Consider the following 53,986-nt stretch of genomic DNA (forward strand, 5'->3'; position numbering starts at 1 on the left):
GCAACGCCTCGGTCTACGGGCGTGGCGAGACGTACATGTTCGGCTCGGCCAACGGCCTGCAACTGTCGATCTATAACAAGACCCTCCAGGCTCGGGCCACCGACAAGCTCGACTATTGGGAAAGCGTGTGGGCGACCCTGAACGGGGATCCGTTCGGCGATGGCGACCCGGCCTATAACCCCCTGGAAACGGTGTGGCGGATCGAGTTTCGCTATCACCACTCCATCGTCCAGCAGTTCTCCGAAGGCTCACGTATGGCCTCGGGAGAGGTCATCGGCTGCCGCACCTACGAGGGCCTTTGCCCGCACCTACAGGGGCTGTGGAACTATGCCTGCGAGGCATTCCGTGTGCTCTCTCGGGAGGGCATGTATGACGCCTTCTGGAGCCTGATCAGCCAGGATGCTCGCGTCCAAGTCGAGTGCGATCCGCTGATTGAGCGCACCGAGTATCGGCGCTATTACAAGACTGCCAAGGGTTTCAGTGGACGTAACTGCGAGATGTTTCTCGGCCAGTTCGTGAGCCTGATCGCGCGGGAGCGTGTCCCGGCAAAAAAGGCTATTGAGTCCGCCCGCAAATTGGAGTTCTGGCACGTTATCGAAGACCACTATCTCGCCAAGGGTTGGACTCGTCGCGATCTGGAAAGGCACATACACAAGCTGATGTGTGATCGGTATCTGCGGCGGGGGTATGCCGTCTAATGTCGATCACCAAGCTCCCCGATGGCCGTTGGTTCGTCGATGTAGAACCTATCAAGGGCAAGCGCTTTCGCAAGCGGTTCAAGACCAAGATGGAGGCGCAGCAATTCGAGGCCACCGCGCGTCAGAAGTGTGCGGAAAACCCCTGCTGGACGCTCAGGCCGAAGGACCGTCGGCGTCTCTCGGAGTTGGTCGAACTCTGGTATGAACTGCACGGCCAGACCCTGAGCAACGGGCATCGTTGCGTGGCGATTCTGCGGTTGGTGGCAAAGGACCTGGGCGACCCGGTCGCTGTCTCCCTGGAGCCCGCGAAAGTGGCTCGGTTGCGTAGCCGGCAGATAGCCAATGGCATGTCGGGCAAGACCGCGAATAACCGTCTTGGCTACCTCAAGTCCATGTACAACGAATTGTGTCAACTCGGCGTCATTGACTATGAGAATCCGGTAGGGCGCATGCGGCCGCTCAAGCTTCAGGAAAGACCGCTGTCGTACCTGACCAAGCATCAGGTGTCCGAACTGCTTACGGCCCTGGATGCGCGCACCACGTCGCCACATCCGAAGATGGTCGCTCGTATCTGCCTCGCGACAGGGGCTCGATGGGGTGAGGCTCAGGCGCTGACGCCGGAACGTCTGAAAGGTAATGCGGTGATCTTTGCCAACACCAAGTCCAAGCGTGTGCGCTCGGTGCCGATCTCGGAAGAATTGGGCGCCGACCTTCGCCTGCATTGGCAGACCCACGGGCCGTTCACGAACTGCCTTGGCGTGTTCCGCCTGGTGCTGCTGTCGACCTCGATCAAGCTGCCGAAGGGGCAGGCCAGCCACGTACTGCGCCACACGTTCGCCAGTCACTTCATCATGAACGGCGGGCACATCGTGACCCTACAACACATCCTGGGGCACGCCTCGTTGTCGATGACGATGCGATATGCGCACCTCTCCCAAGACCACCTATCTGAAGCTGTTCGATTCAACCCGCTCATAGGTTGAAGGCTGCGGGGGTCGACAGAGGGAAAGAAAAATAGACTTGAGGTGGTTCAAATTCGGTCTGAATTCGGATTATGATGTTGGAGCCGACGGTAGACAGACTGCCGACGCGCGAATCCCACTCGTCGCCTGGATATGGAGCGTGGTGGAGTTCGAACACCGTAGAACCTGAGTTCCAGGCCTTAAGTGTTCCCACAGCAATGGAGGTACCGGCTCATGCGAGTCGAGACAATTAGTTATTTGAAACGTCATGCGGCTGACCTGGATTTATCCGAGCCAATGGTCGTCACGCAGAACGGTGTTCCTGCCTATGTGGTTGAGTCATATGCTGAGCGGAAGCAGCGCGATGAAGCAATTGCGCTGGTGAAGTTGCTTGCGATTGGCTCCCGCCAGTACGCAGAAGGCAAGCATCGCTCTGTTGATGATTTGAAAGCTCGCCTTTCCAGGAGGTTCGCTCAGCCAGAATAAGGAGGTTTAATGTCCCCGGTCGTCATTCGTTTTACTGATACCGCAGAGCAAAGCATCGAAGACCAAGTCCACCACTTGGCTCCATTCCAAGGTGAACAGGCTGCATTCCAGTCAGTACTGAGCCTTTTGGATGAGATTGAAGAGAAGATTTCACTTGCACCTAAAGGTTACCCAGTCAGCCAGCAGGCGAGTCTTCTGGGGGTGCTGAGCTATCGCGAGCTTAATACCGGCCCCTATCGTGTTTTTTACGAATTCCACGAAGAGCAAGGCGAGGCGGCAGTGATCTTGGTTCTGCGACAGAAGCAGAGCGTTGAGCAGCAATTGATCCGCTACTGCTTGGTGGGGCCAATCGAGTGATGGCTTTCTACTCCTGAGCATGTAGCGCTGAATGCGCCTCGACACTTCTTCGACACCTTTCCTTCCCCCAAAAAGCAAAGCCCCCGAAACGCTAGGCATTTCAGGGGCTTGGCAGGGGGATTTGGAGCGGGTGATGGGAACAGCACCCGGTCGCTAACTCGTTTATTACGAACGTTTTTTCCGATCCAAGCGTCACGGAATGGACTCGATTGTGGACTCAAGTCTTCGGCCTGGTCAACGCAGGCCGTTGCGGGTGATCCAAAGCGAGCCAAGCACATCCATCAACAGCCAGAGCATCGGATTTCATTCGGAAGTCTATCTGTCTACTGGCACATCACGCCACAGGCCGCTACGGACAGGTGAGCTGCGTCCTCAAAGGATTGACTCATCATCGACAGGCCCGGTCCCGCCCGCCTTTCGCCCGCTCGATGAACCGCTTCATGGGCTCCGAGGGTTCGCCCCGGCGGCGCAGCAGGTAGGTAGAGAGCACCGGTGGGCTGCCGGCCAAGGGACGAATGGAGATGTCCGGGCGCTGTAGCGTCTGCACCTGCGAGGCGATGGCGAAGCCGATGCCGTAGCCGGCACCGACCAGGGTCAGCATCACGCCCAGGCTGGTCACTTCATCGACCAGCTTGAGCGGCGTGCCTGCGTCCTGCAGCAGCGCTTGAATCTGATGGCGGCAGCCCGATCCCGATTCGGGATGGCACAGAACCAGCGGGAACTTCAGGGCTTCGGCCAGCGGCACCTGCACGTGTGCCAGCAAGGGGTGGCGTGCGGGCACGATCACCGACAGCGGATCGGTCCACACCGGCTCGGCGACGAGGCCATCATGTACCGCGTTTGACAACGCAAAGCCGATGTCCAGCAGATCGTCGTGCAGCGTCTTGAGCTGCTGCGCGAACGGCAGCTCGAAGACGCGAATCTCCATCTCGGGCTCCTCCTCGCGGCTGCGTGCCAGCAAGGTGGCGATGCGGGGCTGCGCCAGGCCGTCGCAGATCGCGATGCGCAGATGGCCCTGGTAGCCCTGTGCCGCCGCCTTGGCGCTCTTGACTGCCTGCTCCACGGTGGCCTGCACGCGCCGGCATTCGCCGAGGAACACCTGGCCGGCCCAGGTCAGCCGCGTCAGGCGTGTGCTGCGGTCGAACAACTGCACGCCAAGCTGGCTTTCTAGGTCGCGCATCGCACGTGACACAGGCGATTGCTCGATGCCCAGACGCTCGGCTGCCCGGGCCAGATGCAGTTCTTCCGCGACTGCGATGAAGTAGCGCAGCAATCTGAAATCCAAGGCCACCTCCTGTTCGTCTTCTTCTGGTTCGGCCTCTCGGGCGCCAGCATCTCCATCCACATCCCGCCCACTTACGCCCCGCCAGGCTTGCGATGTGCCGGCGCCCTTCCGCCAATGAGGTGCGGAGGGCGACGTTTGCGCCCGCCAGAAATCGACCGTTGGCAGCCGTCTGAGATAGCAGTTCTGCTGTTCATCGAGACCTCTTTTTCGTGCTTCCCCTCTTGCGGTCTGGCTGCACAGTGGTAAGATAGTAATAGATTACTCACTTTTTGGGATGCAAGCAATGAGCGGACACTCCAGGCATCTACCGGCTGATGAGAGGCGCGCGGCCACCGTCGAGGCAGTGGTCGACTTGGCTGCCGAACAGAACCCCAGCGACATCACGACCACGGCCATCGCGCAGCGCATGGGGTTGACCCAGGGAGCACTGTTCCGTCACTTCCCGACTAAGGACGCAATCCTGCAGGCGGTGATGTCCTGGGTTACGGAACGCCTGCTCGCTCGAGTAGACAAGGCCGCAGAAGGTGCTACGTCCCCCCTCGCAGCTCTTGAAGCGATCTTCAAGACGCACATCGACTTCGTGGCCGAGCACCCGGGGGTGCCGAGGATGCTCTTCGGCGAATTACAGCGGCCGGGGGAGACCCTGCCCAAGCAAATGGTGCAGACCTTGACCCGTCAATATGGTGAGCGGTTGCGTCGACTGCTCGAAGCCGGTAAGGCGCGAAGCGAGCTGCATTCAGAACTGGATGTGGACGCGGCCGTCGTCTTGTTCATCGGCACAATTCAAGGGCTGGTGATGCAGTCGTTGCTGGCGGGCGATGTAGCACGCATCCGCCGCGACGCGCCAGCCGTGTTTGCCATCTATCTCCGTGGCATCACGCACACCCGATGAAACGCCTTCCATCCTGCCGCCACGCAGTTCCTCGGTCAGCCGAGAGGCACACCACGGTCATGCGATCGCGTTGCGCCTCCAGCGCGAATCCGCGTCATTCAACACTCAGCCCGACCGCCCGGCGGAATGCACACGCACGCCGCGACGACGACGAAGGCCTGGGAGTTTCCCCGATCAAGTAAAGGCCATGAAGATGACCACTCATCCACAACGCAGCATCTGGCACTGGCTGATCTCCCTGCTTGCGATCGGCTTCGGTCTGCTCACTCTTCGGGAGGGCGGCGCCGTTCTGTTTGTCGACGGCGCGGCGCGCCAAGCCGCCGGCCACTATGTGCCCTTCGTGCTCTGGTTCAATTTTCTGGCCGGGTTCGCCTACATCGTCGCCGGCGTCGGCTTGTGGATGCGCCGGCGCTGGGCCGCGTGGTTAGCGATTGTCATCACGGTGGCGACCGCACTCGTGTTCCTCGCTTTCGGAGTGCATGTGGCTCTGGGTGGCGCCTGGGAGCGACGCACGGTGGTCGCCATGACGCTGCGCACGTTGGTGTGGGCTGGCATAGCGGCCATCGCCTGGCGCCGGTCAGCGGCGAATGCGCCGGTCGCACGCGAGCACTGAGCACCTTTATCCAGCGGAAACCCATCGATGAAAACTCCAAACCTCCTCTTCAAGAAAACCCGTTGGGTCGTGATCGCCGTCGTCGTGCTCGCTCTTGGCGGCGCACTGGCGTTCTGGTTGTCGCGCGACCATGGACAACAAGATGCATTGCGCCTCTACGGCAACGTCGACATCCGCGAGGTGCAACTGGCCTTCCGTCAGCCCGGGCGCGTGATGCAAATGGCTTTCGATGAGGGCGATGCCGTCAGCGCGGGCGCGCGCCTGGCGGCGCTTGACGCGCAACCCTATCGGGAAGCACTTGCGGCAGCACAGGCCCAGGTGCAGGTGGCGCAGGCGGAACTGGCCAAGCTGCGCCGCGGTCTGCGACCGCAGGAAATCACCCAGGCGCGCGAAGCCCTCAGGCAGGCCCAGGCGCTCGCCACCGAGACCGAGCGCAATTTCCAGCGCCAGAGTGGCCTGCTGGCATCGGGCGCCAGCAGCCAGCGCACGGTCGATGCAGCCCGCACGGCGCGCGACCAGGCAGCCGCTGGCGTCGAAGCGGCCAAGGCGGCCCTGTCGCAAGCATCCGAAGGTTTTCGCAAGGAAGACATCGCCGCGGCAGAAGCTCGCCTTGCGGCCGCACAGGCTGCCGCAGCGCAAGCCACGACAGCCTTGGCGGACACCGAGTTGATGGCGCCCAGTAGCGGCACCGTCATCGCACGAGTGCGGGAGCCCGGCAGCATGGTCGCAAGCCAGAGCGCGGTCTACAGCCTGAGCCTGGACAAGCCGGTTTACGTGCGCGCCTACGTGGGCGAGTCGGACTTGGGGCGCATCGCGCCCGGTACTGTGGTGCGCGTCAAAAGCGATTCATCAGAGAAGGTCTATCGCGGCCAGATCGGCTTCATCTCGCCGCGCGCCGAGTTCACCCCCAAGACGGTGGAGACGACGGATTTGCGCACGGATCTGGTCTACCGCCTGCGCATCGTCATCGACGAAGCCGACAGCGATAGTGCCTTGCGCCAGGGCATGCCGGTGACGATCGAGGTCGATGCGAAAGCCGGCACCCGTATCCCGGCGGGGGAGCGTTGAAATGCAGGCAAGCCCTGCTATCGCCGCCGTGCCTGCGGGTGCGGGCGAAGACGCTGCCATCGTCATCGAAGACGTGGACAAGCATTTCGGCGACGTAAAGGCGCTGCGGGGCTTGAGCGCGCGCATCCACTATGGACGGCTGACGGGTCTGGTCGGCCCCGACGGCGCCGGCAAGACGACGCTGATGCGGATTCTGACCGGCCTCCTGGTGCCGAACGCCGGCCACGTCACCTTGGCAGGCTATGACGTGGTCAAGGACAACGACGCCATTCATGTCGCCAGTGGCTACATGCCGCAACGCTTTGGCCTGTACGAAGACCTGTCGGTGATGGAGAACATGCGCCTGTATGCGCAGTTGCGCGGCATGGATGCGGACCGCAACGCCGATCTGTTTGCCGAGCTGCTGGACTTCACGCGGCTCGGACCCTTCACCAAACGCCTGGCCGGCAAGCTCTCCGGCGGCATGAAGCAGAAGCTGGGCCTTGCCTGTGCGCTCATGGCGCGGCCGAAGGTGCTGCTGCTGGACGAGCCGGGCGTGGGTGTCGACCCGGTCAGCCGCCAGGACTTGTGGCGCATGGTGCAGGCGCTGACCGATGAAGGCATGGCCGTGGTCTGGTCCACCGCCTATCTCGACGAAGCCGAGCGCTGCGAGAGCGTGCTGCTGCTGAACCAAGGGCAGCTCCTGTTCGATGGCCCGCCGCAGGAGCTGACCGCGCAGCTCGAAGGCCGCAGTTTCCGTCTGGAAGACGTCGGTGCCGAGCGCCGAGCGGTCCTGACCCAGGCACTCGACCTGCCCAGCGTGAGCGATGGCGTGATCCAGGGCGCCGGCGTGCGCGTGGTGTTGCGCGAGGGCGCTCAAGCGGAGCAGCTCCAGGCCCTGTCCGATCAGGCGCGAGTGGAGCTGGCGCAGGTGCCCGCGCGCTTCGAAGACGCCTTCATCGATCTGCTCGGTGGCGGCCCCGGCGGCACTTCGACGCTGGCCGAGCGTCTGCCGCCGGTTGAGCTGGGTTCCGACATTGCCGTGTCGTGCCGAAACCTCACCAAGCGCTTCGGCGAGTTCACCGCCACCGACAACGTCAGCTTCGAGGTGCAAAAGGGCGAAATCTTCGGCCTGCTCGGCCCTAACGGCGCCGGCAAGTCCACCACCTTCAAGATGTTGTGCGGCCTGTTGAAACCCACTGCTGGCGAAGCGCATGTGGTGGGCCATGATCTGCGCCGCGCCACCGGCGCAGCCAAGAGCCGGCTCGGCTACATGGCGCAGAAGTTTTCGCTCTACGGCCTGCTCTCGGTGCAGCAGAACCTGGAATTCTCGGCCGGCGTCTACGGACTGGAAGGCAACACCCGGCGCGAGCGCATTGCCGAGATGATCGAAACCTTCGATCTGGGCGACTGGCTGTCCGCCACGCCCGATTCCCTGCCGCTGGGCCACAAGCAGCGCCTGGCATTGGCTTGTTCGCTGATGCACCGGCCGCCCGTGCTGTTTCTGGATGAACCCACTTCGGGCGTGGACCCGATCACCCGGCGCGAATTCTGGACCCACATCAACGGACTGGCCCGCAAGGGCGTGACCATCATGGTCACCACCCACTTCATGGACGAGGCCGAATACTGCGACCGCGTGGCCATGCTCTCGCGTGCGCAACTGATTGCGCTGGATACGCCCGACGCGCTCAAACGTTCGGCGGTCAGCCCCGAACGACCCGACCCGACGATGGAGGACGCCTTCATTCACCTGGTGGAGTCGGCGGACCGCGAGCTGGAGGCCGCCACATGAACGGCACCACAAAGCACAAGGACGGGAATGGACCACAGCAGACCGACCTGCGCCATTTTGATCTGCGGCGCTTGATCGCCCTGGTCACCAAGGAAAGCTACCAGGCGCTGCGCGACCCCTCGACGCTGCTGATCGCGTTCGTGCTGCCGGTGGTGTTGCTGCTGCTGTTCGCCTATGCGGTGTCGCTGGATGCGAAGGATGTCCGCGTCGGCGTGGTGCTGGAGTCGCCCGGCGCTGCAGCGCAGGAGCTTGCGGCGGCCTTTGCCGGCACAAAGTTCCTGGATGCCCACTTCGCCCATGACCGGCGCGAAGTGGCCGACCAGCTGGTCTCAGGCGACCTGCGCGGCTACGTGGTGATCCCGCAGGATTTCGAGCAGCGGCTGGCCCAGCGTGGCAGCGAGCCGCTGGTGCAGATCGTCACCGACGGCTCCTACCCCAATACCGCCAACTACGTCGAGAACTACGCCCGCGGCGTGGTCCAGTCCTGGCGTGCCGGACTGGACGTCGGAGCACCAGCGCAGGCCGTCATGCTGGAACCGCGCTACTGGTTCAACCCCGAGCTGGAAAGCCGCCGCGCACTGATTCCCGGTGCCATCGCCATCGTCATGACCATCATCGGCACCATGCTGACTGCACTGGTGGTGGCGCGTGAATGGGAGCGCGGCACCATGGAGGCGGTGCTGTCCACGCCGGCCTCGGTGGCCGAAATCCTGATCGGCAAGCTGCTGCCGTACTTCGTGCTCGGCATGCTGTCCACGCTGGGTGCGGCGGCGCTGGCGGTGTTCGTGTTCGGGGTCCCGATGCGGGGCTCGCTGGCGGCGCTGCTGCTGCTGTCGGCGGTGTTCATGGTGCCGGCGCTGGGTCAGGGTCTGCTGATTTCCTCCTTGGCACGCAACCAGTTCCTGGCAGCGCAGATCGCGCTGTTCACGGGCTTCCTGCCGGCCTTCACGTTGTCGGGCTTTCTGTACGAGATCGACGCCATGCCGGCACCGATCCGCGCCATCACCTTGGTGGTTCCGGCGCGCTACTTCGTCGATTCGCTGAAGACGGTGTTCCTGGCCGGCGACATCTGGGCCGTGTTCCTGCCCAACCTGGCGGCCATGGCGGCGATCGGGGGGCTGTTCTTCGTGATCGCCAAGCGCGCCACGCGCAAGAACCTGGAGTGACGCGATGTTGACTTCCGCATTCTCGTTCACCCGCCTGCGCGCCCAGTTCATCAAGGAAGTGCTCAGCGTCCTGCGCGACCCGCGCAGCCGCATGGTGGTGTTCGTGCCGCCGATCCTGCAGTTGCTGGTGTTCGCCTTTGCCGCGACGCTGGAAGTGCGCAACGTCGATATCGCCGTCTACGATCAGGATGCGGGGCGCTGGTCGCACGAGTTGGTACAGCGCCTGGACAGCGCCCGCTTCATCACCCACGTCCGGCATGTCGACAGCCAACAGCAGCTCCACGAGCTGATCGACCGTGGCGAGGTGATCGCCGCGCTCGCCATCCCGGTGGATTTCTCGCGCTCCATCGCCGCCGGCGAAAGTGGCCGCGCGCAGGTACTGGTCGATGGCCGGCGCAGCAACTCCGGGCAGATCACCGTGGCCTATCTGTCCACCATCGCCGCCGATGTCGGCGCCGAGGTCGTGCCCGACGCCCAGGCACCAACGCCCGTGGTCGTGCGCCACTGGTTCAACCCGAATCTGGTCTACCGCTGGTTCATCGTGCCCGGCCTGACGGGCATCCTGGCGCTGTTCAGCTCGCTCTTGATCACCTCGTTGTCGATCGCGCGCGAGCGCGAGCTGGGCACCTTCGACCAGTTGCTGGTGTCGCCCACCTCGACGCCCGAGATCATCATCTCCAAGTCGCTGCCGGCACTCGCAATTGGCACCGGGCTGGGCCTGTTCATGATCAGCGCGGGCGTCTTCCTGTTCGGCATCCCGTTTACGGGCTCGTTTGCACTCCTGCTTGCCAGCCTGGTGCTGTTCATCGCCTCGGTGGTCGGCATCGGTCTGATGATTTCCGCGGTCAGCATGACGCAGCAGCAGGCCATCCTGGGAGCGTTCGCCATCGGCGTGCCGGCGGTGCTGATGTCCGGCTTTGCGACGCCTGTGGAAAACATGCCTGTCGTCCTGCAATGGCTGGCTCAGGCCATCCCACTGACCCATTTCCTCATCATCGTCGAAGGCAGCTTTCTCAAGGCCATGCCGCCCGGTGACATTCTCGCCAGCCTGTGGCCGCTGGCGGTCATCGCCCTCGCCACGCTGACCATGGCCACCGTATTCGTCCGAGGACGCCTGCAATGAAATCCAAGCCCCGCACTCCCTTTCTTCGCGCAACCGTCACCGGCCTGACCCCTGGGCGCGCGCGTCCGCTCGTGCTGGCCCTGTCCTGCGTGCTGCTGACTGCCTGCGCAAGCGTGGGCCCCGACTACCGCGAGCCGCCGCCGGTCGACGTCGGCAGCGGCTGGAGCTTGCCGTTGGCAAGCGAATCCCAGTCCGCAGACTTGAGCCAATGGTGGTCTGCACTGGACGATCCCATCCTCGATCGCCTGATGGCCACGGCGCTGGCACAGAACCTGGATCTGCGCCACGCTGCGGCACGCATCGATGAGGCACGCGCCCTGCGCGATCGTGTGGCCGGCGAGGCATTGCCCACCGCCGCCGCTGGCGCGAGCGTCAACCGGCGCCGTCAAAGCGAGAACGGACCCCTGCCCGTAGGTTCGATCCCCGGCCTTGACGCCACGCAGACCATCTACGACGCGGGCTTCGACGCGGCCTGGGAGGCCGACTTGTTCGGGGCCAAGCGGCGGGCGCTGGAAGGCGCCAGCGCCCGCCTGCAGGCGACCGAAGCCGAGGCGCAGGGCATACGCATGCGCATCGTGGCCGAGGTCGCGCGCACCTGGTTCACCGCCGTCGGCGCCCGCTACCAGTTGCACGCACAACAGGCCACACTGGATACGCTGCAGCAGACCTTGGAATTGGTGCGCCTGCGGCATGCGCTGGGCGACGCGTCGGCCGCCGACGTGGAGGCGGCGTACGCCCAATGGACAGCAGTCAACGCGCTCATCCCGGATATCCAGGCGCGTCAGCGCGCCGCGATACTCAGCCTGGGCGTGCTGCTGGGCGCGCCGCCGGAGCGGGAGCTGGCACTGCTGGATGGCCCCTTGACGCCGAGCACGCTGCGGGCGCTGCCGGTGGGCGAGCGCGCAGAGATGCTGCGCCGGCGCCCGGACGTGCTGGCTGCGGAGCGTCACCTGGCAGCGAGTTCCGCCGACATCGGCGTGGCCACGGCCGAGTTGTTCCCCAAACTCTCCATCGGTGTCGGCGGCGGGTTCCAAGCGCTCAGTACGGGCGATTGGTTCGATGCATCCAGCTCGCGTTTTTCCATCCTGCCGCTGATTTCCTGGCGCCTGTTCGACGGTGGCCGTGTGCGAGCCGAAATTCGGGCACGCGAGGCGGCCGAGCGACAGGCCGCGCTGGCCTATGAGCAGGCCGTGCTGGCGGCGCTGGGCGATGCCGAGCGCGCGCTTGGCGACTACCACGGCGGGCTGGACACACTGGAGCGCCGCGGTATGGCACTGGATGCCGCGCGCACCAGCTACGGCCACGCCAAGGCGCGCTACGCGGCGGGCGACATTGCGCTGGTCGAACTGCTGGCTGCCCAGCGCAGTCTGCACGAGGCAGAAACCGCAGCCGCACGCGCGCATACCAACGCCGCCGTGCAACTGGTGGCGCTGTACAAGGCCCTTGGTGGTGGCTGGGACGTATCCACGACGGCATCGACCGCAACCCATCCGCTGCGGGGCGCTGCCGCCCCCGTCGCGTTTTCAAGCCGCTGATTCAACACAAGGAGACCGTCATGCAAATCAACGTTGGAAATCTCGACCGCATTGTGCGCATCGTCATCGGACTGATTATGCTCAGTCTCCCATTGTGGCTGGACTCATCCTGGCGTTGGCTGGGGCTCATTGGAATCATGCCACTCCTCACCGGCCTGGCAGGCCGCTGTCCTGGCTATCGCCTGCTCGGCCTCAGCACTTGCCCGATGCGAAAACCCGAGTGAACGCCCTATGAAACTCAGTTTTTTGGGCGCAGCCCGAGAAGTCACCGGATCGTGCTTTCTGGTCGAAGCGGCTAATGTCCGCTTCCTGGTCGATTGCGGCATGGTTCAAGGTGGGCGTATAGCAGCAGCACGCAACCACGAGCCGTTCGCGTTCGACCCGGCGTCCATTGACTTCGTCCTGCTAACCCACGCCCACATCGACCACAGCGGGCTATTGCCCAAACTCACGCGCGCCGGGTTCAAGGGGTCCATCTACGCCACGCCAGCGACGGTTGATCTGCTCGGGGTGATGCTGCCCGATAGCGCTCACATCCAGGAAATCGATGCCAAGCGGGTTGCCAAGCGGCTCAAAGAAAAGACCGTGCCGCCACCCCTGTATACCCTGCAGGATGCACACGAATGCCTGCAGCAAGTACGAGGTATCGAATACGACCGGGAGTTCGCACCCCGCGTCGGGGTGCGCGCCCGCTTTCGTGATGCCGGACACATCCTTGGTTCGGCCATCCTGGAAGTGTGGATTACCGAGTACGGTTACCCCACGAAGATCGTGTTCAGCGGCGATCTGGGTCAGCCGGGACGCCCCATCCTGCGCGACCCGACACCCATTGAGGAAGCCGACATCCTCGTCATCGAGTCCACCTACGGTGACCGCCGGCACAAGGATTTTTCGGCGACCGAAGCGGACATGATCGGCATCGTCGAGAAAACCCTGTTCGAGCGCGGCGGCAATGTCATCGTTCCGGCCTTTGCGGTCGGCCGAACCCAGGAGGTGCTCTACCACCTACATCGTCTCACCTGCGAAGGGCGTCTGCAGCGTCCAATGGTGTTTGTCGATTCGCCGATGGCCACCGAGGCCACACGCATCACGCGTGAACATCTCGAATTGTTCGACGAACAGGCGAAGCGGTTGGCCGGATGGCACGCGCGCGGCGAGAACCTCCCGTACCTGGATTTCACAGCGAGCGCTGAGGAGTCCATGGCGCTGAACCGGATTCGCTCCGGGGCCATCATTATTTCTGCCAGCGGCATGTGCGATGCGGGACGTATCCGGCACCACCTGCGCCACAACTTGCCACGCCGCGAATGCAGCATCTTGTTTCCCGGTTTCCAGGCGCAGGGGACGCTTGGCCGGCGCCTGATCGAGGGGGCCGAACGTGTACGCATCTTCGGCGAGGACATCCCGGTACGTGCGGCGATCCACAGCGTGGACGGCCTCTCGGCGCATGCCGACCAGAAGGCGCTGCTGGATTGGGCCCGTGCTTTCATTCAAGCACCGGCGCAAACCTTCGTGGTGCATGGGGAATCGTCGGCCGCGCAAACCTTCGCTGACCTCTTGCAGCAGCAACTCGGCTGGCAGGTCACGGTGCCCGAGTATGGCCATGCGCTGCGCTGGCCGGACTTTCTGGCGCACGAGTGATGAAGCCCGCAGAAGATCTCGATGAACGCCTGCGCGCCATCCGCGAGTCGCCAACGTACCGGCTTGCGTACGAAGACATCGAGCTGCTTGGCCAGGACGAACTGCGGCCGCTGCGACTACAGCTCGAACTGCTCAAGCCCGAGCGCATCCTGCACGAGCAAGGCATTCGCTCGACGGTAGTGGTCTTCGGCAGCGCACGCGTGAGCGATGCCGAGACGGCAGAAGCCCGTCTTGGCGTTCTGGAGCGTCAGGCGCTCGTCACTCCGGAGGATGTCGGGCTGCGGCAAGAGCTTGCGCGGGCCAATCGCCGGGTCGAACAGGCACGTCACTACGAGCAAGCGAGGCGTTTCTCGGGCCTTATTTCGGCGCGTTTCCAGCAGCAAAACCGCCGTGATTTCGTCGTCGTCACCGGGGGTGGGCCCGGCATCATGGAGGCCGCCAACCGCGGTGCTTTCGAGGTCGGCGCACGTTCGATTGGCCTCAACATCACGCTGCCCCACGAACAGGCACCCAACCCCTACATGTGCCCGGATTTGGCGTTCCGATTCCACTATTTCGCGCTGCGCAAGATGCACTTCTTGTTGCACGCCAAGGGCTTGGTGGCCTTCCCCGGTGGCTATGGAACGCTCGATGAGCTGTTCGAGGTGCTCACCTTGATCCAGACCATAAAGATGCAGCGTGTTCCGGTGGTGCTGGTCGGCCGTGCATTCTGGCGTCGCGTAGTTGATTTCGATCTTCTGCTCGACGAAGGCTATGTCTCTTCATCCGATCTCGACTTGTTCACCTGCGTAGACGATGCGGAGGAAATCGTCAGTGCCCTCGAACGCTTTTACGTCAACAGGGCGGCAGGCGATGGGGCAACATGATTGGCATCGGCGGGTATCGCTGGAGCCTGCGCGGCACCAAGGTGCGGCAGCCGATGCAGTGCGTCATCTTGTTGATTGCGGGTGCATTGTTCAGCCCGATTTCTGCTTTTGGTTCCGAAGTCTCACTCTCTGCAAATCCTCCCTCCTGCTCGCCAGAGCAATCCCTGCGCTGGCGGGGCGGCACCCTGCGTCTGGAGAACGATTTGTTCACCGGCTCCGATCGCAACTACACCAACGGTGTCGCGCTAACAGCAGTCTCACGTGATCTGCAAGGCGGGCTCCGTCCGGAGTGCCTGCCTCAGCCGATTGGTTTGTACGCCCGCTTCATCGGCTGGGCTGATCCCGGGTTCTGGCGCGATTCCGGCGCCCAGACATCGTCGCAAAACCTCGTCGTGCGCTTTGGCCAGTCCATGTACACGCCCGAGAACAAGACGCGCACCGACGTGATTCCAGATGACCGACCGTACGCTGGTTTGCTCTACCTGGGTTTGGCGTGGAATCGCCGCATCCACCCACAAGCCGCCAGCTACGAAATGCTTGACGTGCGTGAGCTGACCCTGGGCGTGATCGGCCCCTGGTCGCTGGCCGAGCAATCTCAGGATCTGGTGCATCGGGCACGCGGCATTGAGCGATTTCGCGGCTGGGACAACCAGTTGCGCAACGAGCCGGCGTTTCAGATGGCCATGGACCGCAAGTTCAAGCCGTACATGGAGGGTGCGGTCCGCCCTGGATGGGGCAGCGACGTGATCGGCAGCTATGCCCTGCGGGTCGGAAACATCGAAACCGCCGCCAGTACCGGCGTGGAGTTTCGCGCGGGCTGGAATATACCGAACGACTTCGGCAGCTATCCGATCCGCCCTGGCGCAGAGAACCGCCCGCCCTCTGGTGTTGCCGATCTGCGCACGACAACGCCGCAGTCGGTCCTGGCGCCCAAACCTGGGGCACATGTCTTCCTGAATCTGGAGGGTAAAGCCGTCGCCTGGGACTTCTCACTCGACGGAAACATGTTCCGGCATAGCCATCACGTCAGCCGGCGGCCTTGGATCGCGCAAGCAGCTCTCGGCATCAGTAGCCAATGGATCGTTGCTGGACGTGGCGTACGGCTCGCCGTGATGCGCGTTTGGAGAACCCGCGAGTTCGACCAGCAGGCGGGCCATCACGCATTCGGATCGATCGCGCTGAGTCTGGAATTTTGAGGACACCTGCAACCAATCGTTAGACCCAAAGCATTCGTCACAACATCAATGGAGAAATTCGTGAACCAGCCCTTGAAACCCAGATCGTTTTTCACCGTCCCGCTGTCCGTGCTCTTGGCAACCTTCGCCACGGCACTCGGTGCGCAGTCCGTAGAGGCGGCAAAGCCAATGGCGCTTCGTACCATAATGGAAAGACTCGGTCGCGACATGCAAGCCGTCACGGGCGCGATCTCCAAAGAAGACTGGCCGCTGGTCGCCGAGCTAGCACCACGAATCGCCAAGCATGCCGAGCCGCCCATGTCGGAAAAGATGCGCATCCTTGCTTGGCTTGGGGCAGACGCTGGAAAGTTTCGGGGTCTTGATGGACAGGTCCATGACGCCGCGACCGCCATGGGCGAGGCTGCACAGCGGAATGACGGCCAAGCAGTCATCGCGGCTTTCTCCAAGACCCAGCAAAGCTGCCTAGCCTGCCACCAGAGTTACCGTCGCTCGTTCGTGGAAAAGTTCTATGGAAGCCGCTAGCAAGGGATGGCTACACCTGTTGACGGAAGACTAGCTTCTGTCCAATCAATATACCTCGACGCGTTTCAGGTTCCCAGGAAGCCACCCGTGCAGCGATCACGGGTTCCTGCTTCACCCGCGGCAGCACTCGTTGGATCTGACGTTCATGACTCCCGTATGCATGTGGGTCACCAGCACCAGCGGATAACGCAGCACCTCGTCCAGTGAGATACGTTTGTGCTTGAGCAGCGGATGCCATGCCGGCGCCGCGACCATGAGGGGGGGCGCTCCAAAGCGCCTTAGCCACGATGTCGTCACCCACTTCACCAGACTGGGCCCTAGGTCATACAGATCGCCATGCAGCCCCTTGATTTGCTGCGACAGTGACACCTCGAACAGGCGCAACTCGACGTCGGGCTCCTCCTGCCAGCTTAACGCCAGCAAGGTCGGCAAGCGCGACGGGGTGATGCCATCGGACAGCGTAATGCGTTGCTGACCGTGAAAGCCGTTGGCCGCTCCCCTCACGCTGTCGCGGGCTTGCTGCAAGGCAGTGAAGAGGCGCGGCACATGTTGCAGGAATTGCTTGTCCGCCCGCGTCAGCCGCTTGCTGCGACTGCTCCGGCCGCAGTGCTTCAGCAGCGCGGTTACAGGTGGCGATCTCGAATTCGCCGAACATGCCCATCGACAGTTCATCCGGCGCGATGCCCGCTGGCGCGAACTTCAGACGCTGCGCCGCCGCCCGTGTCGACAGACCAAATCGCTCGCCCTCGGGGAGTGACGTAAGACGCCGCGACTGTCTTCCTCGGGTCGCTGCGGCCACAGAAGATAGCCGAGGCGCGCTGGCGCGAGTGCTCTAGCTAGCCATCCGCCATGACCGCCGCCCGCGTTCAAGCAGCGTTGCAATAACTCCGGACACCATTGCCCGCGTGCTGTGAGCCGGCGACGGCAGCCGCTGCAAGACATGCCGGCCTCTTCTCCGCACGCATGCGGCTCCCTACGATCATAAGGACTGGTCACGTCACGAGGGACTGCGCATGAACTTACGTCATCTTCGCTGTTTCATTGCTGTAGCCGAGGAACTGCACTTCGGTCGAGCCGCTAGGCGGCTGCATATAGAACAATCTCCCCTATCACGCACGATCCGCAAGTTGGAGACAACTCTAGGCGTGACGTTGCTCAGTCGCACGCCGCGGGGCGCAACCCTGACTTGGGCAGGGCGAGTCTTCCTCGACGACGCCCGCCGCATCATGTTGAGCGTTGAGCAGGCAGTGGCCAGCGCGAAGGCTGCTGCCTCCGGTTCTCAGGGCATTTTGCGAATCGCGCTGTCGAGAGACATAGGACGGGCGAGGCTATCAGCACTGCTTGCACTGTGCCGCGAAGAGTCGCCGCAGGTAAACATCCGGCTCTCCGAAGTACCGCTGACCGAACTCGTGCAGGGGCTGAACGCAAATCTGTTCGACGCCGGCTTTGCAATGGTCAATGAAGTGGAGGACGGGATCATTGCTGAGCCGCTGTGGGCCGACCCCTTGGTAGTGATCCTGCCCGCACGGCACCCGCTTGTAGCCTTCAAGGAAGTGCCGTTGCAGGAAGTGGTGAGCTATCCGCTGGTACTTTGTGATCCACGGGCATGCCAAGGTTGCGGTCGGCAGAGCGAACGACTGTTCCGCTCTGTCGATGTCCAACCGATCGTGGCTGAGTATGCCGCTTCTCACGGGCTGATGCTGACGTTGGTGGCCGCAGGGTACGGGCTAAGTTTTTCCACTGCCGCGCACTTGGCAACTTGCCAGCCGGCGGATGTTGTTGTCCGCCCGTTGGCCGGTCAGAGCGCATCGATAACCACCTATCTGTTACGAACCGAGGGTGGCATGACGGAGCCGTTGCAGCGGTTCATCGAACGCGCCGAACGTGTATGTCATCAGGACGCAAGCACATCACGCGCGATCTGACGCAGATCTATCGAAAGGTGCGCGGCTAGTTTTCTCGGATTGCGCGATTCATCTTTGGTCTTGCGGCTGACCCGATCTGCATGGCTCATGCGCTGTACTGATTCCAGTTTCGACGCAATTGCTGCGCCCTTCCGTACTCCGGCACTCGCCTGCGGGCTCGCCGCCGCGGTCATTTCACTGACGCGGAACGCATGAGCTTTTGCTGGTTGCAAACCGGCTCATCCTGTTGACGCATTGGCACTTTACGCCGTTGGAATTCCTACGGAAAACTTTGGCCAGGTTTCGGGTAAAGCGCGGCACCCATGCTTGACCCCAGGGGAGCGCGACCACCAAGCCGCGTGCCGGTCCAAAGGCAAAGCGCCCGCATCATGGTTGAGGAGTTTCAAGCGTAGCAAGATGTAGTTCGCCCTTAGCCGGCCGTCAGCGCCGATGCAACGCTTCCTTCCACGATCCCGGCCGGTCCTGCGCTTCATCCGGATTTCTGGGCAATCGCCTCGCCCACTTGGGCGGTGCGCGTCTGCCAGAGTTCGATCCGACGATGGGACGCACGCGACATGGAGAAATCGAGTTGCCTTGCCTTTGGCGCCAGGATCTACTACCGCCCGATCGAGGCGGCCGTCCGTTGGGCGGGACTGTTGCGCTTTGAGCCGCGGATTCTGGAAACGCTCGGGCCACGTGCCATGCCTGAGCCGAACGACTTTCCGCGCTGGCCCTTGCTGCGCCTTTTCTCCGAGCGCATCTTCGACGCATTGGCACACGATGAGCTTTCTTACGGCAAGGCAGGCATGGCGCAGGAACCTCAGCGCCCCGCACTCGACGATCCTGCGTTGATCGTGCGCCACGTCGACCTGAAGGCGTGGATGTCGCATTACTACCCCGGTGAGCGGCCTCCATTCCTGTTCGACGGCATCGAGCGCGAACTGCATCCTTCGGTGAGCGTCGCCATGCTGAACGTGTTGCTGGCCGATCGCGAGGCCGCCAAGCTGCAGCTTGCCGAACTCGCACAACTACATGCGGCGCTGAAGGCACAGCACGAAGCGTTGGCGAAGGAGCATGCCAGTAGCATTCGTGAGGGCGATGCGAGTGAACCGGGCCTGCGCAGCGAATCGACTTACCTGAACATCATTGGCGGCCTGCTGACATTGCTGTTGGGCAAGTCCCCCGCGGGCTCTGCCTACTCGTCCTTCCGCAACATGGATGCGGTGATCAGTGCGCTACTGGCCCACCATGAAGGGCGGCCCGGCATCAGCGAGCGAACGCTGTGGAGCAAGCTGGCACAGGCGCGTCGCCACCTGGATGCATCGCGCTGAGCCTGTAACAGCAGACTGCAATTGCAGTTGCGTGTTCTGCAGTTGCAGTGAATCTCGCAGCAGCAGCATATGGAATGCGAGGCACTTTCTGAACAACGCCATCGAGCGTCAAGGAGTGCCTCTCATGTCTTCGCAGACCATCGCGCCGGCCTTGCCGCCCGAGCACCGCATCCTGCGCCGCGCCGAGGTCGAAGCCAAGACCGGCTTCAAGCGCGCGCACATCTACAGCCTCATGAAGGAAGGCAAGTTCCCCAAGGCGCTGCGCCTGGGCGTGCGCGCGGTGGGCTGGGACTCGGTGGAGATCGAACAGTGGATCGCCGATCGCCTCAAAGAACGCGCCTGACGCTTCTTCTCGGTTCATGCCATTCGACGAGGAGAAGCCCATGCAGGTGGTGTCCATCATTTCGACCAAGGGCGGCGTGGGCAAGACCACGACGGCGGCCAACCTGGGCGGCTTCATCGCCGATGCCGGGCTGCGCGTGCTGCTGCTGGACCTGGACGTGCAGCCCACGCTGTCGAGCTACTTCACGCTGGACGTGCGCGCGCCCGGCGGCATCTACGAGATGCTGGCCTTCAACGAGCGGCGCATCGAGCAACTGGTGTCGCGCACCGCGATCGCGGGCCTGGACCTGGTGCTCTCCAACGACGACCGCGGCGAACTGAACACGCTGCTGCTGCACGCACCGGATGGGCGCCTGCGACTGCGCCATTTGCTTCCCGTCTTCCGCACGCACTATGACTTGCTGTTGATCGACACGCAGGGCGCGCGCAGTGTGCTGCTGGAGATGGCGGTGCTGGCGTCCGACCTGGCACTGTCGCCGGTGACGCCGGAGATTCTGGCCGCGCGCGAACTGCGCCGCGGCACCCTGCAACTGATCGAGGACATCGCGCCGTATCGGCACCTGGGCATCGAGCCGCCACCGCTGCGCCTGCTCATCAACCGTGTGCATCCGGTGTCGTCGAACGCGCGGCTGGTCCAGCAGGCGCTGCGACAGGTGTTTCAGGAACAGACCGGCGTGCAGGTGCTGGGCACCGACGTGCCGGCCATCGAAGCCTATCCGCGTGCTGCGACACGAGGATTGCCTGTGCACCGGGTGGAGTACCGGCAGCCGGCGGGGCGCACGGCGCCCGCGGCGCTGGACACCATGCGCACGCTGGCCGGCGAGCTGTTCCCCGTGTGGCGGGAGCGCTTCGCGCTGGTCACCGGCCGGGCCGATGCGGGAGGGGCCGGCCATGGCGAGCGCGCATGAACTGGCGCGCGGCCGTGAACGGCTGCGCGCGCTGATCGAGTTCGCGCTGGGCGAAGGCTGGCGCGTGGTGCGCACGTCCGGCGGGCACCTGAAATTCACGAAGCAAGGCTGCGCGTCGATCTACACCAGCTCGACGGCGAGCGACCACCGTGCCGACCGCAATGCCCACTCACAGCTTCGCCGCGCCGACCGGCAAGCGCAGGAGAATGGCCGTGGCTGAGCTGACGCCGCAGGACATGGCTGCCAAGCTGCTGGCCACCGGCTTCGAGCGCAGCGGCCCTTCGGCCGCGACCTTGAGCGACCCCATCGCCGACACGCCGATGGTGGTGACGCTGGACCAGTTGCGGCCCTACGACCACGACCCACGCGTGACGCGCAACCCGGCCTATGCGGAGATCAAGGCGTCCATCCGCGAACGTGGGCTGGACGCGCCCCCCGCGATCACGCGCAGGCCGGGCGAGGCGCACTACATCATTCGCAACGGCGGCAACACGCGGCTGGCGATCCTGCGCGAGTTGTGGAGCGAGACCAAGGAGGAACGCTTCTTCCGCATTGCGTGCCTGTTCCGCCCGTGGCCGGCGCGCGGCGAAATCGTGGCGCTGACCGGGCATCTGGCCGAGAACGAGCTGCGCGGCGGCCTGACCTTTATCGAGCGGGCCTTGGGCATCGAGAAGGCGCGCGAGTTCTACGAGCAGGAAAGCGGCCAGGCGCTGTCGCAAAGCGAACTCGCGCGGCGACTGACGGCCGACGGCTATCCGGTGCCGCAGTCACACATCAGCCGCATGAACGATGCGGTGCGCTATCTGCTGCCGGCGATCCCGACGCTGTTGTACGGCGGATTGGGCCGGCATCAGGTGGACCGGCTCGCAGTGCTGCGCAAGGCGTGCGAGCGCACCTGGGAGCGGCGTGCGCTGGGCCGGCCGCTGACCGTGGACTTCGCTTCGCTGTTTCAGGATGTGCTGTCGCAGTTCGACACGCAGCCGGAGGGCTTCTCGCCCCAGCGCGTGCAGGACGAACTGGTGGGTCAGATGGCCGAGCTGCTGGAAGCGGACTACGACACGCTGGCATTGGAGGTCGATGACAGCGAAAGCCGTCAGCGAGTATTGACCAGCGAGCCGGCCGCGCCGAACCCGGCAACGCCTGTCGCACCTGCGGCGCCAGCCATCACGCCGCAACTGTCGCCCGCGGCGCCAACGCCACGGGACACCTCGCCCGTCGCGCCACCGGCAGAGACACCCTCGGCACCACCTGCCGCTGCACCAAACGCCCGGGACGGGCAGCGCGACGAGCGCCTGCAGGGGCACATCGTGACGCCGGCCCCAACCACCGAGCGCCTGCAGTCCATCCAGAGGATGGTCGCGGATCAGCTCGGCGACAAGCTACCCGACTTCGAGGCCGACGCGCTGCGTGCGATCCCGGTGCAGGTTGGCGGGCTCTTTCCCATCTCGGATGTCTGGTACATCGAGCCGGGCCTGGACGTGCCGGATCGCCTGCGCGTGCATATCGCGCAGTTCGCTCGCGAGATCGCGGGGGAAGCGGCGGTGGGCGACCACATCGAAGCCAGCGATGGCGGCATCGGCTTCGTCTGCGTGACGCCGGCCGTGGGCCAGGCGAAGGCGCTCCCGGCGTTCGCGCGTGCGATGCTGACCCTGCTGCACGCGCTGAGCACCGCGCCGGCACCCGCGACCGGGCTGGACAGCGCGCGGCTGGCCGATGACCTTGGGCCGCTGCTGCATGGTCACGGCGGCTTGGTCACGCGCCTGAGCGATGCCGGGCTGGTAAAGCTGTTCCGTCTGCTGCGCCTGGCGCGCCGGCTGCTGGATCTGGAAGCCGGCGTAGCGAGCCAGGATTCCTGAGCGCAGGAGGCTCCCGTATGTCGGCACCGCACCCGCTCAACCAGGCCGTGATCGCCCAGGCCCTGCATGACCTGCGCAACGGCCAGTTGCGCCGCTGCAAGGCCATGGGCTTCGGTGAGGAGGAGCTGGATGCGCTGAAGCACCCAGAACTCGTGAGCATGCTGGTGAATGCCACGGTGTCGTGGTGTTCGGTGTCGGTGAACCGGGAAGTGTTGAAGCGGCTGCTGAGCCAGGTGCACGACGTGGAGCGGGAGATCGCCACGGTGGACCGCATGCTGCGCCTGGGGGCGAGCACGGAGATGGTCAGCAAGTTCTACGGCCTCACGCATCAGGAAGTGGCGCTGCGCCGCGACATCCTCGGGCTGCCCAAGCGTAAGGGTCGGCATCCGGTGCTCGACGAGGCGCAGGACGTGGCCCTGTGGGAACGCTGGAAGGCCGGCATCACGGAGCGGCACATCGCACTGAACGACGACATGGCGATGCTGGCGCTGACCATGGACCTGGCCGAGGCCATGACCCTGCCCATGTCGGTGATCTGGTCGGCGATACGGAACTGGGTCGACCAGGGGCTGGTGTAGGTCATGACGACGGGCGACGCTCCACGGCGTGATGGCCCGGTTGCGCTGTCGGCGTTGTTCGACGAGGCGCTGCGGCACCTTGAGCCGAAGGAACCGGCGCAGGGCACGGCGCCGAGCCAGGACGGCTTTCTCTACAGCGGCAACCGGCACGAGAGCGTGCCGCGCGCGTTGTTCCTCGACCGGCGCCTGACGCCGCTGGAGCGCAATGCCTGGCAGGTGTTCCGCCTGCAGCTCAACGACGACGGCGTGACCGCCTTTCCCACCTACGACCAGCTCCGCCCATATCTGGCGTCCATGCCCTGTGCGGCGCAAGCCTCGCACGAGACCGTGGCGCGCGCCTTGACGCTGCTGCGGCTGACGCGCTGGCTCAGCCTGGTGCGGCGGCGGCGCGATCCCAAGACCGGCCGTATCCAAGGCAACCTCTACGTGCTGCACGACGAACCGCTGTCACCCTTCGAGGCGATGCAGCTCGACCCGGACTACCTGGGCCTGGTGAGCCAGGCGCTCACGCACGCGGCGAAGGCGGTGCAGGTCGTGGGCATGAACACGCTGCGGGAGATCGCCGAAGACCCGCTGCTCAGCGGGCGCACACTGCCGACCCGTCTGCAAGTGCTGGCGCAGCGCATGGCGCGGCATGGCTGGACGACGCCAGGTTATCCACAGGAGGGTGCGGACCACGAATCCGAAGAAGGCCAGGAAGCCCTTCTTCGGAATGCTGCGCGCCCGTCTTCGGAATCCGAAGCAGGGCCGAAACCCGCGCCGGACAGCTCTCTTCGGATTCCGAAGGAGGACCGTACAGTACGTAATGATCGTATAAATGAAGTACGTACAGTACCGCGCGCGAGGGCCTTGCAGAACCTGCGACTGCCCGAGCGTTTCCTGCGCTTGAAGGACGAGCAGCAGGCCGGCGCGCTGGTGGCGCTGCAGCAGGTGGACGAGGCGCAGCGGCAGGCCGTTCTCGACGAGTGGGCGGCACGCTGCCACAACAGCGCGGTGCGCAACCCGGCCGGCTACCTGTTTGGCATCATCCAGAAGGCGATCCGCGGGGAGTTCAAGGCGTGGGCGGGCACCGACGCAGGAGCGCCGCCCGCGCCGCGAGCTGCGGGGCCCGCGTCATCGTCGTCGCCTTCGGCCTCCCGCCCAGCCGACCCCGAGGTGGCGCGCGCCTACCTCGCACGGCTGCGTTCAGCCTTGCGCGATCCCTGAGCTATCCCCAGGGGATAGACGGAACAGGTCGCCTTCCGTGGGGTGATCCAGTCAGGTCGCGGCTTCGTCTTCTTCCGTTTCCCGCCAATAGGCGTAGTTGAACAGTGCATCCAGCTCCGTGAAGTCGTCCAGGCCCAACGATCGTCTGACCGTATCGGCATGCCCGCAGTACCTTGCGTAGCTTTCCGCACTGACGTTCTGCTTGGTTGGATGCAGTGGGTAGTCCCGGATGCCGGCGAGCGCCAGTCCCGACACCGCGTTCTGGTTCATCACGGCGAACCGCTTGTTGTCCAGCGCGTGCAGAATCTCAGTCAGCAGGTTGATGCCTGCTCCGGTGATGGCGCCGAAATGTCGATGTAGAACGGTAAACGCTTCGGCAGGCGAGAGGTTGCGCCGGTCAAGGATGTCCGCCACTGCGGCCACGAACTGCCCTGGGTGGTTGGCGATCCGGCTCTTGCCGCGGTGCAGCCCGCCGGAATGGAACAGGCCGATCAGCGCGTCGTACTTACTCGGAAAGTCCCGCCTGGCATTGCTGCTCAGGGCCGCCAGCTCTGCCAGCCTGCGCCTTGCCTGGCGCAGGTTTCCCTTGCGGCCGGTCTTCTGCGCGGTGAATCCATGCGCTGAATCGTCGCTTTTCATCAGCTCCAGGAGGTCGGCCAGGATCGTGAAGTCCGGCCCCTCGGTTCGGCTCGCCTTCTGCGCACGCTTCTTGGCCACCTTCCGGCAAGTGTCGTGGATGATGTACTCCCGCTCGTAGGCATCAATCCGGGGCTTGGTCGCTGGCACGAGAATCCTGTCCGCGACCAGCGCATCGAGGTGTCGCGTGACAGATGCCATCAGCGCGCCGCTCGCGTCGTCGATGAGGGCCGATGCCTCGTAGTTTCCGTAGAAGCCTCCGTGGGTGAGGTTGGCCGAGCCGACGATCACCGAGCATTGCTTGCCATTCTGGAAGGCGTAGATCTTCGGGTGGAAGGTGTCGCTGGCGTTGCTGAGGTACAGGACGAGCGCGTGCTTCTCGGCGAGCGCAAAGAGCTGTCGGAGTGCTTCGGGTTCGGTCAGGTAGAAGTCCAGACCTATCGCAAACCTGGCCTTCAATCCCCCTTCCAGCGCCTTGCGCAAGGGCTTCAACAAGTCGCCGATGGCCGAGATCTTCGCGAAGGCCACCAAGCATTCCAGGCGTTCCGCCCGCTTCAGCAGCTTCTCGACTACGTGGCCGTGCCCGTGCTCTTCCCCGTTCAACAGCAACTGAACGGCTTTCCCATCCTGCATGTTTTCCCCTCGTTCTTCTGCGCAGCAACCCAGGTGCGATGCACCCCCAGTCATTGTCATGGTTCACGCCCAGACATCAAGCATCGCGGGCTCAAGACCTATCCCCAGGGGATAGCCGGCACACACAGCCTTCCGTGCGGAACAATCCGGGCACGCATGGGCTGCGGTTTGTTGACTGACAGCCTTCCGGCCGATGCCGATGCTGGCGACTCGCCCCTTCACCGCGAGTCGCTCACATGGCCAACGAACGCACAGAACCCCTGCAACTGAATCTGGGATCGCTGCGCAGCGCGATGTCGCTGACGCTGCACACGCACCACGCTTCGCGCATCTGGCACGGCCGCGCGCCGACCGAGGGGCGCCCCGGCATCATCGGTCTCAACGGCTTCATCGGCGCCATGAACAAGATGAAGCGCGGCGCCGAGCAGGACGACCCGTACTCGGACTGGTGGATGTTGCGGATCGAGGACAAGCTCGCCGACACCAAGACCCGCTTGCAGACCCTGCGCGAACAGGTGGATCAGGCCCTGGCCGACGTGCCAGCGGCGCTGTCCCTGGGCGAGAACATGAATGTGCAGCCGGTGAAGCTGCCGCTGTTCGTGAATGCACAACTCGGCTTCATGGCGGTGTACCTGCTGGCCGACTACGACGACCTGGCACGCAAGCTCATCCTGGCCCACCACACGGCGCTGATCGACCGCAGCACCTTGGAGCGCTGGCTCAATGATGGCGCGCACGCGCTGCGCAGCCTGTTCTCGCTGGCCCAGCAGTACCGCTACTCGGGCACGACGCGCGACGACTTCGCGGCGAAGAACGCGGCGGCGCGAGCGGCGCTGGAGAAGTTCGGCGAGTTGCCGCAGGACGTGCTGGAAGGCGCGCGCCGCTCGCGCTTCGCGCCACCCATCGCGCGGCGGTCGAACAAGCCCGGCACGCCGCCTGCTGCGCCTGCCATCGTGCCCGATGCGCAGGCTCCCACGGGTGGCGCAGCCGATGGTGCCGCGGGCGATGAGGGTGTTGGCGCATGACAGCATCACCCCCTATCAGCCACTCCACGCGCTTCGTGGCGCTGGAACAGGCGGACTTCCAGCGGCTGGAACACGCAGGCTACCTAAAAGGCCTTTTACAGCCTTTTAAGGGTAAGGGGAGTCTGGAGACCTGGGCCAGCCAGTGCGCAGCGCTGCGCGACGACGTGATTGGCCTGGCGCAGCGGCGCGTGCTGCCCCAGGCGCGCGCCTATCCATTCAGTCTGCTCGACGTGCAACTGGCCCAGCAGGCCACTGGCGCAGGGACGACCTTCCTGCGCTGGCGCAACCTCGACCGTTCCTCCATGGGCGTGGCGTTGTGGGAGGCCCTGCTGGCCAACCCCGCGACGCCGGCCTCGCTGATCGACGAGCTGTACGCGATCGAATTGCAGCGCATCGTGCTGAACATGCAGATCAGCCTGACCCACAGCATCGCTCGCCAAGCCCTGGAATGCGCCAACAAGGCCGCGCAGGCCGAAGCGGCTTACCTGCGGCGCGTCCACGGGCATACCGCGTCCGTTCCACCCACCACCAAGGAGTCACCATGAGCACGCACTTCGTCGGCGAGGGCAACATCGGTTCTGCGCCGGACTACCGCGAATTTCCGAACGGCAACGACGAGCCGCGCCGGCTGCTTCGCCTGAACGTCTACTTCGACAACCCGATCCCGAAGAAGGACGGCGAGTACGAAGATCGCGGCGGCTTTTGGGCGCCCGTGGAGCTGTGGCACCGCGACGCCGAGCACTGGAAGACGCTGTACCAGAAAGGTATGCGGGTGCTGGTCGAGGGCCGCACCGTGCGCGACGAATGGGAGGACGCCGACGAGAACGAACGGGTGACCTTCAAGGTCGAGGCCCGGCGCGTGGGCATCCTGCCGTACCGCATCGAGTCGGTGGCGCTGAGCGCTAAGCCGGCCGGAGGACAGTAGTTCACCCATCGCCGCTCCCCCGAGGGCGGCTGTAGCAACCGTCATACGCCCGCGATGCACCAGCGAGCTATCCCCGGGGGATAGCTCCAAGGTCGTCCACGGAGTTCCAGCCACCCTCCCCAAACGACGCTCTTGCTGCGCCAGCTCCTGCGGTCCATGCGCACCGCTGCGGCAACGGCCCGCCTGCCGATCACAAAGCGGTGTCTGCATCAATCGGCTTCCTTGCTGTCGGCATCTCCTGGCGCCGCCAAGCTGACGCCCATCCGATGAACCGCACATTTCCAAGGAGGCTTCATGCGCGTGTTCCTGTGCGAGAAGCCGTCCCAGGGCAAGGACATCGCCCGTGTGCTGGGCGCCGTTCAACGCGGCAACGGCTGCTACAGCGGCGCGGGTGTCGTCGTGACCTGGTGCATCGGTCATCTGGTGGAGGCGGTTCCGCCCGAAGGCTACGGCGAGCAATACAAGCGCTGGGCCATCGAGCAACTGCCCATTCTTCCTGAGCGTTGGCGTGTCGAGCCCAAGGCGGCGACCGCAGCGCAATTCAAGGTCGTGCAGCAGCTCGTCGCCAAGGCGGGTGAGCTGGTGATTGCGACCGACGCCGACCGCGAGGGCGAGATGATCGCCCGCGAGATCATCGACCTATGCGACTACCGCGGGCCGATTCAGCGCCTGTGGCTGTCGGCGCTCAACGATTCGTCGATCCGCAAGGCGCTGGGCGCGCTCAAACCGTCCGCCGAGACGCTGCCGCTGTATTTCTCCGCACTCGCCCGTTCGCGTGCCGACTGGCTGATCGGGATGAACCTGAGCCGCTTGTTCACCCTGCTGGGGCGCCAGGCCGGCTATACGGGCGTGCTGTCGGTGGGGCGCGTGCAGACGCCGACGCTGAAGTTGGTCGTGGATCGTGATCGCGAGATCGCGCGATTCGTCTCCATGCCGTATTGGGCCGTGGATGTGCTGCTATCCCATGCCGGCCAATCCTTCACCGCGAGCTGGATACCGCCCGAAGGCAGCACGGATGCAGCGGGTCGCTGCCTTCAGCAGCCGGTGGCGCAGCAGGCTGCGGATCGCATTCGCGCGGCACGCGATGCGCAGGTCGTGTCGGTGGACACCGAGCGCGTGCGCGAGGCACCGCCGCTGCCGTTCGACCTGGGCACGCTGCAGGAGGTGTGCTCCAAGCAGTTGGGCCTCGACGTGCAGGAGACGCTGGACATTGCCCAGGCGCTGTACGAGACACACAAGGCGACAACGTATCCGCGCTCGGATTCGGGCTACCTACCCGAGAGCATGCTGGCCGAGGTGCCGACCGTACTCGACAGCCTGGTCAAGACCGACCCCAGCCTGCGGCCGCTGATCGACCGCCTGGATCGCCAACAGCGCTCGGGTGCATGGAACGACGGCAAGGTGTCGGCTCACCACGGCATCATCCCGACGCTGGAGCCCGCCAACCTGTCGGCCATGAACGAGAAGGAACTGGCCGTCTACCGGCTGATCCGCGCCCATTACCTCGCGCAGTTCCTCCCGCACCATGAGTTCGACCGGACGGTAGCGCAGTTCTCGTGCGGCAGTCAGTCGCTGGCGGCCGTGGGCAAGCAGATCGCCGTCACCGGCTGGCGTGAGGTGCTGGCGACGCCGGGGCCGGACGATGCCGATGGCGAGGATGCGCAGCGCAGCCAGGTGCTGCCCGCCCTGCATGCGGGCCTGTCCTGCCCGGTCGGAAAGGTGGATCTCAAGGCGCTGAAGACGCTGCCGCCCAAACCCTACACGCAGGGCGAGCTGATCAAGGCCATGAAGACCGTCGCCAAGTTCGTGACCGACCCGCGCCTGAAACAGAAGCTGCGAGATACCACCGGCATCGGCACCGAGGCGACACGCGCCAACATCATCAACGGTCTGATCGGTCGCGGCTACCTGGTCAAGAAAGGCCGCGCCGTCCGCGCTTCCGACGCGGCATTCACGCTCATCGACGCGGTGCCCTCGGCCATCGCCGACCCCGGCACCACGGCGGTGTGGGAGCAGGCGCTCGACATGATCGAGGCCGGCCAAATGGCGCTGGACACCTTCATCGAGAAGCAGTCCGTGTGGGTCGGCCAGCTCGTGCAGCAGTACCGCGGCGCAACGCTCTCGCTCAAGCTGCCGCCGGCGCCGGCCTGCCCGCAGTGCGGCGCACCGATGCAGCAGCGCACGGGCAAGAGCGGCGCGTTCTGGTCCTGCTCGCGCTACCCGGACTGCAAGGGTACGTTGCCGATCGAGTCCCCGACGGGCCGGCGCAGCGCACCGCGCAAGCGGCGCGCTGCCTCCAAGGCGTCCTGATCCTCGCTTTCCCCCTGCCGCGCCGGCCACTTCACTGGCGGCGAGGCAAACGTCCCGCACCGCGCGGGACTCCAAAGCGCGCGTCTCCTTCTGCAACGGTGTGCGCGCCCCGTCTGCCCGCCATCGGGCGACGGGGCGAGAAGGTCATTGCTCCCACGAATCGCGCCCGCCGCCATTCCCTTGATCGGTGTGCCTTGCCTCGGTCACGAGGGGCTTCCTGACGCCTTGCCGCCGCGCGAGCCGTGAGGAGGCCCCTTGGGCCGAGGGTATTCCGTGCCGGTGCCCGCCGGCGGAACAACGGGCTCCCTTTGTGCGCGTATGCGTGCCAAAGGATTTCGGCCCCAACCACGACACGGGTCGGGTGTGAATGCTGCGACAGCGGACGGCTCCGACGACGGCCAGGCGCTGTGCCAGCCCACGGGTGGTTTCTTGTTCGATAGCCGAAGACCTGCAGGTCTTCGGCGCCTTTTTCCAGCCTTCCCGAAACCCGAACAGGAAACACCATGACCTCAACGACTCATGGAGATCTGCCGACCTGCCAGCTTTCACTCAAGCGTGCCGGGCTGCTTCTTCAGCAGCAGGCATTTCGCCAGATAGCTGTCCGAGAACGCTCGCAGGTTCGCGCGACGCACCGACTGCTCCGCCACAGTTCCAGGCCCCGCGCGTTTGGGTAGACAGCGGGCGACGACTTCGCCTAGTCGCGCATGGATATGACCGGTTGGATTCAACTCCCAAGCGCCATTGGCTCGACCACCTGGGATCGCCACGACGGCACGGCAACGGATTTCCCCCAGGAAATCCTGCAACAAGTAGTCGCGGGTGGCGATGTATGGAAACACGATCGTGCCCTCGACACCGGCAGGAAAAATCGCTACCGCAGGCAGCATCACATCGTGCGCAAGATTCAGCACCGCCTTCTTCTGCTCCTCAAGGCTGGCCATCAACTTGGTGTCACTCTTCACCTTGCGGATGACCTTGTTGCGGAACAGCGCAGGTTGTTCCTTCACGAGAAACAACAACGCAGCAAGATAGAAGGGCAATTGCAGGAATGGCAGATCCACCGCCTGGATCAGGCCACTCAACCACTCCAGCTTGGATTCCGCACTGCCAGGCTGGTGGTAGATGTACAGAATGGCTGGCAGGTAGCCCGACAGCAGGGCTATGTTCTGCGCAAGCTCAGGCTTGCCGTCCTCCAGCAACCTGTCGAAGTATCCGGCATTTTGCTTGGCCGCCCAGGCACCAAAGCGCTGCCCCAGCAACTCGGCAAAATCATGCAGTGCCTGGCTGGCGCCTCCAAACTTCTGCCGCTGTTCGAGCATGGCCATCACCGGGTTCAGCTCCAACGGCTTCGAGCGCAGAAGGTTCTCCAGATAGTCGGTGTTGGCCGAACGACGGCCTTCGACCATGTCGGTCAGCACATTGTTGTCGAGCACCAGTGAATGCAGCACCTTCGAGCCCGATGGCACCGATCCCCATTGGTGCAGCATCGGCCGGATATACAGCGCATCGATCTCGCCAGGTGGTGAGGCCGCCACCTTCCCATCCACCACCCATGTCTCGCCGATCAGCGGCTCCACTAAGTCGAAGTCTCTCGTTGTGTCCATTCCGCTCCATGTGCCCCCATCGCCGTAATGGTGCAACGCTCGCAGTGTAGCCATCTCATCCCGTCAGGCAGTGACTTTTCGGTGCATTCAAGCACTGGAGCATCTGGCGCAGCCTTCATACGCAATACGCAATACGCCATCGCTTCGTCGCAGCACCAGTCGTACCCAACCGGGTCCTGGTGCATAGGGCACTAGCCGGATTCGGCGGCATTGCGGTGATGACGGATTTCTGTTTCTTGGACCACAGCGACCCTCCTCGCGCCGATCCTCCCATCATGCGTCGCTGACTCGTCAGCACCATGCCAGCAGCCAGGGTCATCCGGCTGCCGCGGAGCTCCTCCGTGCGACCCGCCCAGTCCGCTTCGCATCGACCACCGCGGACGCACGCCCTCGCGGCGCCGATGCCTGCTTTGTTCCATCCACCGGGAGGTTTCCGCTCCCGTTCGGGATGTGGCCTCCGACCTTCGCCAGGAGATTGCCATGCCCCGTCCGCCCCCAGCGGTGCTTCCCAGCCCCGCACAGGCCTGTGCCGATTCCATCGGCCATCTGGCCCTGGTCCACATCGGCAAGCGCCTGCCCCTGCAGGTCTGCCACAGCGCCGCCGGCCACTACATCGGCACCACCGATGCAGAAGGTCCGGTCTCGCGTGAGTCCGTCCAGTACTTCCGTTCGTACCAGGCCGCCCGCCATGCCCTGGAGACAGGCCACTGGCAACAGCGGCTTAAGCCTTGAAACCCTCTCGCCAGGAGATTCCTCATGAACCAGTCCTTGCCCCAAGACGTACTCGACCTGATCGCTCTGGAGGATCTGCATTTTTCCCAAGCGCCCGAAGCGTTCTTCCAAGCATGGAAGCGCGGCGCCGAAATCGCCGGCCACGAGTGGTTCGGCGACGGCACACGCGAAGGTCTGCAGCGTGCCACCACCAAGTGGGACCTGCGGCCCAACATGCTGATGCTCAACGACGCCCTGGGCGTGCTGAGCAGCGGTCAACGCATGTTCCTGTCCGCGATGGTGAGCTTCTACAACTCCCGCGAGGGCGGCGCGATGCTCAAGCGTTGCGGCTTCGAGGGGCTGTCCGACTTCGGCGGCCTCGATCTGGAACGGCGCCAGGTCATCGCTGATCTCACGCTGCACTACAACGGCTGGTGAACCGCGCCTGGCAACCCACCGTCCTTTCATCCCACCCCACGAGGGACATGCGTCCCCGTTCGGGGCCATGTCCCTCCTTCCTTTCGCAGGAGCGGCCATGTCCCGAATCACCATCTTCCACTGACCTGCACCGCCCGCCACCAGGGCGGCCCGACGCCGCGGCCGGCTGACCGGCTGCCACTTCATCCACTCGCTGGGGTTCAATCCCCGGCAGGGGATTGCCTCGGCCATCCTCTGCTGGAGCAATCCCATGTCTCATTCCAAAAACCCCTTCGTCCGCGGCTACGGTGGCCTGTCCGTGCAGCGGCTGCTGGCGATTTCCTACGACGACGACTGCCCGCTGAGCTATCTGCCGCTGCACGTCTCGCAGTCGCACCTGCCGGACAGCCAGGTCGAGCGCCATGCCTGCGTCTTCTGCGACGACTTCGCGCTGATCACCGAGGGCCAGAACGTGCCGCCCGAGCTGGACGCGCAGTGCCCCAGCCACGGCATCGCCCGAAACCTCGTCTACGCCGTCATGGCCGAAGAAGCCGGCCAGCCGCTGCACGTCGGCGATACCTACTCCGAGGAAGCCGCGCGCGAGGTGGTACGCCGCCTGCGCTTCGAGACCGGGTTCTACAGCCGTGCTTGGGAAATCAGTTCGGTGCATATCACCGAGGAGGCCGGCCGCTTCCTCGCCGAACTGGCGGACATCGCCACGCCGAGCGGTTTTTTGTTCATGGCCTTCCGCATTCCCTACAGCCCGGCGGTCGGCGTGAAGCTGATCGCCACGCCCTGGACGGATGCGAACCTGCAGCATGTCGAGGGCATCACCGCCGAAGAGCTGCGGCAGGAGCACCGGGCCAAGGGCGTGCCGGAGTCCCTCGTGGAAGTGTTGCACCTGGCTGCGCTCGCCGACGTTCGCATGTTGGTGTTCGATGCCGACGCGCCCGTGCTGGACGGGCTGACGCTCTACGACGACGAGTAACCCGCAACCCATTCGAGCCCCCACGTCGGGGCTCTTCTTTTGCGCGGAACGCGGTGCCGGCGCATTGCCGATTCCCAACGGACGGTCGCCGCCATGTGCCGCACGCTGGCCGCATGTTCGCTGGCGTTGCCGGCAGTATGCCCAGGCAGTCGAGACCTTCGAGACTGCGGCGCGGTTCGCCGTGCTGGTTGCTTCGTTCTCCGGGCGCACCCGCGTCCATCCACCTCACCCTCAAGGGACCGACCTCCCTTGCAGGCGGGAGTCCCTTGGTTGCCACAAGGAGTCTCCCCATGGATACGCAAGCCATCCGCGCACAGATGCCGGCGCTCGTCGTCGGTCATGTGCCTTCCAACGTCCGTTCGTTCAAGTTCAACATCTTCGACGGCCAGCCCAAGGTTTCGACGCTGGGCTTTCACATCGACCCGAAGCCATTCGAGGGCAAGGTCATCGCCACCACCGACGAGGCCATCGTCGTCAAGACGGGACGGGCCGAGTTCGCGGTACTCGATCGCACGCTCGTGACCGAAGTGCCCGACGAGGGCGCCAAGGTGCAGGTCGAACCCTATGTCAGACGCCGCTTCGACGGTCAGCGGGCGGACACGCCCGAGGAGCAGACCGAGTTCACCGCCGACGGCCAGCCCTACACGGTGAAGCGGTTCGTGCTCGGTTCCGCACCGGCGAAGCTGCCGATCCCCGAGCCGCGCTGCCCCGAGCTGCAGGAACTGATCGACCAACTGGAGCAGTTGCCTGCTCCCGACGGCTTCCGGCGCATCACCCACATGCTGGTGGATGCCGGTGCGCGGGACATCACCTGGGTCGATCCGCTGCCCGCCGACATCATCCGCACGCCGCCGGCCATCGGCTTCACCGTCGCCACGATGAAGTTCCAGGGTCGCGTCACCGTGCTGTATGAGCGTGGCCTCGACCTCTACGCGGTGGAGCTGCGCCGCGACGGCGAGCTGGTCGAACGGGTCGATGAGGTGTTCTTCGACACCCTCGGCGAGACGCTGGAACGGCTGATCGACGACGGGAGCTGGAGACGCATTCGCGTGCAGTGTCTGTCGGGTCGCAAGGCTGTCCGGCACTGACCTCCCAGCAGCTTCCCGCCCTCGCGGCGGGAAGCCTCTCTTCCTGCCTCCCTGGAGATCACACCCATGACTGTTCGATTCAAAGGCACGGAGCTGCGGCCCGTGCTCGCCGAAGCGGTGGCGAATCAATGCCGCGTCATCCTGGTCAAGGATCACGGCGTGTACTTCCTGGCCGAGCGCGGCGAGCGCCGACCCGATGGTCGCCAGAAGACCATCGCCTATGCCGCCGGCTGCAACCCGGATGTCGATGCCTTCGACGACTGGTGGGAACTGGCGCGTGCCGAGGTCGGTGGCGACGACTTCGGCGAGTTCTTCGATCCGCAGGAGGGCGTGTTTGCGCGCATCCTGCGCAGCGAGGACGACCTCGACGTGTCCGCCACCGCGACACACCTGTCGCTGCAGGCGGTTCCTTCCACCCCCAGCGGCAACTGACCGCCCATCCCTGGCCCCCGCTCCGGGGGCCTCATTCTTCCCGGCAATGCGGACAGCCGCGAGTGCCGATTGCCGCTCGCCTGCGCGCCGTCCTGGCGCCACGCTTCCGGCCATGTTCCGCTGACGTCCGTCAGCGACATGCCCAGGCAGCCACGATCTTCAAGGCTGCGATGCGGTTCCGGCCGCGTTGATCACTCCAGTTCGCACCGGCATCCATGCGCGAACGGCCATCGGTTCTCGATGGCGATGCCACCAAGCTGTTCCATCAACCCACGCGGGGGTTCCACACCTTCCCCGCCTTGGGTCGGGTGTGTCTCCGCCTCATTGTTCCCAGGAGATTCACCATGACCACTTCCACCGAAAAGTCCTACTTCGATCTGCACATCACCGGCCTCGGGTATCTCAATCGCATCCGCGAAGTGAAGCCCAAGAAAGGCGATGCGTTCCTGGCCTGCGACATCGCAGCCCTGAACGGTCCCAGCGATGACGTCTCGTATGTGCGCTTCGACACGCGCGTATCGGGTTCGGAAGCGCAGCACCTGGTGCGCCGCTGCATTCAGGCGGTCGACGCCGAGAAGAAGGTGATGATCGGCTTTCGCCTGGGCGACCTGTGGACCGACACCTTCACCTACTCCAAGGGCAAGCGTGCCGGCGAGCAGGGTGTGAGCCTCAAGGCCCGCCTGCTGTTCGTCAGTTGGATCAAGGTCGACGGCAAGCTCGTCTACAAGGCCGAACCAAAGCCGACCGAGACCGACGAGCGGGAGCCGGAAGTCCCTGTGACGTCCGACGCGCCCGCTGCGCAGCAAGCCTCGGCACCGGAGCCTTCCGAGCCCGTCGCCGATGCTGCCGACGACGCAGCCGATGCCCCCGCATTGGCCGTTGCCGAGTCGTTCTGATCCGCAAGGCCCCATCCCCGGGGCCTTGTCTTCTCTTCGTCCCAGGAGACCTTCATGATCACCATCCCCGGCCAACTGGCCATCAAGACCATCCACGGCAGGAACGGCGACTTCAACGTCGGCCGCCTGGCGACCTCGATCGGCGAGTTCGTCGTGAAGAACGCCGAACTCGATCAGTACCGCGAGGGCAAGTACGACGGTGATTTCGTCATCGTCGAGATTCGTCCCTCCACGTACAACGCCAACGGCCGCATGGTCATCGAGATCCGCGCCCATCTGGGCGGGATGACACTGTCCAACATCGACGCCCTGAGCCGCGACGAAGCCCGCCGGCTGAGTCCGCAGGAAGTCGATCCGATCGACGAGGAGGCGCAGGCGCCCGTGCCGGCAACGCCCCCGGCCAAGCCGAAGGCGAAGCCGCGCAGTCCGCGCGATCCCCTGGTCGATACCACGCCGTTCGGCAGCGAACCGGCTCCCGTGTCCGCTGCGGCCTCGGCCGAGGCAGACGACGCGGCGCTGTTCGGTGCCTTGTGGCCCCTGGGCGAGACCGTGAAGCTCGATGCGACCGTGGATCGTCGTGTGCTGCGTCAGCAGCGCGACCGTCTCGACAAGCTGGGCTACGAGTTCGCTCCGTTATCCCAGGACTGGCACCTCCAAGCTGCCTGATCCATCCGCCGCCTTGCGCGGCATTCCGCCACCCGCCGGGGTTCTCCCCCGACGGGGAGGGCTCCGGCCATTTCTTCAAGGAGACCCTCATGGGCTGGACCTTCGTTCGTCAGACGCGCGATCAGTTGATCCGCGAGCTGATCGCTCCGCAGGCGTCCGAACGCGCTTGCTGCGAAGTCATCGACCACACGCTGGACGGCGACGTTCTGTGGACCGTGGTTCGCGTCACCGCCAAGCAGACGGGCGTCATGGGCCTCGCGGCCGGTGAGTCCGTCGCCTACATCGGCTGCCATCTGTTGGAAAGCGCGGGCCTCGAGTGGGGCTACAAGTCCCTCGATGAGTCCGTGCATCCGTACTACTACTCGTGTCCGCTGCGCTATCTCGACATGGCGCCGGTGCAAAGCTCCGAGTGGCGCGAGCGGGTTCACCGCTTCCACGCGGGACGCGCCGTCTAGCGGCACGAATCTTCCTTCACCCAACCGGGGCGAGCATGGCCCCGCGGGCTGTGGTTGCTCCTTCATTTTCAAGAGGACATCACCATGCCTGCACCTTCTTCCGCGAAACCGCTGTACCGCATCGACGAATGCCCCGACCTCATGGCCGACGGTTGCGTCGGTGACGAGCAGGGCAATCTCGTCTTTCTGTCGATCTGGGCGCGCGACACCGCCGTTCAGGAGTTCCTCGCCCGCCTGACCCTCGGCCGGGATGAACAGGGACTGGATCAGTTCCACGTCATCACCGAGCAGGGCGCTTCCATCCCGGTCTTCGTCGGCAACGTCGAGAACCTGGAAAAGCGCATCACCCGCGCCTATCGGCGAACGCTGTTCGGTTCGCTGACGAATGTGTGGCTGTTCGATCGTCGCTGCGTGAAGCCAGACAAGGCCAACGCCAGCGCGCTGGCGCTTCTGCCCAGGGATTCCGCGCACCGGCTCGACCGGCTGTGGACGCTGGTGCAGGACACCTGCCCGCTGCCACTGCTCGACCACTGGCGCGACACCGTGCTGGAGCTGTTGCAGACACGGCGGATGCTGACCAGTCTTCCCTTGGCCCTCGGGCCACTGGAAGGCCATCGGCTGGCCCTCGATGTCCCGGCGCTGACGAAGGCGCTGGGCGAACTGATTCGCAACGGCACCCTCGGCGCCACGCAGTACGAACTGGCCGCGAACGCACCGCTTCGGCGTGTGGCGTGAACCATCCCCACGGGCATGCGCGCCGCGCGTGCCCGCCTTCCCTCATCCATCATCAGGAGAAATCCATGGCACTCATGTTTCCGCGCCTGGCGCGCAATTTCATTCGTAACGGCTACTTCCCCACCGACGAACCGACGCTGGAGCGGGCCTTGTCCGCACTGGCGCCGTCTCCCGGCTCCATGTCCATCCTCGATCCCTGCGCCGGCGAAGGCGTGGCGATCGCCGAAGCCGCTCACGCCCTCGGGCGCGAGCAGGTCCAGGCCTTCGCCGTCGAGTACGACGCCGAGCGCGCCCGCCACGCACGGCAACTTGTCGATCGCTGCATCCAAGGTGACCTGATGGACACGCTGATCTCGCGCCAGTCCTTCGGGCTGCTGTGGCTGAACCCGCCGTATGGCGACCTGAGCAAGGACGTGAACGGCAACATCGGCTATCAGGGCCAGGGCCGTGCGCGGCTGGAGAAGCTCTTCTATCAGCGCGCGCTGCCGCTGCTGCAGTACGGCGGCGTGCTGATCTTCATCGTGCCGTCCTACGTGCTCGACCCCGAGCTGGTCGGATGGTTGACGCGCCACTTCGTCGACCTGCGCATCTACCGTGCGGTGGAAACGCAGTTCAAGCAGGTGGTGATCTTCGGCCGCAGGATTCGTCAGCGCGACCAGGCGTCGGAGTCGGTCAAGGCCGTGCGTGGTCTGCTGCTGCAGATCGGACAGGGCGACGCCGAAGCCGAGGAGCTGCCGCTCGAATGGCCGTTCCTGCCGTACACCGTCCCTGCCAGCCCGGCCGAGCCGGAGCACTTCTATCGCGTGACGATGGAGCCCGAGCAGTTCGCCGATGAAGTCGGCCGGCTGCAAGGACTCTGGCCGGCGCTCGATACGCATCTGGGCGCCGCGCAGCAGTCGCTGCGTCCGCCCGCGCGGGCCTTGTCGCACTGGCATCTCGCCCTGGCCTTGGCCGCAGGCGCGATTTCCGGCGTAGTGACGTCCAAGAGCGGGCGCGTGCTCGTCGTCAAAGGTGACACCCACAAGGAGAAGATGCTCCAGACGGAATACACCGAACGCGACGACGGCTCCGTGGCCGAGACACGCATCCTCACCGACAAGTTCGTGCCGGTCATTCGTGCATGGGACTTGACGCTGGGCTCGCCTACGTGGGGCGAAGTGCTGACCATCCGCTGATCGCTGTTCCCTGACGGTTCGCCGTCGCTTTCATCCACCCACCGGGGTCACGTTGCCCCGATGGGGTGCCGTGGCCCCTTCTTCCAGAAGGAGAAACCACCATGGCACTCGCAGTCCTCAACCTCGGGTCACAAGCACGCTTTTCGCCAGGGCAGGTGGTCATGACCGCCGGCGTCGACGAGCTGGTCCGACAGGGCCGGCTCAACCCCACGCCGTACCTGAGCCGCCATCTTCATGGCGAATGGGGCGACCTGAGCGACAGCGATCGGCGGCAGAACGACGCCGCGCTGAAGTCTGGCGAGGATCGTCTGTTCTCGTCCTACCAGGTCACGCGCGACCTGAAGCTCTGGATCATCACCGAATGGGATCGCAGCGTCACCACACTGCTGCTGCCCAGCGAATACTGATCCGCATCCAGCGGCCTCGCGCCGCTTCTTTCTTCCCACCCAGGGGCATGTCACCGCCCCGTGGGGGAGGTGCATGCCCCATTGCTTTGGAGCATCACCATGTCCCTCGATCTCGAAACCGTTCCCGAAACCGCTGTGCAGGGCGACCTGCTCGAAGCGGCCGCTTCACCCCTCACGCTCAGCCTGCAGGACTTCGTGTCCGAGTTCGGCGACGAGCTGCTCGACTCGCTCAACCGCGCCAATCCTCCGGTCTACACCGGCGAGGTGCGGGTGCATCGGCAACTGATCCTCGCCGCGCTCAAGCGCAAGCTGTTCCCGGCGCAAGCCGATGTGGTCCACGCTGTCACCGAGCTGTTGGTCGATCGCGGCGAACGCGCCGCGATCGTCAATGGCGAGATGGGCTGCGGCAAGACGACGGTGGGTATTGCCACCGCCGCCGTGCTCAACGCCGAAGGCTACCGCCGCACCCTGGTGCTCTCGCCACCCCACTTGGTCTACAAGTGGCGGCGCGAAATCCAGGAGACGGTGGCCGGGGCCAAGGTCTGGGTGCTCAACGGCCCGGACACGCTGGTCAAGCTGCTGAAACTGCGTGAGCAGTTGGGCGTGCCGGCGCAGGGCCAGGAGTTCTTCGTCCTGGGCCGCGTGCGGATGCGGATGGGGTTCCACTGGAAGCCTGTCTTCGTTCGGCGGCGCACGCCTCACGGCGACGTGGGGGCCTGCCCGGCTTGCGGGCATGTCATCACCGACCTGGACGGCGAGCCTGTCAACACCATCGATCTAGAAGCGGAAGAGTCCCGCCGTAAATGCAGCCACTGCACCTCACCGCTGTGGACGCTGATCCGTCCCAGAGGTCTGTCCGCCAGCGACCAGTCCTCGACCGTGCTCAAGGCACTGAAGCGTATTCCAACCATTGGCGAAGTGACCGCGCAGAAGCTGATGCAGAAGTTCGGTGACGCCTTCCTCGCATCGATGCTCGGGGACAACATCCACGAGTTCATCAACCTGATGGATGGCAACGGCGAGCTGGTCTTCTCGGACCGGCAAGCCCATCGCATGGAACGTGCGATGGCCAACATGGAGTTCGGCTTCGGCGAGGGCGGCTACCAACCGTCCGAGTTCATCAAGAGGCAGCTTCCCCAAGGCACGTTCGACCTGCTCATCGCCGACGAGGCGCACGAGTACAAGAACGGCGGCTCCGCTCAGGGCCAGGCCATGGGGGTGTTGGCGGCCAAGGCGCGCAAGACGCTGCTGCTCACCGGCACACTGATGGGCGGCTACGGCGACGACCTGTTCCACCTGCTGTTCCGAGCCCTGCCGGGGCGGATGATCGAAGACGGCTACCGGCCGACGAAGAGCGGCAGCATGACGTCGGCCGCGATGGCGTTTATGCGCGATCACGGGGTGCTCAAGGACATTTATTCCGAGAGCACCGGCACGGCGCACAAGACGGCCAAGGGCACCAAGGTATCGGTGCGCACGGTCAAGGCGCCAGGCTTCGGTCCCAAGGGCGTGCTGCGTTGCGTCCTGCCGTTCACGGTCTTCCTCAAGCTGAAGGACATCGGCGGCAATGTGCTGCCGCCCTACGACGAGGAGTTCCGCGAAGTCGCGATGGACACGGCGCAAGCCGCGGCCTACCGCGATCTGGCGGGTCGGCTCACCCAGGAGCTGAAGCAGGCCCTGGCGAAGCGCGACACGACGCTGCTCGGTGTGGTCCTCAACGTGCTGCTGGCCTGGCCGGACTGCTGCTTCCGGTCGGAAACGGTGGTGCATCCGCGCACGCGCAACACCTTGGCGTTCGTGCCGGCTCAGTTCAACGAGCTGGAGGTGATGCCCAAGGAACGCGAGCTGATCGAGATCTGCAAGCAAGAGAAGGCAGAAGGTCGCAAGACCCTGGTCTATTCGGTCTACACCGGCACGCGCGACACCACGTCGCGTTTGAAGGCGCTGCTGGAGCAGGAAGGCTTCAAGGTGGCGGTGCTGCGCGCGAGCGTGGATGCCTCCCGCCGCGAGGACTGGATCGCCGAGCAGTTGGACCGTGGCATCGACGTGCTCATCACCAATCCCGAGCTGGTGAAAACCGGCCTGGACTTGCTGGAGTTCCCGACCATCGTGTTCCTCCAGTCCGGCTACAACGTGTATTCGTTGCAGCAGGCCGCCCGGCGCTCCTGGCGCATCGGCCAGAAGCAGCCGGTGCGCGTGATCTACCTCGGCTACGCCAACTCCTCGCAGATGACCTGCCTGGGGTTGATGGCTCGGAAGATCATGGTGTCGCAATCCACCTCGGGCGACGTTCCTGAATCCGGGCTCGATGTCCTGAACCAGGATGGCGACTCGGTGGAGGTGGCACTGGCTCGGCAGTTGGTGCATTGAGCGTTGCTGAACTTGGCGGCCCCTTCGGGGGCCGCTTCTTTCTTCAGCAAAGCCCGCGGGCTTCCCGTTCCTTGTCCCGCAGTTCTTGATCCAGCGGCGGGTAGTAGATCACGTCGGGAGGGGTGTCCGAGAACCAGGCCCACTTCAGGATGAAACCAGCGCACAGCAGGGTGACCGCCGTGACGATGGGCGCCCAGCCGGCCAGCGCCTCGACGATCGCGCCGATCAAGCCGACGCTACCGGAGATCCACTGCACGAGCAGCCAATCCGCCAGCGCCGCCAGAAGGGCTGCCGCCGTCAGCTCGCCGGCTCGCTCCCGAGCCAGTCTCTCGGCCTGCTTCTTCTGTTCATGTGCCTCATACATGCGGAACAGGAAATTGTCCTTCTCGCGCAGAGCCAGGTTTCGGAAGTCGCGTGCAGGTGCATATCCCAGTGGCCTCTGGTAGGCCGGCTCAGCCGAAGCCGTGAGAAAGCCCGGCAGCCAACTGAGGACGATAACGCTGATCTGACGCAGCACGATCAGGACGACGGGGATCACGATGGCTACCGCGAAGCTGAAGGCGACGACGAGGACTGCGACCCATCCCACATCACTCAGTAGCGCCTTGTCGCCGGCCGACCACTGCCACAGCCCTCGACCGGCACGAAGCATCATGGCCATGTCGAGGAACAGGACGAGGCAAATCAACCGCAACGCCCAGTGGGCATCCCAGGCTCTCTCCAGCGCTCCAAGACCTTTTTCGACAGCGGCGGTGCTGCCCGCTTTATCTGCATCGTCTTTCGCCAACTTCCTTCTCCTTGTTTGGGTGGTCGAACTGTGTAGCGAGCGCCCCTTCTTGGGGAAATGGGGCGCCGCGCGTTTCGGATTTTCGGCAGCCCGCGCAGCACGGTTCTGCAATGGTGCAGGCATCCCGTCACCGTGGGGTGCCACATGCTGCCGTCTTTGCCTCGTTTCCTCTGCATCTTCGTCGTGCTCAGCGGCCTGCTGTCCGGCTGCACGACGACACCGGCCACCCCTGACCACATAGAAGCGCCGCCACCCGACGAGCCAGCTTTGGAGCAGCGACTGGTGCCCGTGGCCCGCTACGGCCGCTACACCCTGGTCGAGCTGGTGCCGGAGCCCGCGCAGCGTGATCTCTTGCAGCAGGCGGTGGAGGTCTCGATTCCGCCCATGCTCGATGCCAGCGTGGGCGATGCCATGCGCCACGTTTTGCTGCGCTCCGGCTACCGGCTCTGCGNAGGCCGCATCGCTCTACGCGCTGCCGCTGCCCGCCGCACACCTGCGCCTGGGTCCGCTGATGCTGCGCGATGCCTTGCTGACCCTTGCCGACCCCGCCTGGGAGCTGTCGGTCGATGACTTGACCCGCCAGGTCTGCTTCAGCCGGCACGGTGCTCCCACCTTCCTTTCCGCCAACCCGCCCGGCACCGCCACGCCCGTGCCGGACGCCGACCGGCCCGAGGAGATGCAGCCATGACCTTTCCCCAAGCGCCATCCGAGCGCAATTCCCGCACGCGCTGGCTCAAGATCTCCGCGGCCTTCTGGCTGCTGCTCATCAGTGCCGTGGCACTCATCAACAGCGTCGGCCTGTCGCGGCTCGCCGAACAGACCCAGAGCAGCGCACAGGATGCGCAGGTCAACGCGCTGGGCCTGCGCGTGGCCGATCTCGAACAGCAGGCCGATGCGGACAAGCGCCGGCCGACGCCGATCAGCCAGGCCGAATTCGCCACCGCGCGGCAGGCGCTGGACGAACGGATGACGCGCATCGAAGAGGCCGACGAGGCGAGGGCTCTGGCCGTCGACCTGCAGACGCTGCAGGCGCGCGTGAACGGAATCGAAACCCGCCTGGAGAAGGCCCGGCAGGTGGCATCCGCCGCTCGCCCGCGCGCTCCGGTTGCGACGAAGCCCAAGGTGCCGGAGCCGCCGTTCCGGGTGCTCGGCGTGGAGCTGCGTGGAGGCGAGCGCTTTCTGTCGATCACCTCCACCGCCGCGGCCTCGCTCGCGGGCGCCCGGCTGCTGCGCGAGGGCGATGCCGAGGGCGGCTGGCAACTGCAGTCCATCGAGGCGCAGGCGGGTGTGTTCCAGGTGAACGGCCAGACGCAGCGCGTTGCGGTGCCGTAGGAGGTCGCCATGAACCTGCGGCCGTTGCTCGCTGCCGTCGTCCTGTTCGCCGCTTTCGGCGCATCCGCGCAGCCGGCCCCGGTGACGAATTCGCGCATGGTGCCCGCCCAGGTGCAGCCGGGCGCTGATGCGGCGCTCGACGAGCGTCAGGCGCGGGAGTGGGGGCTTCACCCCGAGGAGTGGGTACGTTACCGGCAACTGATGCAGGGGCCGCTCGGGGTCTATTCGCCCCAGCTCGATCCGCTCACGGCGCTGGGCATCGAGGCCCGCAGCGAGGAGGAGCGCAGGCGCTACGCGGAGTTGCAGGTGCAGGCCGAGGCCCGGCGCGTCGGCAAGACGCTGGCCTACCAGCGGGCCTACGACGCGGCGTGGCAGCGCCTGTTTCCCGGCCAGCCGCGCGTGAGCCTGCTCGGCGCCAAGGCGCAGGGTGCCGGCAACACCGGCTCCGGGCGCCTGGCGGTCTTCGTCAAGGCCGACTGCGCGCCGTGCGCGCAGCGCGTGCAGCAGTTGCAGGCGGCCGGCACGGCCTTCGATCTCTACATGGTCGGCAGCCGTCAGGACGACGCGCGCATCCGGCAGTGGGCCACCCAGGCGGGCATCGACCCGGCCAGGGTGCGCGCCCGCACCATCACGCTCAACCACGATGCGGGGCGCTGGCTGTCGCTCGGCCTCCCCGGCGATCTGCCGGCCGTGGTGCGCGAGGTGAACGGCCAATGGCAGCGGCAGTAGGTACGCCGGGCCGGGAGCGTCGGCCGTCCCGCGTCGCCATCCGCTGCGCCAGCGCCGCGCTGCTGCTCGCCACCGGCGGCTGGGCGTTGGCCGCTCTGGCGCGGGAAGTGCCGCCGCCGGCCTATCGACTGGCGGCGCATCGTGCAGACGTGCCGGCGGCGGTGCTGTACGCGGTGGCCTTGCAGGAGAGCGGCGCCAAGCTGCGCGGGCGTCTGATCCCCTGGCCGTGGACGCTCAACGTCGCCGGCACGCCGCAGCGCTATGCCACCCGCGCCGAGGCCTGCGCGGGGCTGCATCGTGCGCTCGCCCACACGCCGGCCAATCGCATCGACGCCGGCCTCGGCCAGGTCAATCTCGGCTACCACACGCATCGCTACACGCAGCCCTGCGAGCTGCTGGACCCGTACCGCAACCTCGCCATCGCTGCGGAAATCCTGCGCGAACAGCACACGCCGGGCGAGGACTGGCTGCTTGCCATCGGCCGCTACCACCGGCCCGCCGGCGGGGCACCCGCGGCGCGCTACCGGCGCAGTGTGCATCGGCACCTGACCCGCGTGCTCGACCCCGGCGTTCCCGTTCCAACCCTCCAGGCCAACACGCCATGAACCACATCGTCCTCATCGCCGCCATCGGTCTGCTGTCCACGACCACCGTCTTCGCCCAGACCGCCTCCGCGCCGCTGATCGTCGTCGAAGACCGCGGCGGCGACTCCGCGCTGCCGTACTACCAGTCGCTGAATCCTCAGCCGGATCAGGCCACGCCGCCGGCCCCGATGCCGGCCCCTCGCGCGGGCAACACGGCCGACGTCGAAGCCGCCATGCTGCCGGTGCGCTCGACGCAACTGTTGCCGGGCGAGGTGCAGCGCCGCGTCATCCGGGCGCCGGGCCTGACGGCGCTGTTCCTGATCGGCGACGACGAGCGTTCGCGCGCCTGGCTGCGGCAGCGGCAGGCGGCGCTGCGAGAGCTGCAGGCCGTGGGCCTGGTGGTCAACGTGGAGTCGATGGCCGCGCTGACGGCGCTGCGCAGGCTGGCTCCCGGCCTCACCCTCTCGCCGGCCTCCGGCGACGACCTGGCCCAGCGCCTGGGCCTGCGCCACTACCCGGTGCTCATCACGGCCACCGGCGTCGAGCAGTAGGTGCGCAAATGGCCCAACCGCATGCGGTCGAGGTGCTGCTGCGGCCAGCGGTGGAGCTTCATACCGTGGCGGTCTGCACCGGCGCCGCGATTCTGTGCCTGGTGGCACCGTGGTCGCTCGCGCTGAACCCGCTGCTCGGCCTGGGCTCGGCGCTGGCCTTCCTGACCTTCGGCGCGATTCGCCTGTGCGATGCCTGGGCGATCCTGCGCTATCGCCGCAACATCCGCCGCCTGCCGCGCTACGTGATGACCAGCCGCGACGTGCCGGTGAGTCAGCAACGGCTGTTCGTCGGCCGGGGCTTTCGCTGGGAGCAGCGGCACACGCACCGGCTGATGCAGACCTACCGGCCGGAGTTCCGCCGTTATGTCGAGCCGACGGCGATCTACCGGGCCGCCCGGCGGCTGGAGGAGCGGCTTGAGTTCGCGCCGTTTCCCGTCTCGACGCTGGCGCGTGCGCTGGCCTGGGACAGCCCGCTCAACCCGGCGCGGCCGCTGCCGCCGGTCGGCGGACTGCCGCGCCTGCATGGCATCGAGCCGCACGAGGTCGACGTCACCCTGCCGCTGGGCGAGCGCGTCGGCCACACCCTGGTGCTGGGCACCACGCGCGTCGGCAAGACGCGGCTGGCCGAGCTGTTCATCACCCAGGACATCCGTCGCAAGGTCCGCGGCGAGCACGAGGTGGTGATCGTCTTCGACCCCAAGGGCGATGCGGACCTGTTGAAGCGCATGTATGTGGAGGCCAAGCGCGCCGGGCGCGAAGGCGAGTTCTACGTCTTCCATCTGGGCTGGCCGGACATCTCGGCGCGCTACAACGCTGTGGGCCGGTTCGGGCGGATCTCCGAGGTGGCAACGCGCATCGCCGGACAGCTCTCGGGCGAAGGCAACAGCGCCGCCTTCCGCGAATTCGCCTGGCGCTTCGTCAACATCATCGCGCGCGCCCTGGTCGAGCTGGGGCAGCGGCCGGACTACCTGCTGATCCAGCGCCACGTCATCAACATCGACGCGCTGTTCATCGAGTACGCCCAGCACTACTTCGCCAAGAACGAGCCGAAGGCCTGGGAGGTCATCGTCCAGCTCGAAGCCAAGCTGAACGACAAGAACATCCCGCGCAACATGATCGGGCGCGAGAAGCGCGTGGTGGCCCTCGAACAGTACCTGTCCCAGGTGCGCGTCTATGACCCGGTGCTCGATGGCCTGCGCAGCGCCGTGCGCTACGACCGGACGTACTTCGACAAGATCGTCGCTTCGCTGCTGCCGCTGCTGGAGAAGCTCACCACCGGCAAGATCGCCCAACTGCTCGCACCGAACTATTCCGACCTGTCCGACCCGCGACCGATCTTCGACTGGATGCAGGTCATCCGCAAACGCGCGGTGGTCTACGTGGGCCTGGATGCGCTGTCCGACGCCGAAGTCGCGGCGGCGGTGGGCAACTCGATGTTCAGCGACCTGGTCTCGGTCGCCGGCCACATCTACAAGTTCGGCATCGACGACGGGCTGCCCGGCGCCGCGGTGAGCGCCAAGATTCCGATCAACGTCCACGCCGACGAATTCAATGAACTCATGGGCGACGAGTTCATTCCGATGGTCAACAAGGGCGGCGGTGCCGGCGTGCAGGTGACGGCCTACACGCAGACCTTGAGCGACATCGAGGCGCGCATCGGCAACCGTGCCAAGGCCGGCCAGGTGGTCGGCAACTTCAACAACCTGTTCATGCTGCGCGTGCGCGAGACCGCCACCGCCGAACTGCTGACGCGACAACTGCCCAAGGTCGAGGTGTATGCCACGGCACTGATGAGCGGCGCCACCGACAGCTCCGACCCGCACGGCAATACCGCCTTCACGTCCAACACCCAGGACCGCATCAGCAGCAACAGCGTGCCGTTGATCGAGCCGGCGCATGTGGTGGCGCTGCCCAAGGGGCAGTGCTTCGCGCTGACCGAGGGCGGCAACCTCTGGAAAGTCCGCATGCCGCTGCCGGCACCCGACCCCGACGAAGCCATGCCGAAGGATCTGCAGGAGCTGGCCGGCTACATGCGACAGCACTACGTCGAGGCGGGAGACTGGTGGGAGAACCAAGGCATCCCCGGCCTGCAGGACAAGGCGCTGCCCGACGACCTGCTGGACGACTTCAAGCAGCTGGCCGCCGCTGAAGAAGCCGAAGCATGAGCGATCCGGCCGTCGCGGCACAGCGCCAGCAGCAACGGCAGCAGGGGCTGATCGCCGGCCTGGTCACGCTGCCGTTCCGCTTCTTCGGCGTGCTGTGCGGCGCGCTGCTGCTGTGCATCCTGATCGAATGCGTCGGCATGCACTTCTTCTGGCCCGAGCAGGGCTGGCGCCACGCGCAGGGCATGCTGCACTACGAGCTGGACCAGCTCTCCACCCACTTCACGCGCAGCGCGCTGGTGCAGGAGCCGGGGCGCACCGCGCACCGGCTGGTCGAGCAGGGCTACGACTGGCTGTTCGTGAAAAGCGGCCTGCTGGACTGGATACGCGACGCCTCGGCCCAAGCCAGCGCCGGCAGCCATCGCCCGACCAAGGACTTCCGCTACTACCTGGGTCTGGTCTACGTGCATCTGGAGAGCTACCTGATCGCGGCGGCCTACACGACGCTGGTGTTCATCGTGCGGATGCTGGTGCTGTGCCTGACCCTGCCGCTGTTCCTGATGGCCGCCTTCGTCGGGCTGGTGGACGGTCTGGTGCGCCGGGACATCCGCCGCTTCGGCGCGGGCCGCGAGTCGGGGTTCATCTATCACCGCGCCAGGGCCAGCCTGATCCCGCTGGCCGTGCTGCCGTGGGTGACTTACCTGGCGCTGCCGGTGAGCGTGAACCCGCTGCTGATCCTGCTGCCCAGCGCCGCACTGCTCGGCCTGGCGGTGTGCATTGCGGCGGCGACGTTCAAGAAGTATCTGTAGCTGCAGCCCTGCGCCAAGTCAGATGAACGATGCCATCGTTTCGGTTCTCTGCTTCGTCAAGTACGTCAGCATTGGCGTGAACAAATACGTTTCAAGCAGTCTTCTTCTGCCTGTCTCGCAGAGACGCGGCCCAGTCCTTTAAAGCCTGGATGTCCTGAAAGAGATCAGTAGGTGGTGGCGGCGCGGCATTCCTACCGCTGGATGGATCGTGTGCGTCAACAATGTCGCAGCACTTCTTGAATCCGGCGGCGAAAGCATCGCAGTCAGCCTCGGTGAGCGCACTGACCTTCTTCAGGTCCTTGGCGTTGATGTAATCCCTGTGGCGTTGAATAACGCGGACGAAAGCGATGTCCTCCAGGCCGCGCTCCCATGTGGCGCGCAGCGAGTTGTAGAGCTTTGCCACCTCGACCGCGTACTCGTCTTCCTGGTTGTTGTCATGCAGCAGCTTCGCCGCACGTGCCGCCTTCTCCAGCTTGTCGATGCGATCTTCGACGCTCTGGGCCTTCCAAGGCAGGCCGTCGGCCACCATGCCGGCTCCCGCGGCGCCACGACTGAGCGTCGTGAGCCGCACTGCCCGCCCGGTCTTCGTCGCGTGGTCATTCAGATCGTTCACGAACACCAGATCATGCGTGAAGACGATGACCTGGCGGTTCTCCGCTTCTTCCACGAGACGCTTGGCCACCTGCCCACGCCAGCGATGGTCCAACGAGGACACCGGGTCATCGAAGACCAGAGCAGAGCGGTGCATTGCGGTGGCAAGCTCGGTCATGAAGGCGGCCAGCGCCACGCAGGTCTTTTCCCCTTCGCTCAGGATTTCGTGGACCTTGGCATCCGGCTTGGCGAAGAGGCGCACCTGATACTGCGGTGAGCCGTACTTGCCGCCGGAGCGCACGATTTCGACGCGAACCTTGGAGGCCGCAAGCCTGACAATCTCTTCCTGAAATCTGTCGCGCAGCCGAGGCGTAATCACGGTGTCGGCAATGTCGTTGCCCATCTTGGTGATGGTGTTCGTCGCCGTGTCGCCCGCACACTCGGTCAGAAACTGGATTGTCTTCAGCCGCTGGATTTCGTCAGTGACGACCGGCAGCATGCCGGCGAGCAGCGCCCGGTCGCTCAGCTCGGCGAAATCGGCTTCGAGCTTCTTGCGTTCATCCGCGTCAGCGGACTTGCGCAGCTCGGCGGCGTAGTTGCGGATCGTGGTCTGAAGCTGGCCGAGATCAGGCAGCGGCGACAGTGGAACGGGCGGAAGCTGTACCTCGCCGTTTCCGCCCAGGGCTTTGAGCAGAACGTGGCGCCGCAGCCGGGCTGCGGCGATGAAGCGGCGCGTCTGCTGCTGCAGCACTTCATTCTGAAGGCCCAGCTCGTCAAGACTGGCCTTCACCGCCCGCGTGCCGATTGCCCCGGCAGCTATGGTCTGACGTGCGGTCTGAGCTGCCTTCTCTGCCTCGCGTGCAAGCTGTTCCGTGTCCTTCTGTATGAAATCCTCGAAACGCACCATCCGTGCACGTGCCTCAGCTTCCAATGGCTGCTGGCAAAGCATGCAATGCGCGTCTTCGGCCGACGGCGGAAACGGCTGTCCGGGGTATGCGATCTCCGTCGAGTAGCGTCGGGCGGAATCCCATAGCGCCCGCCATGTCTCGCCGCCGACGCCGGCAAGGGGTTCGCCCGTGAAGGCCTTCTCCGCGGCAAGACGTGCGGCGCCCCGTTTCGACCGTGCGTCCCTGGCGAGGGCCGCGGCCGCCAGCAGTTCCTCATCGGTGGTTTTGGCTGCAACGCTGTTCACCGCGGTAATCAGCCGCATGACGTTGTCGGCTTTGACGGCCTGTTCCGCCGCTGCCTTGGTCGGATTCTTCGACAGGTCTTCCCGCAGACGCTCAAGACGGACGCTTTCGTCTGCCGAGAGCGCCGCCAACGCTTCGATCTTCTTTGCGTCTGTATTGGCGTTCAGCGCGGCAAGCGCCTTCCCCACGGCCGTGGTGGCCTTCCAGGTCGGCGCCGCAAAGATCGGATTGCGGGCCTTCTCAAGCTGCTTTTGTTCAGCCCCGAGGGCATCCTTCACCGCCTGACAGGCTGCAGCAAGCTCATCCGGTACGTCCAGACCGAAGGGCCGGAATGCAACCTCGTTCTTCTCGCGGATATGCACTGAGGCGCAGTCGCTATCGAACACGCTCACTGCAGACAGCGTTGCATGCGGATTTGCGCCGTTCTGCCACTGTTCGACCGGCTGCGGCACACCGCCGACCCCGTACTCGATGTTCGCGCCGACGCGCTTCGGGGGCTGATCGGCATACACATTGGGTTCGATCTTTCCGGCATGCCTTGCACGACATGCGCGCTTCAGGATGCGTGCGTAGCCGGACTTGCCCGCACCGTTGTCGCCGTAGATGATCGTGATTCCATTCGGCTCCAAGCCGAGGGTCTGACCGGCGGCAAGGTTGTTCACACCGGTCACGTCGGCAATCGACAGAAGCGATCCCGACCTGAAAGGCCGGCCCGACTACAGCAAGGGCCGCAGCGGCCCAGCAGATTCAACCACCGACAAGGAGTAACGCCATGACTGACCCGAAGAACCAAACCAACACCACCGATGCGGCGCTGCCGCCGGTCGATGACTACGCGACCGCCACCGAGGCGCTGCGCGAGAAGCTGGCCGATGCACAGACGCCCGGCTACCAGGCCGAATTCGACCCCGAGGAAGCCGAACGCGCCGGTGCGTTCGTGGAGGATGCCTTGAGCGAGCAGGACGCCACCGACAGCAACGCTGACCTGGTGGACATGCCGGGCGAAGAGCAGCCGGAGTTCCTGGACGACGAAGGCCCGAGCGCGGAAATCCCGACCTTCATCACCCGCACGAACGCCCGCGAGCGGTTCGGCATGAAGGACGGCGAGACGGTGCCCGAGGCAATCGCCATCACGTTGCGCCATGAAGTTCTAGGGCACTACGGAGCCAACACCTTCGCACCGGCCGAGAAGCGGGCCTTGCTCGATGGCGTGATCGCCGGCCGCGAAGAACCAACGCTCAAGCCGCTATGGGATGACATCAACGAACGCTATGCCGGCACGTCGCTGGACATGCGCGCCGAGGAAGTCATCCCCGCCTTCGACGTGGACGGCAAGCAGTGGACGATGCAGTACATCCAGGAGGACGGCACCAAGCGATTCGCCAAGGACTCGAAGAAGGAAGGATGCTTCCATCCGGTCGGCGGCATGGATGCCTTGGCCGCAGCGCCGGCGCTGGTGATTTCCGAGGGCTACGCCACGGCCGCGAGCAATGCCGAGGCGCTGGGCTTCGCTACCGTCGCCGCGTTTGACTCCGGCAATCTGCCCCACGTCGCCCGCGCCTTGCATGAGAAGTACCCGGACAAGCCCATCATCATCGCCGGCGACGATGACAAACAGCAGGAGATCGAGCGCGGCCACAACCCCGGCCGGGCCAAGGCCGAGGAAGCGGCGCAGGCGGTCGGCGGCAAGGCCATCTTCCCGATCTTCGCGCCAGGCGAGCAGGCGGGCGATCCCAAGGGCTTCACCGACTTCAACGACTTGGCCAACAAGAGCGAGCTGGGCCGCGAAGGCGTCAAGCGCCAGGTCACTACGGCGGTGGGCAAGGTGCTGATCGACGTTGGCCAGGAGCAGAAGGCGCAGAAACTGGAACAGGAGCAGAAGCGCGAGCAGAAGCAAGAGCAGCGGCCGAAGCGGGCCGCCAAGATCGGATAACCCCACCACCACCCTGCACCACTTCGCCGCCCCGCACTCCGGGGCGGTTTTTTTTGGCGTGCTGGCCAGGTCGGAGATCCACGCCGGCGAGATCCACAACGAGATCCACGCGGCCAAGTTGCATGGCCAAAAATAACCTAGCCTCACGGGCAGGCGCTTGATACTTTACTAACTTATCTGTAAAGTTTGGCTACTCTCACTGAATGGTGCTATCATGCCTGCCGCCCACTCGAACCGCTGGGTTCTTCTGGTGACCGTCGCCGCCGGTCTCCTGCTTATCGTTCTGGACAATTCGGTCCTCTACACGGCCCTGCCTACCCTGACGCGCGAGCTTGGCGCGACGGCAACGCAAGGGTTGTGGATCATCAACGCATACCCCCTCGTCATGGCCGGCCTGCTGCTCGGCACCGGGACGCTGGGTGACAGGATCGGTCACCGGCGCATGTTCCTCATCGGCCTCGTGCTGTTCGGTGTCGCGTCGATTGTGGCGGCCTATTCGCCTACAGCGGAAATCCTGATCGGGGCGCGGGCCTTTCTGGCGGTCGGCGCGGCGGCGATGATGCCCGCGACACTCGCCCTCATCCGCGTCACCTTCGAGGATGACCGGGAACGCAACATCGCCATTGCGATCTGGGGGTCGTTGTCGGTCGTCGGCGCTGCGCTCGGACCGATCATCGGCGGTTTTCTGCTCGGCCATTTCTGGTGGGGGTCGGTGTTCCTCATCAATGTGCCGGTAGTGGTCGCTGCCTTCATTTCGGCGCTGATCGTTGCGCCGAAGGTGGCCGGCGATGCGACCAAGCCTTGGGACGTGGTGTCGTCGTTTCAGGCATTGGTGGCGCTGTCGGCTTTTGTGATCGCGATCAAGGAATCTGCCCATGCCGGGCAGTCGTGGGCCGTCCCCGCTATTTCGCTGCTGGTTGCCATCCTCGCCGGAGCGCTGTTCGTCCGCCGGCAACTGCGCCTGCCGTTCCCGCTGCTCGACTTCTCGATCTTCCGCAATGCCGCGTTCACATCGGGCGTTCTAGCGGCCGCGTTCTCCCTGTTCGCCATCGGCGGTGTTGAGCTTGCTACGACGCAACGCTTCCAGCTCGTTGCGGGCTTCACGCCGCTGGAAGCCGGGATGCTGGTTTCGGCGGCGGCGCTCGGATCATTGCCGACTGCGCTGCTCGGTGGTGCATTCCTGCATCGTATTGGCCTACGTATCCTTATAGCTGGCGGGCTTGCGGCGGGATCGCTGGCGGTCCTGCTTGCGACATGGGGCATCACTCATGGCCTTGGCTGGCTGATCGCCGGTCTGGCGCTGACCGGTGCCGGCGTAGGTGCAACAATGTCGGTGGCATCAACGGCTATTGTGGGCAATGTGCCTGTGCATCGCGCCGGCATGGCGTCGTCGGTCGAGGAAGTGTCCTACGAGTTTGGCAGTCTGTTCGCTGTCACAATTCTCGGAAGTCTTTTGGCCTACCTCTATACGGTCAACGTCGTGTTCCCCGCCGGAACCTCGGAAGCGGCCCGCGACAGCATGGCGTCGGCGCTGGTCTTTGCCAACGAGGCGGGGGCCGATGGTGTTGTCGTGCGTCAAGCGGCAGGAATCGCATT

General features: G+C 65.0%; 54 protein-coding genes and 2 pseudogenes (1 of these 56 cut by a window edge). 49 read left to right on the plus strand and 7 right to left on the minus strand.

Annotation, left to right across the window (positions count from 1 at the left end):
• The 4 genes and pseudogenes from ACTJJX_RS27195 to ACTJJX_RS27210 form a co-directional block, all read left to right on the plus strand.
• Nucleotides 1-698 (plus strand): annotated as a pseudogene (locus ACTJJX_RS27195) (hypothetical protein); the annotation flags it as partial.
• Nucleotides 698-1,681, plus strand: coding sequence for a phage integrase (locus ACTJJX_RS27200; RefSeq protein WP_016852062.1), 984 nt, complete (start codon nucleotides 698-700; stop codon nucleotides 1,679-1,681). The pseudogene ACTJJX_RS27195 and the gene ACTJJX_RS27200, both read left to right, overlap by 1 nt.
• A 213-nt stretch (nucleotides 1,682-1,894) precedes the next feature.
• A complete protein-coding gene (locus tag ACTJJX_RS27205; RefSeq protein ID WP_003114155.1) occupies nucleotides 1,895-2,146 on the plus strand; it encodes a type II toxin-antitoxin system Phd/YefM family antitoxin in 252 nt (83 codons plus the stop codon).
• A gap of 9 nt (nucleotides 2,147-2,155) precedes the next feature.
• On the plus strand, nucleotides 2,156-2,503 hold the full coding sequence (locus ACTJJX_RS27210; protein ID WP_003123043.1) for a type II toxin-antitoxin system RelE/ParE family toxin: 348 nt from the start codon (nucleotides 2,156-2,158) through the stop codon (nucleotides 2,501-2,503).
• A 388-nt stretch (nucleotides 2,504-2,891) separates the two neighbouring features.
• Here ACTJJX_RS27210 and ACTJJX_RS27215 read toward each other — a convergent pair whose 3' ends face one another.
• Nucleotides 2,892-3,788, minus strand: a complete 897-nt coding sequence (locus ACTJJX_RS27215) for a LysR family transcriptional regulator (RefSeq protein WP_010792197.1) — start codon at nucleotides 3,786-3,788, stop codon at nucleotides 2,892-2,894.
• A 283-nt stretch (nucleotides 3,789-4,071) separates the two neighbouring features.
• Here ACTJJX_RS27215 and ACTJJX_RS27220 point away from each other — a divergent pair, with 283 nt between their 5' ends.
• The 12 genes from ACTJJX_RS27220 (at nucleotide 4,072) to ACTJJX_RS27275 (ending at nucleotide 16,184) form a co-directional block, all read left to right on the plus strand.
• Entirely contained in the window at nucleotides 4,072-4,680 is a 609-nt protein-coding gene (locus ACTJJX_RS27220) for a TetR/AcrR family transcriptional regulator (RefSeq protein WP_023443938.1), read from the plus strand.
• A 187-nt stretch (nucleotides 4,681-4,867) separates the two neighbouring features.
• The gene (locus ACTJJX_RS27225; protein ID WP_014819567.1) at nucleotides 4,868-5,293 is read left to right on the plus strand and encodes a hypothetical protein; all 426 of its coding nucleotides are present in this window, start codon (nucleotides 4,868-4,870) and stop codon (nucleotides 5,291-5,293) included.
• A gap of 27 nt (nucleotides 5,294-5,320) precedes the next feature.
• A complete protein-coding gene (gene hlyD / locus ACTJJX_RS27230; protein ID WP_010792193.1) occupies nucleotides 5,321-6,361 on the plus strand; it encodes a secretion protein HlyD in 1,041 nt (346 codons plus the stop codon).
• A gap of 1 nt (nucleotide 6,362) precedes the next feature.
• Nucleotides 6,363-8,135, plus strand: coding sequence for an ATP-binding cassette domain-containing protein (locus tag ACTJJX_RS27235; RefSeq protein ID WP_057390441.1), 1,773 nt, complete (start codon nucleotides 6,363-6,365; stop codon nucleotides 8,133-8,135).
• Nucleotides 8,132-9,301 carry an ABC transporter permease gene (locus tag ACTJJX_RS27240; RefSeq protein ID WP_328261849.1) on the plus strand — a complete coding sequence of 390 codons (1,170 nt, stop codon included), beginning with the start codon at nucleotides 8,132-8,134 and terminating at the stop codon, nucleotides 9,299-9,301. Before ACTJJX_RS27235 ends, ACTJJX_RS27240 begins: the two co-directional genes overlap by 4 nt.
• A gap of 4 nt (nucleotides 9,302-9,305) precedes the next feature.
• Nucleotides 9,306-10,424: an ABC transporter permease gene (locus ACTJJX_RS27245; RefSeq protein WP_010792190.1), complete on the plus strand. Its 1,119-nt coding sequence runs from the start codon at nucleotides 9,306-9,308 to the stop codon at nucleotides 10,422-10,424.
• Complete coding sequence (locus ACTJJX_RS27250) at nucleotides 10,421-11,959, plus strand: efflux transporter outer membrane subunit (protein WP_023443932.1); 1,539 nt, start codon at nucleotides 10,421-10,423, stop codon at nucleotides 11,957-11,959. Before ACTJJX_RS27245 ends, ACTJJX_RS27250 begins: the two co-directional genes overlap by 4 nt.
• Nucleotides 11,960-11,979: 20 nt before the next feature.
• Entirely contained in the window at nucleotides 11,980-12,183 is a 204-nt protein-coding gene (locus ACTJJX_RS27255) for a YgaP family membrane protein (protein ID WP_023443931.1), read from the plus strand.
• Between the two features lie 7 nt (nucleotides 12,184-12,190).
• Nucleotides 12,191-13,600: an MBL fold metallo-hydrolase RNA specificity domain-containing protein gene (locus ACTJJX_RS27260; protein ID WP_023443930.1), complete on the plus strand. Its 1,410-nt coding sequence runs from the start codon at nucleotides 12,191-12,193 to the stop codon at nucleotides 13,598-13,600.
• Nucleotides 13,600-14,466, plus strand: a complete 867-nt coding sequence (locus ACTJJX_RS27265) for a TIGR00730 family Rossman fold protein (RefSeq protein WP_440782029.1) — start codon at nucleotides 13,600-13,602, stop codon at nucleotides 14,464-14,466. Before ACTJJX_RS27260 ends, ACTJJX_RS27265 begins: the two co-directional genes overlap by 1 nt.
• On the plus strand, nucleotides 14,463-15,662 hold the full coding sequence (locus ACTJJX_RS27270) for a lipid A deacylase LpxR family protein (RefSeq protein WP_023443929.1): 1,200 nt from the start codon (nucleotides 14,463-14,465) through the stop codon (nucleotides 15,660-15,662). Before ACTJJX_RS27265 ends, ACTJJX_RS27270 begins: the two co-directional genes overlap by 4 nt.
• 60 nt (nucleotides 15,663-15,722) lie before the next feature.
• A complete protein-coding gene (locus ACTJJX_RS27275) occupies nucleotides 15,723-16,184 on the plus strand; it encodes a cytochrome c (protein WP_023443928.1) in 462 nt (153 codons plus the stop codon).
• A 111-nt stretch (nucleotides 16,185-16,295) separates the two neighbouring features.
• Here ACTJJX_RS27275 and ACTJJX_RS27280 read toward each other — a convergent pair whose 3' ends face one another.
• Entirely contained in the window at nucleotides 16,296-16,856 is a 561-nt protein-coding gene (locus tag ACTJJX_RS27280; protein ID WP_227274788.1) for a LysR family transcriptional regulator, read from the minus strand.
• 341 nt (nucleotides 16,857-17,197) lie between these two features.
• On the opposite strand from ACTJJX_RS27280, the gene ACTJJX_RS27285 reads away from it, so the two are divergent.
• Nucleotides 17,198-18,109 carry a LysR family transcriptional regulator gene (locus ACTJJX_RS27285; protein WP_013721842.1) on the plus strand — a complete coding sequence of 304 codons (912 nt, stop codon included), beginning with the start codon at nucleotides 17,198-17,200 and terminating at the stop codon, nucleotides 18,107-18,109.
• On the opposite strand, the gene ACTJJX_RS27290 is transcribed toward ACTJJX_RS27285, so the two are convergent.
• Entirely contained in the window at nucleotides 18,079-18,321 is a 243-nt protein-coding gene (locus ACTJJX_RS27290; RefSeq protein WP_134586898.1) for a hypothetical protein, read from the minus strand. The two genes, ACTJJX_RS27285 and ACTJJX_RS27290, sit on opposite strands and share 31 nt — an antisense overlap.
• A gap of 342 nt (nucleotides 18,322-18,663) precedes the next feature.
• Between ACTJJX_RS27290 and ACTJJX_RS27295 the strand changes: the two genes are divergently transcribed.
• From ACTJJX_RS27295 to ACTJJX_RS27325, 7 genes are all read left to right on the plus strand, one after another.
• The gene (locus ACTJJX_RS27295; protein ID WP_023443926.1) at nucleotides 18,664-19,419 is read left to right on the plus strand and encodes a hypothetical protein; all 756 of its coding nucleotides are present in this window, start codon (nucleotides 18,664-18,666) and stop codon (nucleotides 19,417-19,419) included.
• Nucleotides 19,420-19,543: 124 nt separating this feature from the next.
• Nucleotides 19,544-19,762, plus strand: a complete 219-nt coding sequence (locus ACTJJX_RS27300; RefSeq protein WP_004255100.1) for an AlpA family transcriptional regulator — start codon at nucleotides 19,544-19,546, stop codon at nucleotides 19,760-19,762.
• Between the two features lie 40 nt (nucleotides 19,763-19,802).
• Nucleotides 19,803-20,669 (plus strand): ParA family protein, encoded by an 867-nt coding sequence (locus ACTJJX_RS27305; protein ID WP_057390444.1) that lies wholly within the window; start codon nucleotides 19,803-19,805, stop codon nucleotides 20,667-20,669.
• On the plus strand, nucleotides 20,653-20,889 hold the full coding sequence (locus ACTJJX_RS27310) for a hypothetical protein (RefSeq protein WP_023443924.1): 237 nt from the start codon (nucleotides 20,653-20,655) through the stop codon (nucleotides 20,887-20,889). Before ACTJJX_RS27305 ends, ACTJJX_RS27310 begins: the two co-directional genes overlap by 17 nt.
• A complete protein-coding gene (locus ACTJJX_RS27315) occupies nucleotides 20,882-22,525 on the plus strand; it encodes a ParB family protein (RefSeq protein ID WP_023125208.1) in 1,644 nt (547 codons plus the stop codon). Before ACTJJX_RS27310 ends, ACTJJX_RS27315 begins: the two co-directional genes overlap by 8 nt.
• A 17-nt stretch (nucleotides 22,526-22,542) precedes the next feature.
• Nucleotides 22,543-23,103, plus strand: a complete 561-nt coding sequence (locus ACTJJX_RS27320) for a DUF2857 domain-containing protein (protein WP_010792177.1) — start codon at nucleotides 22,543-22,545, stop codon at nucleotides 23,101-23,103.
• 3 nt (nucleotides 23,104-23,106) lie between these two features.
• Nucleotides 23,107-24,309 (plus strand): STY4528 family pathogenicity island replication protein, encoded by a 1,203-nt coding sequence (locus ACTJJX_RS27325; protein ID WP_023125207.1) that lies wholly within the window; start codon nucleotides 23,107-23,109, stop codon nucleotides 24,307-24,309.
• A 51-nt stretch (nucleotides 24,310-24,360) separates the two neighbouring features.
• Here the strand turns inward: ACTJJX_RS27325 and ACTJJX_RS27330 are convergent, their stop codons facing one another.
• On the minus strand, nucleotides 24,361-25,578 hold the full coding sequence (locus tag ACTJJX_RS27330; RefSeq protein ID WP_013721846.1) for a phospholipase D family protein: 1,218 nt from the start codon (nucleotides 25,576-25,578) through the stop codon (nucleotides 24,361-24,363).
• Nucleotides 25,579-25,814: 236 nt separating this feature from the next.
• Here ACTJJX_RS27330 and ACTJJX_RS27335 point away from each other — a divergent pair, with 236 nt between their 5' ends.
• From ACTJJX_RS27335 to ACTJJX_RS27350, 4 genes are all read left to right on the plus strand, one after another.
• Complete coding sequence (locus ACTJJX_RS27335) at nucleotides 25,815-26,603, plus strand: PFL_4669 family integrating conjugative element protein (RefSeq protein WP_023125206.1); 789 nt, start codon at nucleotides 25,815-25,817, stop codon at nucleotides 26,601-26,603.
• Entirely contained in the window at nucleotides 26,600-27,148 is a 549-nt protein-coding gene (locus ACTJJX_RS27340; RefSeq protein WP_004362273.1) for a DUF3158 family protein, read from the plus strand. The genes ACTJJX_RS27335 and ACTJJX_RS27340 overlap by 4 nt, the downstream gene beginning before the upstream one ends.
• Complete coding sequence (locus tag ACTJJX_RS27345; RefSeq protein WP_004362284.1) at nucleotides 27,145-27,528, plus strand: single-stranded DNA-binding protein; 384 nt, start codon at nucleotides 27,145-27,147, stop codon at nucleotides 27,526-27,528. Before ACTJJX_RS27340 ends, ACTJJX_RS27345 begins: the two co-directional genes overlap by 4 nt.
• Before the next feature lie 294 nt (nucleotides 27,529-27,822).
• Nucleotides 27,823-29,838: a DNA topoisomerase III gene (locus tag ACTJJX_RS27350; RefSeq protein WP_023443922.1), complete on the plus strand. Its 2,016-nt coding sequence runs from the start codon at nucleotides 27,823-27,825 to the stop codon at nucleotides 29,836-29,838.
• Between the two features lie 545 nt (nucleotides 29,839-30,383).
• Here the strand turns inward: ACTJJX_RS27350 and ACTJJX_RS27355 are convergent.
• Nucleotides 30,384-31,442: a hypothetical protein gene (locus tag ACTJJX_RS27355; protein ID WP_162839967.1), complete on the minus strand. Its 1,059-nt coding sequence runs from the start codon at nucleotides 31,440-31,442 to the stop codon at nucleotides 30,384-30,386.
• 480 nt (nucleotides 31,443-31,922) lie between these two features.
• On the opposite strand from ACTJJX_RS27355, the gene ACTJJX_RS27360 reads away from it, so the two are divergent.
• The 12 genes from ACTJJX_RS27360 to ACTJJX_RS27415 all read left to right on the plus strand — a co-directional run bounded on the left by ACTJJX_RS27360 (nucleotide 31,923) and on the right by ACTJJX_RS27415 (nucleotide 41,782).
• Nucleotides 31,923-32,174: a hypothetical protein gene (locus ACTJJX_RS27360; protein WP_023443920.1), complete on the plus strand. Its 252-nt coding sequence runs from the start codon at nucleotides 31,923-31,925 to the stop codon at nucleotides 32,172-32,174.
• Between the two features lie 24 nt (nucleotides 32,175-32,198).
• Entirely contained in the window at nucleotides 32,199-32,591 is a 393-nt protein-coding gene (locus ACTJJX_RS27365) for a hypothetical protein (protein WP_023443919.1), read from the plus strand.
• Nucleotides 32,592-32,841: 250 nt separating this feature from the next.
• A complete protein-coding gene (locus ACTJJX_RS27370) occupies nucleotides 32,842-33,558 on the plus strand; it encodes a hypothetical protein (protein WP_041104388.1) in 717 nt (238 codons plus the stop codon).
• 290 nt (nucleotides 33,559-33,848) lie between these two features.
• Nucleotides 33,849-34,646: a hypothetical protein gene (locus ACTJJX_RS27375; protein WP_057390439.1), complete on the plus strand. Its 798-nt coding sequence runs from the start codon at nucleotides 33,849-33,851 to the stop codon at nucleotides 34,644-34,646.
• A gap of 66 nt (nucleotides 34,647-34,712) precedes the next feature.
• The gene (locus tag ACTJJX_RS27380; RefSeq protein ID WP_203328734.1) at nucleotides 34,713-35,078 is read left to right on the plus strand and encodes a DUF3085 domain-containing protein; all 366 of its coding nucleotides are present in this window, start codon (nucleotides 34,713-34,715) and stop codon (nucleotides 35,076-35,078) included.
• Between the two features lie 344 nt (nucleotides 35,079-35,422).
• On the plus strand, nucleotides 35,423-35,974 hold the full coding sequence (locus ACTJJX_RS27385; RefSeq protein ID WP_004255052.1) for an STY4534 family ICE replication protein: 552 nt from the start codon (nucleotides 35,423-35,425) through the stop codon (nucleotides 35,972-35,974).
• Nucleotides 35,975-36,028: 54 nt separating this feature from the next.
• Nucleotides 36,029-36,640 carry a DUF3275 family protein gene (locus ACTJJX_RS27390; protein ID WP_034080686.1) on the plus strand — a complete coding sequence of 204 codons (612 nt, stop codon included), beginning with the start codon at nucleotides 36,029-36,031 and terminating at the stop codon, nucleotides 36,638-36,640.
• Nucleotides 36,641-36,729: 89 nt separating this feature from the next.
• Nucleotides 36,730-37,095, plus strand: a complete 366-nt coding sequence (locus tag ACTJJX_RS27395) for a hypothetical protein (protein ID WP_440782030.1) — start codon at nucleotides 36,730-36,732, stop codon at nucleotides 37,093-37,095.
• 84 nt (nucleotides 37,096-37,179) lie between these two features.
• Nucleotides 37,180-37,830 carry a hypothetical protein gene (locus ACTJJX_RS27400; protein WP_440782031.1) on the plus strand — a complete coding sequence of 217 codons (651 nt, stop codon included), beginning with the start codon at nucleotides 37,180-37,182 and terminating at the stop codon, nucleotides 37,828-37,830.
• Between the two features lie 65 nt (nucleotides 37,831-37,895).
• A complete protein-coding gene (locus tag ACTJJX_RS27405; RefSeq protein WP_013721854.1) occupies nucleotides 37,896-39,005 on the plus strand; it encodes a DUF6094 domain-containing protein in 1,110 nt (369 codons plus the stop codon).
• Nucleotides 39,006-39,106: 101 nt separating this feature from the next.
• Complete coding sequence (locus ACTJJX_RS27410; protein ID WP_440782032.1) at nucleotides 39,107-39,412, plus strand: hypothetical protein; 306 nt, start codon at nucleotides 39,107-39,109, stop codon at nucleotides 39,410-39,412.
• Nucleotides 39,413-39,511: 99 nt separating this feature from the next.
• On the plus strand, nucleotides 39,512-41,782 hold the full coding sequence (locus ACTJJX_RS27415) for a helicase-related protein (protein ID WP_058147920.1): 2,271 nt from the start codon (nucleotides 39,512-39,514) through the stop codon (nucleotides 41,780-41,782).
• A gap of 43 nt (nucleotides 41,783-41,825) precedes the next feature.
• Here ACTJJX_RS27415 and ACTJJX_RS27420 read toward each other — a convergent pair whose 3' ends face one another.
• Nucleotides 41,826-42,569: a hypothetical protein gene (locus ACTJJX_RS27420; RefSeq protein WP_041104406.1), complete on the minus strand. Its 744-nt coding sequence runs from the start codon at nucleotides 42,567-42,569 to the stop codon at nucleotides 41,826-41,828.
• Nucleotides 42,570-42,713: 144 nt separating this feature from the next.
• Between ACTJJX_RS27420 and ACTJJX_RS27425 the strand changes: the two are divergent.
• The 7 genes and pseudogenes from ACTJJX_RS27425 to ACTJJX_RS27455 all read left to right on the plus strand — a co-directional run bounded on the left by ACTJJX_RS27425 (nucleotide 42,714) and on the right by ACTJJX_RS27455 (nucleotide 48,676).
• Nucleotides 42,714-43,257, plus strand: a pseudogene (locus ACTJJX_RS27425) (hypothetical protein).
• Nucleotides 43,254-43,901 carry a hypothetical protein gene (locus ACTJJX_RS27430; RefSeq protein ID WP_017462933.1) on the plus strand — a complete coding sequence of 216 codons (648 nt, stop codon included), beginning with the start codon at nucleotides 43,254-43,256 and terminating at the stop codon, nucleotides 43,899-43,901. The pseudogene ACTJJX_RS27425 and the gene ACTJJX_RS27430 overlap by 4 nt, the downstream one beginning before the upstream one ends.
• Before the next feature lie 9 nt (nucleotides 43,902-43,910).
• On the plus strand, nucleotides 43,911-44,630 hold the full coding sequence (locus ACTJJX_RS27435) for a TIGR03759 family integrating conjugative element protein (protein WP_041104411.1): 720 nt from the start codon (nucleotides 43,911-43,913) through the stop codon (nucleotides 44,628-44,630).
• Nucleotides 44,615-45,235, plus strand: coding sequence for a lytic transglycosylase (locus ACTJJX_RS27440; protein WP_017462931.1), 621 nt, complete (start codon nucleotides 44,615-44,617; stop codon nucleotides 45,233-45,235). The genes ACTJJX_RS27435 and ACTJJX_RS27440 overlap by 16 nt, the downstream gene beginning before the upstream one ends.
• Entirely contained in the window at nucleotides 45,232-45,765 is a 534-nt protein-coding gene (locus tag ACTJJX_RS27445; protein ID WP_077566030.1) for an integrating conjugative element protein, read from the plus strand. Before ACTJJX_RS27440 ends, ACTJJX_RS27445 begins: the two co-directional genes overlap by 4 nt.
• Before the next feature lie 8 nt (nucleotides 45,766-45,773).
• Nucleotides 45,774-47,930, plus strand: a complete 2,157-nt coding sequence (gene traD, locus ACTJJX_RS27450) for a type IV conjugative transfer system coupling protein TraD (protein ID WP_440782033.1) — start codon at nucleotides 45,774-45,776, stop codon at nucleotides 47,928-47,930.
• Entirely contained in the window at nucleotides 47,927-48,676 is a 750-nt protein-coding gene (locus tag ACTJJX_RS27455) for a TIGR03747 family integrating conjugative element membrane protein (RefSeq protein ID WP_054414820.1), read from the plus strand. Before traD ends, ACTJJX_RS27455 begins: the two co-directional genes overlap by 4 nt.
• Nucleotides 48,677-48,767: 91 nt before the next feature.
• Here ACTJJX_RS27455 and ACTJJX_RS27460 read toward each other — a convergent pair whose 3' ends face one another.
• On the minus strand, nucleotides 48,768-51,119 hold the full coding sequence (locus ACTJJX_RS27460) for an AAA family ATPase (protein WP_440782034.1): 2,352 nt from the start codon (nucleotides 51,117-51,119) through the stop codon (nucleotides 48,768-48,770).
• A 110-nt stretch (nucleotides 51,120-51,229) separates the two neighbouring features.
• Between ACTJJX_RS27460 and ACTJJX_RS27465 the strand changes: the two genes are divergently transcribed.
• Both ACTJJX_RS27465 and ACTJJX_RS27470 read left to right on the plus strand, forming a co-directional pair.
• Nucleotides 51,230-52,390, plus strand: a complete 1,161-nt coding sequence (locus ACTJJX_RS27465; RefSeq protein ID WP_440782035.1) for a toprim domain-containing protein — start codon at nucleotides 51,230-51,232, stop codon at nucleotides 52,388-52,390.
• Nucleotides 52,391-52,604: 214 nt separating this feature from the next.
• A protein-coding gene (locus ACTJJX_RS27470) for an MFS transporter (protein WP_003830786.1) crosses the window boundary here: on the plus strand, nucleotides 52,605-53,986 show its 5' portion. 130 nt of this gene lie beyond the right edge of the window; 1,382 of the gene's 1,512 nt are visible here — the first part of the coding sequence; it begins with the start codon at nucleotides 52,605-52,607; its stop codon lies beyond the right edge, outside the window.

Source organism: Pseudomonas sp. 22490 (assembly GCF_052044465.1).
In the GTDB taxonomy this organism is placed as follows: Bacteria; Pseudomonadota; Gammaproteobacteria; order Pseudomonadales; family Pseudomonadaceae; genus Pseudomonas; species Pseudomonas aeruginosa.

What these genes read in the sequence shown, in the direction of transcription:
- ACTJJX_RS27375 (WP_057390439.1), top strand. Translation starts at nt 33,849, where the DNA reads ATGGATACGCAAGCCATCCGCGCACAGATGCCGGCGCTCGTCGTCGGT.
- ACTJJX_RS27340 (WP_004362273.1), top strand. Translation starts at nt 26,600, where the DNA reads ATGACAGCATCACCCCCTATCAGCCACTCCACGCGCTTCGTGGCGCTG.
- ACTJJX_RS27405 (WP_013721854.1), top strand. Translation starts at nt 37,896, where the DNA reads ATGGCACTCATGTTTCCGCGCCTGGCGCGCAATTTCATTCGTAACGGC.
- ACTJJX_RS27385 (WP_004255052.1), top strand. Translation starts at nt 35,423, where the DNA reads ATGACCACTTCCACCGAAAAGTCCTACTTCGATCTGCACATCACCGGC.
- ACTJJX_RS27335 (WP_023125206.1), top strand. Translation starts at nt 25,815, where the DNA reads ATGGCCAACGAACGCACAGAACCCCTGCAACTGAATCTGGGATCGCTG.
- ACTJJX_RS27330 (WP_013721846.1), bottom strand. Translation starts at nt 25,578, where the DNA reads ATGCAGGATGGGAAAGCCGTTCAGTTGCTGTTGAACGGGGAAGAGCAC.
- ACTJJX_RS27240 (WP_328261849.1), top strand. Translation starts at nt 8,132, where the DNA reads ATGAACGGCACCACAAAGCACAAGGACGGGAATGGACCACAGCAGACC.
- ACTJJX_RS27210 (WP_003123043.1), top strand. Translation starts at nt 2,156, where the DNA reads ATGTCCCCGGTCGTCATTCGTTTTACTGATACCGCAGAGCAAAGCATC.
- ACTJJX_RS27250 (WP_023443932.1), top strand. Translation starts at nt 10,421, where the DNA reads ATGAAATCCAAGCCCCGCACTCCCTTTCTTCGCGCAACCGTCACCGGC.
- ACTJJX_RS27235 (WP_057390441.1), top strand. Translation starts at nt 6,363, where the DNA reads ATGCAGGCAAGCCCTGCTATCGCCGCCGTGCCTGCGGGTGCGGGCGAA.
- ACTJJX_RS27280 (WP_227274788.1), bottom strand. Translation starts at nt 16,856, where the DNA reads ATGAACTGTCGATGGGCATGTTCGGCGAATTCGAGATCGCCACCTGTA.
- ACTJJX_RS27360 (WP_023443920.1), top strand. Translation starts at nt 31,923, where the DNA reads ATGCCCCGTCCGCCCCCAGCGGTGCTTCCCAGCCCCGCACAGGCCTGT.
- ACTJJX_RS27455 (WP_054414820.1), top strand. Translation starts at nt 47,927, where the DNA reads ATGAGCGATCCGGCCGTCGCGGCACAGCGCCAGCAGCAACGGCAGCAG.
- ACTJJX_RS27395 (WP_440782030.1), top strand. Translation starts at nt 36,730, where the DNA reads ATGGGCTGGACCTTCGTTCGTCAGACGCGCGATCAGTTGATCCGCGAG.
- ACTJJX_RS27410 (WP_440782032.1), top strand. Translation starts at nt 39,107, where the DNA reads ATGGCACTCGCAGTCCTCAACCTCGGGTCACAAGCACGCTTTTCGCCA.
- ACTJJX_RS27265 (WP_440782029.1), top strand. Translation starts at nt 13,600, where the DNA reads ATGAAGCCCGCAGAAGATCTCGATGAACGCCTGCGCGCCATCCGCGAG.
- ACTJJX_RS27445 (WP_077566030.1), top strand. Translation starts at nt 45,232, where the DNA reads ATGAACCACATCGTCCTCATCGCCGCCATCGGTCTGCTGTCCACGACC.
- ACTJJX_RS27345 (WP_004362284.1), top strand. Translation starts at nt 27,145, where the DNA reads ATGAGCACGCACTTCGTCGGCGAGGGCAACATCGGTTCTGCGCCGGAC.
- ACTJJX_RS27305 (WP_057390444.1), top strand. Translation starts at nt 19,803, where the DNA reads ATGCAGGTGGTGTCCATCATTTCGACCAAGGGCGGCGTGGGCAAGACC.
- ACTJJX_RS27370 (WP_041104388.1), top strand. Translation starts at nt 32,842, where the DNA reads ATGTCTCATTCCAAAAACCCCTTCGTCCGCGGCTACGGTGGCCTGTCC.
- ACTJJX_RS27285 (WP_013721842.1), top strand. Translation starts at nt 17,198, where the DNA reads ATGAACTTACGTCATCTTCGCTGTTTCATTGCTGTAGCCGAGGAACTG.
- ACTJJX_RS27430 (WP_017462933.1), top strand. Translation starts at nt 43,254, where the DNA reads ATGACCTTTCCCCAAGCGCCATCCGAGCGCAATTCCCGCACGCGCTGG.
- ACTJJX_RS27440 (WP_017462931.1), top strand. Translation starts at nt 44,615, where the DNA reads ATGGCAGCGGCAGTAGGTACGCCGGGCCGGGAGCGTCGGCCGTCCCGC.
- ACTJJX_RS27245 (WP_010792190.1), top strand. Translation starts at nt 9,306, where the DNA reads ATGTTGACTTCCGCATTCTCGTTCACCCGCCTGCGCGCCCAGTTCATC.
- ACTJJX_RS27295 (WP_023443926.1), top strand. Translation starts at nt 18,664, where the DNA reads ATGGAGAAATCGAGTTGCCTTGCCTTTGGCGCCAGGATCTACTACCGC.
- ACTJJX_RS27270 (WP_023443929.1), top strand. Translation starts at nt 14,463, where the DNA reads ATGATTGGCATCGGCGGGTATCGCTGGAGCCTGCGCGGCACCAAGGTG.
- traD (WP_440782033.1), top strand. Translation starts at nt 45,774, where the DNA reads ATGGCCCAACCGCATGCGGTCGAGGTGCTGCTGCGGCCAGCGGTGGAG.
- ACTJJX_RS27260 (WP_023443930.1), top strand. Translation starts at nt 12,191, where the DNA reads ATGAAACTCAGTTTTTTGGGCGCAGCCCGAGAAGTCACCGGATCGTGC.
- ACTJJX_RS27415 (WP_058147920.1), top strand. Translation starts at nt 39,512, where the DNA reads ATGTCCCTCGATCTCGAAACCGTTCCCGAAACCGCTGTGCAGGGCGAC.
- ACTJJX_RS27355 (WP_162839967.1), bottom strand. Translation starts at nt 31,442, where the DNA reads ATGGACACAACGAGAGACTTCGACTTAGTGGAGCCGCTGATCGGCGAG.
- ACTJJX_RS27220 (WP_023443938.1), top strand. Translation starts at nt 4,072, where the DNA reads ATGAGCGGACACTCCAGGCATCTACCGGCTGATGAGAGGCGCGCGGCC.
- ACTJJX_RS27320 (WP_010792177.1), top strand. Translation starts at nt 22,543, where the DNA reads ATGTCGGCACCGCACCCGCTCAACCAGGCCGTGATCGCCCAGGCCCTG.
- ACTJJX_RS27400 (WP_440782031.1), top strand. Translation starts at nt 37,180, where the DNA reads ATGCCTGCACCTTCTTCCGCGAAACCGCTGTACCGCATCGACGAATGC.
- ACTJJX_RS27255 (WP_023443931.1), top strand. Translation starts at nt 11,980, where the DNA reads ATGCAAATCAACGTTGGAAATCTCGACCGCATTGTGCGCATCGTCATC.
- ACTJJX_RS27300 (WP_004255100.1), top strand. Translation starts at nt 19,544, where the DNA reads ATGTCTTCGCAGACCATCGCGCCGGCCTTGCCGCCCGAGCACCGCATC.
- ACTJJX_RS27325 (WP_023125207.1), top strand. Translation starts at nt 23,107, where the DNA reads ATGACGACGGGCGACGCTCCACGGCGTGATGGCCCGGTTGCGCTGTCG.
- ACTJJX_RS27365 (WP_023443919.1), top strand. Translation starts at nt 32,199, where the DNA reads ATGAACCAGTCCTTGCCCCAAGACGTACTCGACCTGATCGCTCTGGAG.
- ACTJJX_RS27380 (WP_203328734.1), top strand. Translation starts at nt 34,713, where the DNA reads ATGACTGTTCGATTCAAAGGCACGGAGCTGCGGCCCGTGCTCGCCGAA.
- ACTJJX_RS27200 (WP_016852062.1), top strand. Translation starts at nt 698, where the DNA reads ATGTCGATCACCAAGCTCCCCGATGGCCGTTGGTTCGTCGATGTAGAA.
- ACTJJX_RS27310 (WP_023443924.1), top strand. Translation starts at nt 20,653, where the DNA reads ATGGCGAGCGCGCATGAACTGGCGCGCGGCCGTGAACGGCTGCGCGCG.
- ACTJJX_RS27225 (WP_014819567.1), top strand. Translation starts at nt 4,868, where the DNA reads ATGAAGATGACCACTCATCCACAACGCAGCATCTGGCACTGGCTGATC.
- ACTJJX_RS27435 (WP_041104411.1), top strand. Translation starts at nt 43,911, where the DNA reads ATGAACCTGCGGCCGTTGCTCGCTGCCGTCGTCCTGTTCGCCGCTTTC.
- hlyD (WP_010792193.1), top strand. Translation starts at nt 5,321, where the DNA reads ATGAAAACTCCAAACCTCCTCTTCAAGAAAACCCGTTGGGTCGTGATC.
- ACTJJX_RS27465 (WP_440782035.1), top strand. Translation starts at nt 51,230, where the DNA reads ATGACTGACCCGAAGAACCAAACCAACACCACCGATGCGGCGCTGCCG.
- ACTJJX_RS27390 (WP_034080686.1), top strand. Translation starts at nt 36,029, where the DNA reads ATGATCACCATCCCCGGCCAACTGGCCATCAAGACCATCCACGGCAGG.
- ACTJJX_RS27205 (WP_003114155.1), top strand. Translation starts at nt 1,895, where the DNA reads ATGCGAGTCGAGACAATTAGTTATTTGAAACGTCATGCGGCTGACCTG.
- ACTJJX_RS27350 (WP_023443922.1), top strand. Translation starts at nt 27,823, where the DNA reads ATGCGCGTGTTCCTGTGCGAGAAGCCGTCCCAGGGCAAGGACATCGCC.